The 57,671-nt window shown below is 50.3% G+C and carries 54 protein-coding genes (2 of these 54 cut by a window edge); 31 read left to right on the forward strand and 23 right to left on the reverse strand.

All coding sequences use genetic code 11. The annotated features are described in order from the left end of the window. The 3 genes from patD to H0248_RS16310 all read left to right on the forward strand — a co-directional run. Window positions 1-222 carry the end of an aminobutyraldehyde dehydrogenase gene (gene patD, locus H0248_RS16300; protein WP_180786699.1) on the forward strand. Its footprint begins 1,203 nt before the window's first position, so 222 of the gene's 1,425 nt are visible here — the last part of the coding sequence; its start codon lies beyond the left edge, outside the window; the stop codon is at window positions 220-222. Window positions 223-563: 341 nt separating this feature from the next. Then, window positions 564-1,970, forward strand: coding sequence for a putrescine aminotransferase (gene ygjG / locus H0248_RS16305; RefSeq protein WP_205558345.1), 1,407 nt, complete (start codon window positions 564-566; stop codon window positions 1,968-1,970). A gap of 1,001 nt (window positions 1,971-2,971) precedes the next feature. Next, window positions 2,972-4,633 carry a methyl-accepting chemotaxis protein gene (locus tag H0248_RS16310; RefSeq protein WP_180786701.1) on the forward strand — a complete coding sequence of 554 codons (1,662 nt, stop codon included), beginning with the start codon at window positions 2,972-2,974 and terminating at the stop codon, window positions 4,631-4,633. 308 nt (window positions 4,634-4,941) lie between these two features. Here H0248_RS16310 and H0248_RS16315 read toward each other — a convergent pair whose 3' ends face one another. The 10 genes from H0248_RS16315 to H0248_RS16360 form a co-directional block, all read right to left on the reverse strand. After that, a complete protein-coding gene (locus tag H0248_RS16315) occupies window positions 4,942-5,181 on the reverse strand; it encodes a hypothetical protein (protein WP_180786702.1) in 240 nt (79 codons plus the stop codon). A 107-nt stretch (window positions 5,182-5,288) separates the two neighbouring features. Next, window positions 5,289-6,749: an AMP nucleosidase gene (locus tag H0248_RS16320; protein WP_180786703.1), complete on the reverse strand. Its 1,461-nt coding sequence runs from the start codon at window positions 6,747-6,749 to the stop codon at window positions 5,289-5,291. Between the two features lie 137 nt (window positions 6,750-6,886). Beyond that, on the reverse strand, window positions 6,887-8,665 hold the full coding sequence (locus H0248_RS16325) for an ABC transporter permease subunit (protein ID WP_180786704.1): 1,779 nt from the start codon (window positions 8,663-8,665) through the stop codon (window positions 6,887-6,889). A 37-nt stretch (window positions 8,666-8,702) separates the two neighbouring features. Beyond that, on the reverse strand, window positions 8,703-10,214 hold the full coding sequence (locus H0248_RS16330; protein ID WP_180786705.1) for an ABC transporter substrate-binding protein: 1,512 nt from the start codon (window positions 10,212-10,214) through the stop codon (window positions 8,703-8,705). 10 nt (window positions 10,215-10,224) lie between these two features. Then, entirely contained in the window at window positions 10,225-11,472 is a 1,248-nt protein-coding gene (locus H0248_RS16335) for an MDR family MFS transporter (RefSeq protein WP_039508944.1), read from the reverse strand. A gap of 83 nt (window positions 11,473-11,555) precedes the next feature. Then, window positions 11,556-12,392 carry an ABC transporter ATP-binding protein gene (locus H0248_RS16340; protein ID WP_180786706.1) on the reverse strand — a complete coding sequence of 279 codons (837 nt, stop codon included), beginning with the start codon at window positions 12,390-12,392 and terminating at the stop codon, window positions 11,556-11,558. Further along, window positions 12,389-13,162 (reverse strand): ATP-binding cassette domain-containing protein, encoded by a 774-nt coding sequence (locus tag H0248_RS16345; RefSeq protein ID WP_240351923.1) that lies wholly within the window; start codon window positions 13,160-13,162, stop codon window positions 12,389-12,391. The genes H0248_RS16340 and H0248_RS16345 overlap by 4 nt, the downstream gene beginning before the upstream one ends. Before the next feature lie 328 nt (window positions 13,163-13,490). Continuing rightward, the gene (locus H0248_RS16350) at window positions 13,491-15,284 is read right to left on the reverse strand and encodes an aryl-sulfate sulfotransferase (RefSeq protein WP_180786708.1); all 1,794 of its coding nucleotides are present in this window, start codon (window positions 15,282-15,284) and stop codon (window positions 13,491-13,493) included. A 16-nt stretch (window positions 15,285-15,300) separates the two neighbouring features. After that, complete coding sequence (locus H0248_RS16355) at window positions 15,301-16,110, reverse strand: ABC transporter ATP-binding protein (protein WP_180786709.1); 810 nt, start codon at window positions 16,108-16,110, stop codon at window positions 15,301-15,303. Beyond that, entirely contained in the window at window positions 16,107-17,696 is a 1,590-nt protein-coding gene (locus H0248_RS16360; protein ID WP_180786710.1) for an ABC transporter permease, read from the reverse strand. Before H0248_RS16360 ends, H0248_RS16355 begins: the two co-directional genes overlap by 4 nt. Before the next feature lie 238 nt (window positions 17,697-17,934). Between H0248_RS16360 and H0248_RS16365 the strand changes: the two genes are divergently transcribed. After that, on the forward strand, window positions 17,935-19,071 hold the full coding sequence (locus H0248_RS16365) for an ABC transporter substrate-binding protein (protein ID WP_180786711.1): 1,137 nt from the start codon (window positions 17,935-17,937) through the stop codon (window positions 19,069-19,071). 12 nt (window positions 19,072-19,083) lie between these two features. On the opposite strand, the gene H0248_RS16370 is transcribed toward H0248_RS16365, so the two are convergent. Continuing rightward, a complete protein-coding gene (locus H0248_RS16370) occupies window positions 19,084-20,022 on the reverse strand; it encodes a LysR family transcriptional regulator (RefSeq protein ID WP_180786759.1) in 939 nt (312 codons plus the stop codon). Window positions 20,023-20,291: 269 nt separating this feature from the next. Then, the gene (locus H0248_RS16375; RefSeq protein ID WP_014914840.1) at window positions 20,292-21,029 is read right to left on the reverse strand and encodes a LuxR family transcriptional regulator; all 738 of its coding nucleotides are present in this window, start codon (window positions 21,027-21,029) and stop codon (window positions 20,292-20,294) included. A 1,058-nt stretch (window positions 21,030-22,087) separates the two neighbouring features. Here H0248_RS16375 and H0248_RS16380 point away from each other — a divergent pair. After that, complete coding sequence (locus H0248_RS16380; protein WP_180786712.1) at window positions 22,088-23,059, forward strand: chemotaxis protein; 972 nt, start codon at window positions 22,088-22,090, stop codon at window positions 23,057-23,059. Window positions 23,060-23,173: 114 nt separating this feature from the next. On the opposite strand, the gene yghU is transcribed toward H0248_RS16380, so the two are convergent. Next, window positions 23,174-24,013 (reverse strand): glutathione-dependent disulfide-bond oxidoreductase, encoded by an 840-nt coding sequence (gene yghU / locus H0248_RS16385; protein ID WP_180786713.1) that lies wholly within the window; start codon window positions 24,011-24,013, stop codon window positions 23,174-23,176. Window positions 24,014-24,579: 566 nt separating this feature from the next. Here yghU and H0248_RS16390 point away from each other — a divergent pair. Then, complete coding sequence (locus H0248_RS16390) at window positions 24,580-24,882, forward strand: helix-turn-helix domain-containing protein (RefSeq protein ID WP_010284412.1); 303 nt, start codon at window positions 24,580-24,582, stop codon at window positions 24,880-24,882. A gap of 37 nt (window positions 24,883-24,919) precedes the next feature. Here the strand turns inward: H0248_RS16390 and H0248_RS16395 are convergent, their stop codons facing one another. Then, window positions 24,920-25,924 carry a threonine ammonia-lyase gene (locus H0248_RS16395; RefSeq protein WP_180786714.1) on the reverse strand — a complete coding sequence of 335 codons (1,005 nt, stop codon included), beginning with the start codon at window positions 25,922-25,924 and terminating at the stop codon, window positions 24,920-24,922. A gap of 52 nt (window positions 25,925-25,976) precedes the next feature. On the opposite strand from H0248_RS16395, the gene H0248_RS16400 reads away from it, so the two are divergent. Continuing rightward, complete coding sequence (locus tag H0248_RS16400) at window positions 25,977-26,327, forward strand: ArsR/SmtB family transcription factor (protein WP_180786715.1); 351 nt, start codon at window positions 25,977-25,979, stop codon at window positions 26,325-26,327. A 14-nt stretch (window positions 26,328-26,341) separates the two neighbouring features. On the opposite strand, the gene H0248_RS16405 is transcribed toward H0248_RS16400, so the two are convergent. After that, on the reverse strand, window positions 26,342-27,598 hold the full coding sequence (locus H0248_RS16405; protein WP_180786716.1) for an MFS transporter: 1,257 nt from the start codon (window positions 27,596-27,598) through the stop codon (window positions 26,342-26,344). Between the two features lie 66 nt (window positions 27,599-27,664). Here H0248_RS16405 and H0248_RS16410 point away from each other — a divergent pair, with 66 nt between their 5' ends. Both H0248_RS16410 and H0248_RS16415 read left to right on the forward strand, forming a co-directional pair. After that, entirely contained in the window at window positions 27,665-28,120 is a 456-nt protein-coding gene (locus H0248_RS16410) for a helix-turn-helix domain-containing protein (protein ID WP_110162734.1), read from the forward strand. A gap of 213 nt (window positions 28,121-28,333) precedes the next feature. Further along, the gene (locus H0248_RS16415; protein ID WP_180786717.1) at window positions 28,334-29,770 is read left to right on the forward strand and encodes a glycoside hydrolase family 1 protein; all 1,437 of its coding nucleotides are present in this window, start codon (window positions 28,334-28,336) and stop codon (window positions 29,768-29,770) included. Here H0248_RS16415 and H0248_RS21925 read toward each other — a convergent pair. The 4 genes from H0248_RS21925 to H0248_RS16430 all read right to left on the reverse strand — a co-directional run bounded on the left by H0248_RS21925 (window position 29,717) and on the right by H0248_RS16430 (window position 32,901). After that, complete coding sequence (locus tag H0248_RS21925; RefSeq protein ID WP_219609232.1) at window positions 29,717-30,136, reverse strand: hypothetical protein; 420 nt, start codon at window positions 30,134-30,136, stop codon at window positions 29,717-29,719. The two genes, H0248_RS16415 and H0248_RS21925, sit on opposite strands and share 54 nt — an antisense overlap. A gap of 272 nt (window positions 30,137-30,408) precedes the next feature. After that, window positions 30,409-30,765, reverse strand: a complete 357-nt coding sequence (locus H0248_RS16420) for a hypothetical protein (protein ID WP_039503564.1) — start codon at window positions 30,763-30,765, stop codon at window positions 30,409-30,411. A gap of 224 nt (window positions 30,766-30,989) precedes the next feature. Further along, window positions 30,990-31,208 carry a KTSC domain-containing protein gene (locus H0248_RS16425; protein WP_010279476.1) on the reverse strand — a complete coding sequence of 73 codons (219 nt, stop codon included), beginning with the start codon at window positions 31,206-31,208 and terminating at the stop codon, window positions 30,990-30,992. A gap of 277 nt (window positions 31,209-31,485) precedes the next feature. Further along, on the reverse strand, window positions 31,486-32,901 hold the full coding sequence (locus H0248_RS16430) for a diguanylate cyclase (protein WP_180786718.1): 1,416 nt from the start codon (window positions 32,899-32,901) through the stop codon (window positions 31,486-31,488). A 209-nt stretch (window positions 32,902-33,110) separates the two neighbouring features. On the opposite strand from H0248_RS16430, the gene dsrB reads away from it, so the two are divergent. Beyond that, entirely contained in the window at window positions 33,111-33,314 is a 204-nt protein-coding gene (dsrB, locus tag H0248_RS16435; protein WP_014915927.1) for a protein DsrB, read from the forward strand. A 160-nt stretch (window positions 33,315-33,474) separates the two neighbouring features. Here dsrB and H0248_RS16440 read toward each other — a convergent pair whose 3' ends face one another. Beyond that, window positions 33,475-35,196 (reverse strand): methyl-accepting chemotaxis protein, encoded by a 1,722-nt coding sequence (locus H0248_RS16440; protein ID WP_180786719.1) that lies wholly within the window; start codon window positions 35,194-35,196, stop codon window positions 33,475-33,477. Between the two features lie 302 nt (window positions 35,197-35,498). Here H0248_RS16440 and H0248_RS16445 point away from each other — a divergent pair, with 302 nt between their 5' ends. The 15 genes from H0248_RS16445 (at window position 35,499) to H0248_RS16515 (ending at window position 52,164) form a co-directional block, all read left to right on the forward strand. Next, on the forward strand, window positions 35,499-36,431 hold the full coding sequence (locus H0248_RS16445; RefSeq protein ID WP_374705278.1) for a DMT family transporter: 933 nt from the start codon (window positions 35,499-35,501) through the stop codon (window positions 36,429-36,431). A 740-nt stretch (window positions 36,432-37,171) separates the two neighbouring features. Continuing rightward, window positions 37,172-37,522: a flagellar transcriptional regulator FlhD gene (gene flhD, locus H0248_RS16450; protein ID WP_180786721.1), complete on the forward strand. Its 351-nt coding sequence runs from the start codon at window positions 37,172-37,174 to the stop codon at window positions 37,520-37,522. 3 nt (window positions 37,523-37,525) lie between these two features. Further along, the gene (gene flhC / locus H0248_RS16455) at window positions 37,526-38,104 is read left to right on the forward strand and encodes a flagellar transcriptional regulator FlhC (RefSeq protein ID WP_005970730.1); all 579 of its coding nucleotides are present in this window, start codon (window positions 37,526-37,528) and stop codon (window positions 38,102-38,104) included. Between the two features lie 135 nt (window positions 38,105-38,239). Further along, on the forward strand, window positions 38,240-39,127 hold the full coding sequence (gene motA / locus H0248_RS16460; RefSeq protein WP_180786722.1) for a flagellar motor stator protein MotA: 888 nt from the start codon (window positions 38,240-38,242) through the stop codon (window positions 39,125-39,127). Continuing rightward, window positions 39,124-40,179 (forward strand): flagellar motor protein MotB, encoded by a 1,056-nt coding sequence (motB, locus tag H0248_RS16465; RefSeq protein ID WP_180786723.1) that lies wholly within the window; start codon window positions 39,124-39,126, stop codon window positions 40,177-40,179. Before motA ends, motB begins: the two co-directional genes overlap by 4 nt. 39 nt (window positions 40,180-40,218) lie before the next feature. Next, window positions 40,219-42,222, forward strand: coding sequence for a chemotaxis protein CheA (gene cheA, locus H0248_RS16470; protein WP_180786724.1), 2,004 nt, complete (start codon window positions 40,219-40,221; stop codon window positions 42,220-42,222). A 34-nt stretch (window positions 42,223-42,256) separates the two neighbouring features. Next, on the forward strand, window positions 42,257-42,754 hold the full coding sequence (gene cheW, locus H0248_RS16475; protein ID WP_010279509.1) for a chemotaxis protein CheW: 498 nt from the start codon (window positions 42,257-42,259) through the stop codon (window positions 42,752-42,754). A 135-nt stretch (window positions 42,755-42,889) separates the two neighbouring features. Beyond that, window positions 42,890-44,572 (forward strand): methyl-accepting chemotaxis protein, encoded by a 1,683-nt coding sequence (locus H0248_RS16480; RefSeq protein WP_180786725.1) that lies wholly within the window; start codon window positions 42,890-42,892, stop codon window positions 44,570-44,572. A gap of 696 nt (window positions 44,573-45,268) precedes the next feature. After that, a complete protein-coding gene (gene cheR / locus H0248_RS16485) occupies window positions 45,269-46,141 on the forward strand; it encodes a protein-glutamate O-methyltransferase CheR (protein ID WP_180786726.1) in 873 nt (290 codons plus the stop codon). Beyond that, complete coding sequence (locus tag H0248_RS16490) at window positions 46,141-47,193, forward strand: protein-glutamate methylesterase/protein-glutamine glutaminase (protein ID WP_180786727.1); 1,053 nt, start codon at window positions 46,141-46,143, stop codon at window positions 47,191-47,193. The genes cheR and H0248_RS16490 overlap by 1 nt, the downstream gene beginning before the upstream one ends. Before the next feature lie 38 nt (window positions 47,194-47,231). Beyond that, the gene (cheY, locus tag H0248_RS16495) at window positions 47,232-47,621 is read left to right on the forward strand and encodes a chemotaxis response regulator CheY (RefSeq protein WP_039485752.1); all 390 of its coding nucleotides are present in this window, start codon (window positions 47,232-47,234) and stop codon (window positions 47,619-47,621) included. Window positions 47,622-47,630: 9 nt separating this feature from the next. Further along, a complete protein-coding gene (gene cheZ / locus H0248_RS16500; RefSeq protein WP_180786728.1) occupies window positions 47,631-48,275 on the forward strand; it encodes a protein phosphatase CheZ in 645 nt (214 codons plus the stop codon). 244 nt (window positions 48,276-48,519) lie between these two features. Continuing rightward, entirely contained in the window at window positions 48,520-49,671 is a 1,152-nt protein-coding gene (gene flhB / locus H0248_RS16505; protein ID WP_180786729.1) for a flagellar biosynthesis protein FlhB, read from the forward strand. After that, window positions 49,664-51,748, forward strand: a complete 2,085-nt coding sequence (flhA, locus tag H0248_RS16510) for a flagellar biosynthesis protein FlhA (protein ID WP_180786730.1) — start codon at window positions 49,664-49,666, stop codon at window positions 51,746-51,748. The genes flhB and flhA overlap by 8 nt, the downstream gene beginning before the upstream one ends. Then, entirely contained in the window at window positions 51,745-52,164 is a 420-nt protein-coding gene (locus H0248_RS16515; RefSeq protein ID WP_180786731.1) for a flagellar protein FlhE, read from the forward strand. The genes flhA and H0248_RS16515 overlap by 4 nt, the downstream gene beginning before the upstream one ends. Before the next feature lie 54 nt (window positions 52,165-52,218). On the opposite strand, the gene H0248_RS16520 is transcribed toward H0248_RS16515, so the two are convergent. The 3 genes from H0248_RS16520 to flgA all read right to left on the reverse strand — a co-directional run bounded on the left by H0248_RS16520 (window position 52,219) and on the right by flgA (window position 53,768). Next, on the reverse strand, window positions 52,219-52,656 hold the full coding sequence (locus H0248_RS16520) for a flagella synthesis protein FlgN (RefSeq protein ID WP_180786732.1): 438 nt from the start codon (window positions 52,654-52,656) through the stop codon (window positions 52,219-52,221). A gap of 2 nt (window positions 52,657-52,658) precedes the next feature. After that, entirely contained in the window at window positions 52,659-52,958 is a 300-nt protein-coding gene (gene flgM / locus H0248_RS16525) for a flagellar biosynthesis anti-sigma factor FlgM (protein WP_180786733.1), read from the reverse strand. Between the two features lie 141 nt (window positions 52,959-53,099). Continuing rightward, window positions 53,100-53,768: a flagellar basal body P-ring formation chaperone FlgA gene (gene flgA, locus H0248_RS16530; RefSeq protein ID WP_180786734.1), complete on the reverse strand. Its 669-nt coding sequence runs from the start codon at window positions 53,766-53,768 to the stop codon at window positions 53,100-53,102. 165 nt (window positions 53,769-53,933) lie between these two features. On the opposite strand from flgA, the gene flgB reads away from it, so the two are divergent. From flgB to flgG, 6 genes are all read left to right on the forward strand, one after another. Next, a complete protein-coding gene (gene flgB / locus H0248_RS16535) occupies window positions 53,934-54,350 on the forward strand; it encodes a flagellar basal body rod protein FlgB (RefSeq protein ID WP_180786735.1) in 417 nt (138 codons plus the stop codon). 28 nt (window positions 54,351-54,378) lie between these two features. Beyond that, window positions 54,379-54,783 (forward strand): flagellar basal body rod protein FlgC, encoded by a 405-nt coding sequence (gene flgC / locus H0248_RS16540; protein ID WP_015840801.1) that lies wholly within the window; start codon window positions 54,379-54,381, stop codon window positions 54,781-54,783. A gap of 15 nt (window positions 54,784-54,798) precedes the next feature. Next, window positions 54,799-55,482, forward strand: a complete 684-nt coding sequence (gene flgD, locus H0248_RS16545) for a flagellar hook assembly protein FlgD (protein ID WP_180786736.1) — start codon at window positions 54,799-54,801, stop codon at window positions 55,480-55,482. A gap of 74 nt (window positions 55,483-55,556) precedes the next feature. Next, complete coding sequence (gene flgE, locus H0248_RS16550; protein ID WP_180786737.1) at window positions 55,557-56,831, forward strand: flagellar hook protein FlgE; 1,275 nt, start codon at window positions 55,557-55,559, stop codon at window positions 56,829-56,831. Between the two features lie 21 nt (window positions 56,832-56,852). Next, window positions 56,853-57,608: a flagellar basal body rod protein FlgF gene (locus H0248_RS16555; protein ID WP_180786738.1), complete on the forward strand. Its 756-nt coding sequence runs from the start codon at window positions 56,853-56,855 to the stop codon at window positions 57,606-57,608. A 27-nt stretch (window positions 57,609-57,635) separates the two neighbouring features. Next, a protein-coding gene (gene flgG / locus H0248_RS16560; RefSeq protein WP_180786739.1) for a flagellar basal-body rod protein FlgG crosses the window boundary here: on the forward strand, window positions 57,636-57,671 show its 5' portion. The gene runs 747 nt beyond the window's last position; only the first 36 of its 783 coding nucleotides appear in the window; the start codon lies at window positions 57,636-57,638; its stop codon lies beyond the right edge, outside the window.

Below are 57,671 nucleotides of genomic sequence, written 5' to 3' on the forward strand. Positions count from 1 at the left end.
TCGCATTACGGGCTGGCCTCGTCGGTCTGGACGCGCGATATCGGGCGGGCACACCGTCTGGCCGCGTGCCTTCAATACGGCTGTACCTGGGTGAACACCCACTTCATGCTGGTGAGCGAAATGCCGCACGGCGGGCAGAAGCTGTCCGGCTACGGCAAGGACATGTCGATGTACGGTCTGGAGGATTACACTATCGTGCGTCATATTATGATCCGGCACTGAGGATCTTCTGCCTGCTTAGGGATTCTGTTTATCCTGCACGAGAAACCGTTACTGGAGAAACAGGTACTGATATAGCGCGTTTGTCCAGCCCGGCGTGCCCCAAAAAGGGGCGCGCTGGGCAAAAGCAGGGCATCACGTGTTGCTTTGATTTTCTTCATACTGGCATGTGCCATTCTTATTGGTTATTAATTCCGCCTATTCGTATTTAGTTCAAATCATCTACTGAATTTTTGGATTAGATCGCGTTTTTGTATTTTATTCTAATTTGGGGCGGGCGACTGGCGTGTTATGTGCATTAATTAAAGTGGCATCGCGTGATGTCCGTTTTCAAGGAGCGCATTTTGTCCAGATCAAACGCCCACCTTAACCCGCTAGAGTGTACTCAGCAGGCACTGCATTGGATTCATAGTGACACGCTATCCCACGATGACATGGCGGCACTGAATCGAGAGGTTTTGAGTTGTTTTCGTGAATACGTCAACCCGGGTTTTCTGGAGTACCGAAAATCTGTCACCACCGGCGGCGATTACGGCGCAGTCGAATGGCGCGCCAGCGGACCGAATACGCTGATTGATACCCAAGGGAATGAATATCTGGACTGCCTCGGCGGTTACGGCATTTTTAACGTCGGGCATCGTAACCCTAACGTGATTGCTGCCGTTGAGCGCCAGCTCGCCAGACAACCGCTGCACAGTCAAGAACTGCTCGACCCGCTGCGGGGATTACTGGCAAAAACGCTGGCGGCGCTGACGCCGGGCGCTCTGAAATACAGCTTCTTCTGCAATAGCGGAACGGAATCGGTTGAAGCTGCGTTAAAGCTGGCGAAGGCCTACCAGTCACCGCGCGGTAAATATACCTTTATCGCCGCGACAGGTGCATTCCACGGGAAATCGCTGGGCGCGCTTTCTGCCACCGCCAAACCCGCGTTTCGTCGTCCCTTCATGCCGCTGTTACCCGGCTTCCATCATGTTGCTTTTGGCGACATCAACGCCATGCGCAAGCAGGTTGAACAATGCCAGAAGACCGGCGATGACGTGGCTGCCATCATCCTTGAACCCATTCAGGGAGAAGGCGGCGTGATTGTGCCTCCGGAACATTACTTGCCTGCGGTCAGAGCGTTATGCGATGAGGTTGGGGCATTGCTGATTCTGGATGAGGTACAAACCGGCATGGGTCGCACGGGCAAGATGTTCGCCTGTGAGCATTATGGCGTGCAGCCTGACATTCTGTGTCTGGCGAAGGCGCTGGGTGGTGGCGTGATGCCGATTGGCGCAACGGTGGCGACGGAAGAGGTCTTCTCCGTGCTGTTTGAAAATCCGTTCCTGCATACCACCACGTTTGGCGGCAATCCGCTCGCCTGCGCGGCGGCACTGGCGACCGTCAATGAGTTGCTGACAAAGAATCTGCCAGAACAGGCAGCGATACAGGGGGAATTTTTGCTACAGGGCTTACGACAGCTGGCGGCTGAGTATCCTCAGTTGATTATCGAAGCGCGAGGAATGGGGCTGTTGCAGGCTATCGAGTTCAGGAAAAACGAGATCGGGTATGCCTTCGCGAAGGAACTGTTTCAACGTCATGTTCTGGTGGCGGGCACGTTGAATAATGCTAAATCGGTCAGGATTGAGCCACCGCTTACCATCACGCGCGAGCAATGTGCCCGAGTGCTGAAAGAAGCGAAGGAAGTGCTCAAGAAGCTCAATGGCACAATGCCTGACGAAAATAAAATGAAGGAATATGCGGTAGAGTGAAAAACGAGACGGAAACACGCAGCACCCTATTAGGTTCACTCCGAAAGCCAGTCAGCTCTTACTGACTGGCTTTTTTTATCCTCCAGAGAGAGGTGGGACCTGCCATTATGCTTTAAATATAATTAATTCAGTCACGTTACACTATATTGAGTGTCACAAAGCATAATGACATGGACGGTTTTTCTACCCAATATTAACTATTAGCTTTCTAACTTATAAATCTGATTTAATTAATGGAATTCGGATTTTTCCCATTATTATTTTTGATAGAAAAAAACGATCGAATAGAGGGAATTAAACGGTTTAATGATCGTTATTTCCGATCGATATTTTATTTACGATAGTGTAGAGTTATGAAACTTAGCAGGCTGAATCTCGATGTCATTTTTATAAATGAATGACATTCATTAAACGTCATGCTTATCTAGGCTAGTAACGTGAGCGATAAAAACTTAATCATTATTATAGATGGGGTGTTTTCAGTTATTTTTATGCATGCCGTGAGATTTTGAGTGAAATAAAATCGGAGTCGTTAAAATTATTTAACCAGGTAAATATTTCTATACTCTAAATAATTCGAATTTCAGGACAAAAACGGTAAAACGTTTTTGAACAGCGCTTGCGCTGACCCCGAAGGGCTGAGGTCATAAGGCCGAATAACGCGATAAGAGAGAGAATCCTGATGAGCTTACTCAGGTAAGGTGATTCGGGTGACAAATCTGCCGGGAGCAGATTTGAACGTAGCTAACGCACATGCAACTTGAAGTATGACGAGTATACATATGCAATGTGAGCTATAAAAATATATGGCCAAATGGATTTCTTATGCCTGTTTTCTGTTAGCTGCATCAGGAAATAAGAGATTTAGAGAAGCCAGGGAGCCTTGTGCGATAGTGGTTAGCTTTACTGTTTGTCCTTCTTTGTTAGATGGACAGTGGCTTAATATGTCAACGCATCGTGATCGGGTGAAATTTTTCCAAATGTAATATTCTGGTGCTGAAATGAACTTTCTAAAAAATATAAAAATTGGCAACCGACTTTTCCTTGGGTTCGGTTTGTTAATTGTATTGACACTTTTTTTATCATCAATTAGTTATTTTTTCATGAAGAATATTGGTACTCAACTTGATGAAATTACTGAAAACAGAATGGTCAAGGTGGATATGCTGCGCAATATTCAAGACGTGCTTAACACAAACGTCCGTACTTTGCGTGATATTATTCTTCTTCCTGAAGATAAAAATAAAGAAAAACGACAGCTTAAGGCTGATATAGTAAAAACCACTGATGTGGCAAGCGAAATATATAAAAAACTTGATAGTAGTATCCGCATGGAAAATGCACGAGAATTATTTAATCAACTCATTGATATAAGAAAACAGTATAGCCTATCGGTTAATAACGCTATCAACTACGCCATGGAAGATCAGGATGCGTTGGCGACAGAAGTGGTATTTGGTGACATAGCGAAAATTCAAGGCATTTATTTTAACAAACTAAATGAGCTGATCGCATTACAGGTATCATTGGTTGATACGGCCAAACAGACGACAAAAGAACATATCACTAATGCACTGCTATGGCTGCTGACACTATCCGCGTTTTCTACCGTTTTAGGCTGCCTTGCCGCCTGGCTATTAACCCGCAGCGTAACCGCACCGTTATCCATTGCGCTGTCTTCCGCGAAGCGTATCAGCGCCGGCGATCTTAGCGGTTCAATTGATGTAAATAGTCATGATGAAACAGGCCTGCTCTTGGAGGCCATGAAAGAGATGCAAAGTGCGCTGACGCGGATGGTCGTTGGTGTGAGGAGTAGTGCGGAGAGTGTCGCGACGGCCAGTATGCAGATTGCGCAGGGTAATGCTGATTTATCATCACGGACTGAAGAACAGGCGAGCGCGCTTGAAGAAACGTCTTCAACCATGACGCAATTGGGTATGACGGTAAAAAATAACGCTGACAATGCCCGTCAGGCGAATGTACTGGCCCAAAATGCGAGTACCGTGGCGCTTCAGGGGGGCAATGTCGTCAATGACGTGGTGGATACGATGAAGTCCATTAATGAAAGTTCGCGCAGCATTGCGGATATTATCAACGTCATCGACAGTATTGCATTCCAGACGAATATTTTGGCGCTTAACGCCGCTGTCGAGGCGGCCCGAGCGGGCGAACAGGGGCGAGGGTTCGCTGTTGTCGCGGGAGAAGTGCGAAATCTGGCGCAGCGTAGCGCAGAAGCGGCTAAAGAAATCAAAAATCTCATTACAGCGAGCGTTGAACGTGTCGAGCTCGGTTCGGTATTGGTGAATAAAGCGGGAGAAACGATGCAGCAGGTCGTGATGTCCATCCGCCAGTTGAGCGATACCGTATCAGAGATTAGCTCTGCAAGTGCTGAGCAGTCGACGGGGGTAGAACAGGTTGGTATCGCGGTTAGCCAAATGGATCAGACAACACAGCAGAATGCTGCGTTGGTGGAAGAGTCAGCGGCGGCGGCGCAGAGTCTCAAGGAACAAGCGGATCAGCTTGTCAGAGAAGTCTCGGTGTTCAAAATAGTTAATGATCAACGGTCCACGCCGAAGCCTGTCACGCAAATACTCTCGCTTGCCAGACTCCCTGCGTCTTCCAGTGCATCAGCCTCGGGCACGTCAGATTGGGCAAGTTTCTGATAGAGATTATTGTGGTAGACAGCATGTCAGGAGCCGCGCCAACATCATCGCTACCAACTGGGGCTGCCACCCAGATCGAGAACGTGCCTGATTGCGGGGATATCGATACGTGAAACCGCTAACCAACTGCTGAAAGGGTGAATCTCAGGGATGAGATTCATCTCTGTGCAAGCCGAGCGTCCATATATGTTTATAGCGATTTTACGATCTACCCGTTACTGCCGCTGGACGGGCTTTTGTCAGCAACCACCAACGCCACGGATGTGGCGCTTTTGCTATGCCGCCTACAACGACTCTGTTATGTAGGGCTAGCGGCCAATGAGCCGCAACTGAGTGCAAAACGGGCAACCACAGCCGTTAATGGAGGTCGCCTCGCACTGGCCGGGATGAATGGTTTCCAGTCCCATTGGCGTAAAGCCTGCAAAGGTGCGCTTAGGTTCATCGATATTGTTCAATCCACTCTCCGTAGACTGAGCCATTTTTGCCTGAAACGCCGAGGCTTGTGTCGCGACGAGGGAAAGAAACAGAACTGACAGACCTTTTTTCATTGGGCTTATCCGATATGAAATTTGGTTTGTTATAACATAACGTATTTAGCCGCGCCAGAGCAGCCGGCCGCCTGAATAGCGGTCGGCTGCCTAACCGCGTCGTCCGATTAACGGAACGGTGGCTCGTTAAAGGTGCGCAGTTTACGCGAGTGCAGCTTATCGCTTTCCGCCCGCAGCAGATCGATAGCGCAGATGCCAATCTGCAAATGCTCTGAAATCGCCCCTTCATAGAAACGGTTTGCCTGTCCCGGCAGTTTGATTTCGCCGTGCAACGGCTTATCCGAGACGCATAACAACGTGCCATAAGGGACACGGAAGCGATACCCCTGTGCGGCAATCGTTGCACTTTCCATATCCACGGCGACGGCGCGACTGAGGTTAAACCGTAGAGCAGAGGCCGCATAGCGTAGCTCCCAGTTGCGGTCATCGGTAGTAACCACCGTGCCGGTACGCAGACGCTGTTTAACTTCTTCCCCCGGCATACCGCTGACCATCTTGGTGGCGTCATACAGCGCGCGCTGCACCTCGGCAATGCTGGGAATCGGGATATCCGGCGGTAGTACTGCGTCCAGTACGTGATCGTCACGCAGGTAAGCGTGTGCCAGCACATAATCACCGATGGACTGGCTTTCGCGCAGGCCGCCGCAGTGGCCGATCATCAGCCAGGCATGTGGACGCATCACCGCGAGGTGATCGCAGATGGTTTTCGCATTGGATGGCCCGACGCCAATATTGACCATCGTAATCCCTTTACCCTGACGAGGAATCAGATGATAGGCCGGCATCTGGTGGTTCTTCCAGGCCAGATCGGACACCGTCTGCTCGGGGTTTGGCGTCTCGGCGGTGATATAGATGCCGCCCGCGCAGGACAGCGCCTCATACGGGCTATCGGGATCGGCAATCTGCGCACAGGCCCAGCGTACAAACTCATCGACATAGCGTGTGTAGTTGGTGAAGAGGATGAACGGCTGAATATGTTCTACCGGCGTGCCGGTATAGTGACGAAGCCGCGCCAGCGAGAAATCGGTACGCAGCGCGTCGAAGTGCGACAGCGGTGACGTGGTGGTGGCGTGAAACAGTCCATCTGCCGTCTCGTCCCCAATCTGCGACAGCTCTGTTGTGGGAAAATGCTTGGCGATACCGGCACTCATTGAACGGTCAAGGATCAGATCGGAACCGTCGAGCACGTAGGGGAACGGAATTTCCTGCTGTGACGGGCTAACCTCGATGGTGACGTCATAATCCCCCTCCAGCAGCGCCATCTGTTCCGCCAGATAAGCACGTAAAAATGCCGGACGGGTAACGGTAGTGGAGTAGCTGCCGGGATGGGTAAAACGCCCATAGGCGCGATGGCGGGGGTGACCGGTCGAATTGCCACTCCAGCTAACGCGGAGAGCAGGGTAGGCAAATAGCCCCGCCGTGCGCGCGTTAGCATCAGGCAGCGTGCCATCATTGATGAAGTCCCCGATGGCGTCGCGCAGCGCCGAAACGGCGTCATCATACAGCGCTTCCAGTTTATCCAGAGTCTGAGTGACGGTAAGACTGACGTGGGATCCGCTGTTATGCATATTCTCTCCTTTAAATTCTGTACTTAGGCAGAAGTTAGCTCACAGCGTAACTGAAGATGCACAGCCCCGCCATCGTGAAATCTGGCGGAGCTATGAACGTGGAGAGAAGCGGCGCTTAAGCTGTGTCCCATAATAGATTAGTGCTTGTGGCGACCGGAAAGGTTCGCCGCGCTCACCGCCAGTATCGACAGCACGCCGAGTGCCGCCGCCGGTGCCAGCACGCCCCAGAAGGCGCGTTCGATATACGGCATCCCTTCAGCCAGCACGCGTCCCCATTCCGGCGTCGGCGGTGACGCACCCAGACCCAAAAAGCCGAGTGATGCGAGCGCCAGCGCAATGCCAGGTAGTTTCAGCATAGCGTGACGGAAAAGCGGGCCAATCAGCGCGGGCAGAATATAGAACAGGCTGCGCCGTATCGGGCCGACGCCGAGAATCGGCAGCATTCGAATATAAGGGCGCGCATTGATTTCGGCGACCAGCGCCGCCGTGTGGGCTGCGAGCGGTGCCCAACTCACGGCAATCACGGCAATCGCCGCACCCGTTGCCGTCGGGCCGTTTACCGCAGCGACCAGCAGCCCGGCAATGACTGGCGGCAGGGCGTTAGTCACTTCAATCGGGCCGGTGAACAGACGCGGAAAGAGCCCAACCAACAGGCCAATTGCCAGACAGGCCAGCGATACCGCCAACGCCAGCAGACAGGTATTTAACGTACCGTGTGCGACGCGTGCCAGCAAGTCACGCCCCATCGCATCCGCGCCAAAAGGCAGCAGAAACGACGGCGGTTGCAGACGCAGAAAGGCCGAAGTATAGGGATCGCGCGGCAGGCCAGCCAGCAACAGCAGTGCCAGCAGCAGTACGCAGATAATCGGCAGCCAGATAGCAGGGCGAGACGCAGGGCTACCGTGTTCTTCCGGCACCGGCATAGCGCCGCTCCGCAGCGCGCGTCCGAGAATCAGCAGCCGCACGCCGCTGGCGGCGATGCCAGCCAGCGAGGCGATGAGTAAGAGAATCAGCACGCCGACCTGCAAAGCGGGCAGATCCTGTGCCGCTGCCGCCCCCAGCGTGGCGCGTCCCAGACCGGGAATCGCGAACACTTTTTCGACGGCGATGGCACCGCCAGTTAACGAGACCAGCACCAGCCCGACCAGCGGCATCACGCTGGGCAACGTGCGTTTCAGCACGGCCAGCGCGATATGACGGCGGCTTACACCTGCCACACTCCAGGTGGTGAGCCAGTTTTCGCTGAAGGTGGCGGATAGCGCGTCGGCAATAATCCGGCCAAGGTAACCGCCTGCTGGAATACCAAGCGCCAGTGACGGCAGCACCGCGTAGTGCAGGCCTAGCCAGCCATAAGGGGGAAACCACTGTAGCCAGACGGCACCGACAATCAGTAGAAATGACGCCAGCAGGAATTCGGGCAGCGCGGTAAATAAGGCGGCAAACAGACCGCCTGAACGATGAACCTGACCGCGTAATCCCTGCCGAAAGGTCGGGGCGCACAGCACGGCAGCCAGCGTGAAGGCCACCAGCGCTGAGGAGGCCATTAGCGTGATCGAGACACCCGCCGCTTGCAGCATCCCCGGAAGAACCGGTCGGCCTGAAACCCAGGAATTGCCCGCATCGCCGTGCAACAGACCCGTCAGCCAGTTCAACAGCAATTGCAGCGGGCCTTGATCCAGCCCGAGTGAGTGACGAATCGCGTTTAGCGTTTCCGCCGTCGCTTCCTGCTCGCCGGAACGGGCGCGCAGCAGCGCCAGCGCCGGATCCTGACCGGATAACCACGGCAACATGCCAATCAGCACCACAATCCCCGCCAGCGTCAGCAGCCGCGAAAACAGTGGAATCAGCACGCCGTATCGCGGGCGTTGCGTCTGGTTGATGGTCGCACAGGTGCGGCAATACAGCGATTCGCTCATAAATTCGTCATCTTTCTGGTTGCGGGTGCGCTATCCGTTACTTGGCGCCGGTAACACTATGCGTAGCGGCGTTAATCAGCGTACGTTCACGCGGGTCGCGCAGTGCGTCTTTTACCTGTGCGCTTTCACCTTGAATCACACGCTCATGCAGCATTGGGATCGCGGCATCGCTGGCAAGGATCAGGTTTTCTGCCTGCATGATGGCCTGACGGCGTGCAACGCCCGCAGGAATTGCAGCCGCTTTCTGTAACGCCTGATCGATCTCCGGGCGGCACAGTTGAGCGATATTGAACGACCCTTCACAGGCGAAGTCACTGTATAAATAAGCGACTGGATCGCCGGAATCCAGCACCGTCGCGCGCGATAAGATAAAGGCGTCAAACTTGCCCGCCAGCGCGTCGGATTCGATCTGTGCATATTCACGCACCACCTGTTTTACCGTAAACCCAGCGGCAGTAAGCTGCTGTGCCAGATAGACCGCCACTTCAGGCAGTTCGGCGCGATCGCTGAAGGTTGCCAGCGTGATGGTGGCGCCCGCAGGCGTACCGGCTTTGACCGGATTCGCCACTGGCTGGCGCAGTTGCGCCGCCCACGGCAGCGCGGGGCCTAACAGACCCTGCGCGATATCGGCACGCTTCTCATACACGTTGTCTACCAACTGCTGGCGATTGATCGCATCGCGCACGGCGGCACGCATCGCAGGATCTTGCATCACGCCATGACGGGTATTCAGATACAGCGTATTGGTGCGCGGCATCGGGACTTCATGTACCAGCGATTGATCCAGCAGCGGTGCCTGTGAAACGGGAATGGCTTCGACAATGTCCGCCGTGCCGGTACGTAATGCCGCAGCGCGCGCTGCGCCGTCGGAGACAAAGCTCACGTCGATACCGCTGGCCTGTGCTTTCTCACCCCAGTAACCGTCGAATCGATCCAATACCGCGCTGCTGGTGCCAGTGACGGTACGCAGAACGAATGGGCCGCTTCCGGTGTTGATCGGATTGACGACGCCATTTTTACCGTATGCTGCGCTGGAGAGAATCGCCAACTGCGGGCTGGATAAACGCTGCGGCAGCAGCGGATCCGGTTTAGCCGTGGAGACGACGACGGCGTTATCGCCATCGGCTTTTACTGTTAACTGCACGCCGTCCAGAATGCGCGGTTTTGGGGCGGCGGTGGAGGCCACGGTGAGCGCATTCACTACCGTGGCGGCATTTAAGGCGGTGTTATCGTGAAAATGGACGTTCGGGCGTAGTTCAAAACGCCAGGATTTATCATCGATCTGCTGCCATTTTGTCGCCAGCGCAGGCTGGGCTTCGCCGAGTTTGTCGAGCACCACCAGCGTTTCTGCGGTGCTCCAACGCGACAGCTTAAAGGCATCATCGCTCAGCGGTGTCAGGCCGGAGCGCGGCGGCTGAAGCATCGCCAGTTTGATTCGACCGTCATGATGCGAGGTGTGGTTTTCCTCCGGCTCGTTGAAGCAACCTGAAAGCAGCAGCGTGGCTGATAGCAAGCCAGAAACGGGCCACAGGCGATTACGCATATTCATCAATCTGTCCTTATTCATTCACGGTTGAAGCGGATTTAAACGGGCGGCAGATGACCATCATCGCCAGCGAACTGCACAGCGGCACGGCGGCGAGCAGCACCCATGGAATGGCGGCCTGCGGTGACGGCGTCAGCGCGCGGTCAAGCTGGCTGCCGAGGATAAAGTTGCCGACCAGGACGGCGATGCCACCCATCGACGCCAGCGCGCCATAGTGCGCACCCAAATTCTGGTTATTGGCAAAACGCGGGATAAGGTCCATCCCGACGGGAACGATCAGCATCTGCCCCAGCGTCAGCAGCGTAATTAACGAAATAGCGGGAAGCAGGCGCTGCCAGCCTTCAGGCGGCGTGCTGGAGGCAAACAGCGCGACACTAAAGAACGATGCAGCTAGCAGCGCAAAGCCCAGTGGCAGCATGCGTGCCGCGCCAACCCGGCGGGCAAAACGCGCCAGCGGGAGCTGTAACCCGATCACCAGCAGTGAAGCGAGGACAAATAGCGGACCGAGATCTTTCTCGCTGCTGCCGGAGCGATGCAGTTCAACCGGCAGCGCCAGATAGAGCTGGTTGTAGCTGAACAGATAAGCGCTGTAGGCAATGATGAACGCGACAAAGCGGCGCTGGCGGAACGTTTCCCACCACGGGGCAATCTGTAATTCTCCCCGATTGCGCTGCGTTGGCGGCAGGCTGAAAAACAGGATGATGAGTGCGATCACAAACACGCCCGCACCGGCTAGCGCCACGCGCTGGAATCCGTATCCCGCCAGCACCGAGCCGAGCAACGGCCCCAGCACCGCGCCTAACTCGCCGCAAATAGCAAACAGGGCGAACCACTCGGAGCGGCTGCGTTTTCCCTCTTTTTCACTTTGCGTACCGGCCTGTGCCATCAGCGCTTCAATGGCGGGAGAGAACAGAGCACCGCCGACGCCGGTCAGACAGGCACCGAGAATGATCGGCCACAGCGAGTCGCCTAACGCCAACAGGAGATAGCCGCTGATACGCACGACGCAGCCGCACAGGATGATCACGCGGGCACCGAAGCGATCGGCCAGCGCACCGCCGACTAAAAACATGCCCTGCTGAGAAAAGGTGCGTAAGCCAATCACCAGCCCGATGGCCCAGCCGGAAAGCAGCATGTCATCGCGCAGGAAAATGGCCAGAAACGGCACGACGGCATAAAAGCCAATGTTGAAAACCAGCTGGCTACCCAGAAGTAACGGGGGATAAGGCCGCGGGGCGCGGTTGGCGGTAAGGTCTGACATGTCATGATCCGTTATAAAAAGCCCGTTACGGGGAATGTGTTATTGATGCGATATTTTATGGTAAAAAGCGCGTTTTCAGCGAGCTAATAGCCCGACGTCGATAGGGCGGGAACGGCCTGCAACAGACGGGCGGTGTGCGCCTGCTGCGGCGAAGCCAGCACCTCGGTTGTAGGGCGATCTTCAATAATGCGTCCGCCGTCCATGACCAGCATTCTGTCGCATAGCCCGGCGAGCATGGAAATGTCGTGCGAGACCATCAGCAAGCCCATCTTGTTTTGCTCGGTAATCTGTTGAAGCAGGGTTTTAATCTGTTCACGCAGCGGCAAGTCCAGACCGCTGACGGGCTCGTCTGCTAATAAAAATTCGGGTCGAACGATCAGCGCCCGTGCCAGCGCAACGCGCTGTGCCTGTCCCCCGGAAAGCTGTCCGGCGACCTTATCCAGAAGCGTGACGCTCAGTCCTACCTGATCCATGACGTCGCCCAGGCGGGCAAAATGATTTCCATTAACGTGACGGACTTCATCGGGGCGGAGTCGCTTCAGCGGCTCAATGAGGAGATCGGCGACGCGCTGACGCGGCGCGAGCGAGCCTGCCGGATCCTGCGGAATGTACTGAACGCGGCGGCGATACCAGAGCAGCGAACGCACCGAACCGGGCGTAATCAGGTTGCCGTCGCAGTACACCGCGCCACGCCCCGGCGCTTCAAGCGCGAGCAGGGTTTTTAGCAGCGTGGATTTACCACAGCCGGACGCCCCGACCAGCCCGACGCGTTCGTGCTGTTGCAGGTTTAGCGACAGGTCGTGAAAAATCGCACTGGCGGGATCGGCCTTTTGCCACGGCAAACGTGACGTCTGGCGATAACGGCTAACGTGCTCAAGACTTAAAAACGGTGAGGGAACCGCATGCAGGTGGTGGTTCATCCGGCGAGTGCTCCGGCAGCGGGTAACATCCTGTCGGATAACAGGGTGTCAGATAAAAGCGTGTCAGCGCGCCGCGCGGCAGCGACCAGACTGCGGGTATAGGGCTGCTGTGGTGCATTCAGTAATTGCTGCATGCTGCCGGATTCAACGATCTGGCCGTTTTCCATCACCAGACCACGCTGGCAGAGTTGGGCGGCAACGGCGATATCATGCGTAATAAACAGCAAAGCCGGAGCATCCGGCTGCGTGCTACGTTCCTGTAAGACCTGCAATACCTGCTGCTGGGTCATGACATCGAGCGCGGTGGTGGGTTCATCTGCTACCAGCAGGCGCGTTTTGCCGAGTAGGGCGAGGGTAATACAAATGCGCTGGCGCTGACCGCCGGACAGTTCGGCAGGATAGCGTTGCAACAGGTTGGGGATATCATCCAGTTTCATGGCGCTAAGGAGCGCAGAAAGTTCAGCGGAAGAGGGGGCTTTCAACGCCAATGACAGCTGTTTTCCCAGCGGCATGAGGGGATTGAGCGCCGTTGCCGAGTCCTGGAACACGGCCGAAACGCGGCTAACCGGTGGACGTGCCAGCGCTTTCAACTGACCGACCTCTTCGCCATTCACCCTAATACTGCCGCGAACCTGGCAGCCCGACGGCGGCGTGCCGATGACGGCTTTGGCGGTGAGGGATTTACCGGAGCCGGACGCACCGAGTAAACAGACACGCTCACCCGCGAACAGCGTAAAGCTGATATCGCTGACTTTGGTTTCACTGCCCATAGACAGGCTCAGGTTTTCTACCTGAAGAATGGCGTCTGTGTGTCTGTTCCGGTTAATCATGAATAACGTATAGGGTCAGTGTAAATCGATATGTAATAACATAACAAATTACGACGAAGTGATGCAAAGGAAATGTGATCCAGCGCGTATAAATTGGCGCAGCACAGGCTTTCGCGGCGTCCATGCCGCTCACTCGGCGGCCACGTCCACCGCTGCATAATTTTTTAAGCCGGATATAAACCGCCGCAAGTTGAGGCATTTGTGTAAGAGGCAGTATACAGATAGACGCGATCTCACTGGGAGCGAGATCGCGTTCAAGGTGTGAGAGTTAAATCTGTTGCTCGGTTAGCCACTGGCGCAGGCGTTCGGGCTGTTGTGCGCCGCTCTGGCGAGCCTGTTCTTCACCATTTACGAGCCATAGCAGGGTCGGTAACGTCCTGACTGCCAATTGCTCCGCGAGGGTAATGTGATGATCGGCGTCCAGATAATGGCTCGGCAAGTGGCGGTATTCCTCGTTATCCAGAATCGCTTCTAACTGGCGGTAGAGGCTCTTGCAGTGGACGCAGCGCTCTGCGCCGACCAATAACAACTGTGGACCTTGTTGGGCTACCAGCTCAGGCCAGTCGTCGGCGGTCAGTAGAGCAAAGCGCTCACGGTTGACGGCAAAGAGCTTCGGACTGCGCTTGAGGCCTTCGCTGTCAGTCGCGACACACAGGGCATCGCCGCTCTTTTTGTAGGGGCGCGTGCCCTCAATACGAATGACGCTGGCGAAGCCGGGGGCGGCGGCACCGGGTTGACGTAGCTGGGTGTTGTCGGGGGCGAACACCGGCGTTTCCTGTGGACGCGGTAGCTGTGGCACCCACTCGTAGGGCACGCGGTAAGCGCGATACAGCATGTTAGTGTTCACCGTCTTGCCCCAGTAGGGGGAAATAAACTCCCAGACAATTTCGTGATCGACGGTGACTTCAAATAACCGACCGTTGGCCCCTTCGTTAATCAGCGTATTGCCGTTCGGCAGACGTTGGATATTGCTGATGTACGGGCTGTAAAAACGGAAGGCGTCGGTTGGATGGGGGATAGCCGCTTCGTAGGGCGAATAGCGCCAGACAATATCCAGCGTTATCGGGTTGATTTCCAGCACGCGGGAATAGTCACGCCAGGCGTTTTTCACGCCATCGGCTGAGGCCGGATTGGGCGCGCCGTAGCCTGCCCAACCGCCGTTATCAAACACCAGAATATTGCCCGCGCCCGGCAAGCCGGCAGGGATCATATGCGCGTGATGCTGACCGATAATCCAGCCGATGTGTTTGAGTTCAGGCGTGTTGTAGTTGGGGCCAAGCTGCCAGGCGATGTTGCCGCTTTGCTTGTCGATGATGGCGATGATGTTGGACTCGCGTGCGTCCCAGATGATGTTATCCGGATGGAAACGAGTATCGCCCTGATCGAACCACGGGTTGGGGCCGAGTGCCGACATGGAGTTGATGTGCATCCAGTCGCCCATCCCGCCGCCGCTTTTGCGCAGGTTAGGATTGTTGTACAGCGCGGTTTTCGCATCGTCGTCAAAGCCCAGCTCGTCGAAATGGTCGCTGCAACGCCATTCCCACAAAATGTTTCCCTCCCAGTCCACTTCGATGATGGTGTCGTCGAGCAGCAGTTTGTCGCTGATTCGTTCATTGTGCAGGTTGGTATGTGCCAGCAGTAGCGTGTTGCCGCCAATCGACTGCGGCTCTTGTCCCGGTGCGTAGTAGCCTACTGGATTGCCGCTGCGCTGGTAGTCATGATGGACGCGCGCCATCCATTCAGGCGGAAGATCGGGATCGGTAATGTGTTCATAGCCGTTGAATTTCCACACGACGTTGCCGTCCCAGTCCACCTGAATCAGGTCGACCATGTCCTGCATGCCGTAGCGCGAGTCGCGTTCGCCGCTGTGCCCAAGGATGTAACCGCCGGGCAGGATTTTATTGGGGAAGCCGTGCAGGCCTTCCCACAGGCGCAGTTCGGTGCCGTTCATATCCACCAGTACCGCGCCACGTTCCAGTGCCTGAAAGACGGTGTAGCCGCCCCAGGCTTTTTCCGGGTTGTAAATCGTTGTGCCGGTCGGGTAGACGGAAGGGTGTCCCATAATGGTGCTCCAGTATTTACGTGTTCAGAGAAGAGAGAGCCGCCGTATCGGCAGGCTGCGTCAGCAAGGCGAGCAGATCGCTGCACTGCTGGTGAAAGGCCTGACTGTCGCGCTGGCGCGGATGCGGTAGCGAAATCGTCGCAATCTGGCGGATACGTCCCGGTCGCGGTGCCAGCACGACGACGCGATCGGCGAGATAGACCGCTTCCTCGACGTCGTGGGTGACCAGCAGCGTGGTGGTGCCTTCCGCCTGATGAATGCGGCGTAGCTCTTGTTGCATCTGCTGGCGGGTCAACGCATCCAGTGCGCCAAAAGGCTCGTCCAGCATCATGATGCGTGGATTGGCGACGAGCCCGCGTGCGATAGCCACACGCTGTGCCATGCCGCCGGAAAGCTGGGCGGGCAGGGCATCGGCAAAATCCTGCAAATGCACGAGCTGAATAAAGTGGTCGATCAGGCGCTTTCGTTCTTTGTCATCGATGGCTTCATTCGCCAGCCCGAGCGCGATGTTTTGTCGCACCGTCAGCCACGGAAACAGGCGCGGTTCCTGAAATACCATGCCACGCTCACGTCCGATGCCACGCACGGTTTTCCCTTCGACCAGCACCCGTCCCTGATAGTCGTTGTCTAGGCCGACCAACATGCGCAGCAGCGTGGATTTGCCGCAGCCGCTGCTGCCAACAATCGCCACCAGTTCACCGCTGTGGATCGACAGGGAAAAATCCTCAATCACCGTTAACGCCTCACCCTGTACGCGAAACTGTTTACGAAGTCGATCGAACTGCACCACCGGCGGCGGTGATACGTCAATAGTTGTGGACGTCATGCGATTTCTCCTGCGGAACGCCAGCGCGTCATCCGCTGTTCCAGACCTAATCCGACGCGGTCGAGCACCGCGCCCGTTAATCCAATCAACAGCATGCCGCTGATAATCAGGGGCATATCCAGCAGTTGTTGAGCGTTGATCATCAGGCTGCCGATTCCGGTGCCGGATGACATGAAGTATTCCGCACCGATGGTGCCAAGCCAGGCGTAAATCAGCGACAGACGTAAACCGGCGAAGATTGCGGGTGCGGCACCCGGCAGGATCAGCACCCGCAGGCGGGTTGCGAGACGGAGCTGCAACACCTGTGCGACTTCCTGTAAAGCCTGAGAACGCTGGCGGATACCGCGATGGCTGGCCACCAACATGGGGAAGAACGACGCCAGCGCGACAAACGTGATTTTCCCGACGTCGTCGTTGCCGACCCAAGCGGTCAGCAGCGGCAGCCAGGCAAACAGCGCGATCTGGCGCAGCGTCGCGACCGTGGGCGTAAAGAGGGCATCGCTGGTGGTATTCAGCCCCAGCAGCACACCGCACACGAGCCCTGCGATAATGCCGCATACTGCACCAGCAAGCGCACGGGTCAGGCTGGCCTGCATCGCCTCGGTAAGCGAACCGTCACGGATGCCTTGCAGCAGCATGTGCCACACATCGGCGGGCGGTGGCAGCAGTAGCGGGTCGATCCAGCCAAAACGGCTGGCCTGTTGCCAGAGCAGCAGAAGCAGAAAGGGTAAAACCAAAGCGGATAAACGGCGAGACGGTGCGGTAGTTAAGCGACTGAGCGGCGGGTGTGGCCAGAAGACCAGACGACGTTCCAGCCGATTGATTGCCCACTCCATAGCCAGCCCCGCCAGCCCAATCACGGCGATGCAGACAAATACAATATCCAACTGAAACAGCTGACGTCCCCATACCAGCAGGTAGCCAATGCCCTGAGATGACGCCAGCAGTTCGACCACGATCAGCGACACCCACGCCTGTGAGAGCGCCAGCCGTAAGCCGGTTAACCAGGTGGGGAACGCGGCGGGCAGTGTTAATTGGATGAGGCGCCGATGCCACGGCAGGCGCAAAGTGCGAGCGACTTCCTGTAGTGCATGCGGCACGTTACGCACGCCCGTTTGCGTATGCAGCGTCACAGGGATAATCACGGCCTTGATGATGACCGCGAGTTTTAAACCGTCATCAATCCCGAACAGCACCATAAACAGCGGGATCCAGCCCAGCGTTGGAATTTGTGCCAGCGCGTATACCGTCGGGTGCAGCAGGTGTTCGGCGAGGCGCGAGGCACCCATCAGCGCACCAAGCAGCGTTCCCACCAGAACGCCTGCCAGCAGGCCGCTCGCCAACCGTTGCAGGCTGATAAAGAGCTGCGGCAGGAGATCGTTGTGCCAGAGTTCGACGGCAGTTTTAGCGACGACATCGGGAGTCGGGAGAATCTGAGCGGGTATCCAGCCGTAGTGGGTGCTGATATACCACAGGGCCAGCAGCACCAGCGGTACGATGAGTGGCACGACAAGAGAATAGGCTCGTGCTATCGGCAGTGCAGGCCAGACGTTCGCGGTTTTTTTCAGCGGTATCGACTTATTCATTTTATTCCCGAAAACCATCGCAGTTGGATGAATAGGGAATAAAAAACAGGTTTCGACGTTGAACGCCAATGCAATAAAGCGATGGTCGCCGTGCAATAAATGCATATGCGTAGCCCGAGCCCGCCAGCCCTGATTTATGCTTTTTTCCGCTGAACAAACTTGTAAATGTTATTTAAGCCTGACGCCGACGGTTCGTTAGTTTTCATGGCAGATGAAACGAATGATTAAGGAAAACCGTATGCAACAAGCCACCCTGTTGATCACTACCTCTCCGATAACGGCATCTTCCCGCTGGCGCTGGGGGATGAAGGTGTTAAGTACTGCCTTACTGATGGGGACGGCGCTCGTTTCCACCGTTCAGGCAAACGACGCCGCCCTGCAGGATGCACAGAAACCGACGGAGATTCGCATTGGTTTGCCGGATCAGAGTGCAGGCAGCAAGCCTTTTATCCGCGGGCCGCTGGGGTTGGCGCATATTCGCCAGCAGTTGGAGAAAGAATTTGAACCGCAAGGTATCAAGATTCAGTGGTCGTTCTTTAAAGGCGCGGGTCCGGCGGTGAATGAGGCGCTGGCGAACAAGCAGTTGGATGTCGTGTATCTGGGCGATCTGGCGGCTATTATCGGTCGTTCTGGTAGCCTGCCAACGCGGGTGCTGGTCGGGTCACGCGGATCTAATTCTTATCTGGCGTCGACACCGGAATCGGGTATTCAGCGTATTGAAGACCTACGCGGCAAGCGGATTGCGGTCTACAAGGGGACGGCCGATCAGCTGTCGTTTGAACGGGCGATTAAAAGTGTCGGGCTGAACGAGCGGGATGTGCGGGTGATCAATCTTGACTGGACGGCGGGCAAAGCAGCGCTGGCGGCCAGACGCGTGGATGCGGTGTGGGGCGGCGTCTCTCTGCTGGCGTTGCGTAAACAGGGCATCAATATTGTGACCACCAGCCGGGCGCTGGGCTGGCCGAACACCACACAGGCTGCCGTGCTGGCGACGCAGGACTTTATCGACCGTTATCCGGGCACGACGCAGCAACTGGTGAATGTGCTGGTGGACAATGCGCAGTGGATCGGCGATGCGCAGCACCTGCCGGAATACACCGCGCTAATGGCCGAACAGAGTCAGATTCCGCAGGCGATTTTTCAGGAAGAGCTGAAAGCGGAAGATCTCCCGTTTCAAAGCTCGCCGCGTCTCGATCCGTTCCTGCTCAGCAGCTTGCAGGACAGCATCGAACGCGCAAAAGCAGCCGGGCTGATTCGCAATACGTTCTCGGCCAGCGACTGGTTTGCCGGCCAGTTTGTTGATAGGGCGCTGAAAGCCAAAGGGCTGGAATCGAACTGGGCGGTGTATGACGCCAGCGGTAATCCGGTGAAATAATCACGAATGCGCTCACAGGGTCGGCAGTGCTGGAGCCGGTGAGCGCAGCCTGTCCTGCGCCAGTATGCTTTCGATCATCAACTCAGCCAACGGCGGCAGCGTTCTTTGCAAACAGGTGACAATACCGAAGCGGGTTTGCATATTTCCCCATTCCGGCGGCGTGCCCGTCAGCGGAATTTCTACCAACTGATGGCTTAATCGTCCCAGCGCAAAGCCATCCTCGCTGGCAAAGCTGATGGCCTGCGTGTGCCGCAGGATGCTGAAGACGGAATAGATATGGTCACACTGAATCTGTGGCCGATAATCGGGCTGACGCGTTAACGCCGCCAGCACCTTGCGCATGCCAACGGGCATAAAAGGGGAGGCGAGTGGAAAGCGCAGGAGATCGTCCGGCGTCACGTTTGCCTGCTGCGCCAGCGGGTGTGAAGAGTGGCAGATAAAAAAGCAGCGCTGCTGACTTAATGGCTGTACGTGGAGGTTGGTTTCCATTTCGGCCTGCCAGGTGTCGGCAACGATAAAAGGCCACTCGTCGGCCAGCAGCCGCTCACGCAGGGACTGCCAGTTATCCACGCTGTAGGTGACTCTGGCGCGCGGACGAAGGGCATGGAGATGCGCGACCGCTTTGGGGATTAGCGTGGTCGACGGTGCGGGGCCGCAGCCAAATGTGAGTTCGCCTTCCTGCGCCTCGCTGATCTGCCGCATGTCGGTCATCAATTCCCAGGACAGCTCCTGCATACGCCGCGCAAACGGCAGCAGCGTATTACCCTGCCACGTCAGCGCAAAACGGCGGCTCTGACGGTCGATAAGCGGATGTCCCATCGTTTGTTCCAGCGCCTGAATGCTGCGGCTGAATGCCGATTGTGACAGACAGACGGCCTCTGCGGCTTGTACAAAACTACCCTGTTCGGCCAGTGCAAGAAAATTGCGTAATTGCCGTAAATCCAGATGCATGTTGCAGCTACCTACCATATCGATTTTCCCCACTTTTTAGGCGGAGGTCGGCTGGCAACGCAATGAATAAAAAGTCATAAGTTATAGCGAATTGATTGCTATAGGCCCTCGGTGTACGTAGGCCGCTGGCGAGCAGCACCTTTTCGGCTGCTGGCGTGGAGACCATCAGGTGCCAGTCGCAGATTCCCTGCGCTGGACTTTGTCCGCCGAGATTGTCGCTGCCCGTGCCAGGATTGGTCATCGTGCATCGGCTATCGAAAATATAATGATTATAACGGTTCAGGTTTGATGAGCTGTAATTCTACGCCCAGTCTGATGGCGTGTTTGGCATTCAGCACGCCCAGTTTTTTTACCACATTACCAATATGGAATTTCACGGTGCTGATTTTGATATCCAGAATCAGCGCAATTTCTGGGTAAGTTTTTCCCATGCTGGCCCAGTATAGAATTTCGTTTTCGCGCTGGGAGAAAATCTCTTTGTCACCTTGCTTTTTGCTTTGAGGGCTTTGCGTCATCTCTTTGTAAAGCGTAGTGATTTTCTCATGAACGGCAATCAGCAGCATTTGCAGTTTGTCTTTGTTTTCCTCAACAATATTTTCCATATCCGTTGGCGCGTGCTCTTCAAACATAATCGATAACGCCGCCAGATTATTATTGTTGTCATGTAAGACAAAGGTGTAGCCATTAACAATATCGTACTCTTTTGACAGATTAAAAATCTTGGAGAACTTCAGCTTAGAGTTAATAACGATGTTGTCTTCCCAGGAGAACGGCGAGACTTTATTTATCGCCGTCAAAATAACCGGATCAATATGCTGATAGTTATTTTCTTTATAGGTATTAACCCATTCCTGCGGGTAATTTGAGATGATCACAACCTGAGAGGGGTTCTTCTTGTTCATGATCATGTAGGCGTATTTCAGGTCGCCATACTGCTTTAATTTTCGGCCGAGATAGCTTTTTATCGTGTTATTGATAATTTCATTGTCAGAGCAAAATACAGACATGTAACGGCCTCAATAAAAGCAAGAAAGTACCCATGATATAGATGGCATCCTAAAAGTATAGTGCTGACCTATACCTAAGTCTAACTACTGTTACCCCATGATATCACTTATAATTTTTTCATGAACAGGACAATTTATAAAAAATTTAAGAAAGTAAATTTTAAAAAAATTGTTACAAATTGATTTGCCAACCCAGGGAATTACCCATAATTTTGTTCCTGTTCTGTCTACTGAATTTAGGGCATGTGGTATCAAGCCACACGCCCTAAATTCAGGGCTCCCATCATTCGGAGCTGGATAGTAAATAATCCGTTTTCGCTTATCAACCCCCGTCGTCCTTTGCTGTTCATCGTCATGCCTTTCTTGTTCTTCCCCCCTTCGGCGTTTTGACCGATTTACGCTGCGCTAATATCTACACATTTTGACCAGTATGTCGCTGATGTGGTGTGGCGAACCTCAATTGGCTGTGCTTATGCTTGCCGTTATACCAACGTGTAAACTTCAGCGCCTACGTCCTCGCTTTATCCAGATTCTTAAAGCCTGCTAAATAGCCAATCTGGACGGTATTTACATCTACGGAACAGCGACTCAGAAAAGGGGGGGCGCTGCTCACTCGTGGCCGACTGTACGACGTTGTCACACCATTTTTGTAAAACTAACACTGAACCGTACGGTATGTTTTCGGTTTTTTCTGACTTAGGTGTCAAAAGAGGTGTGAGGTTTTCTTTCCAGGCAACATTTCTGTCACGGTTTGGGATAAGGTGTTGGAAAATTCTGCCGATATTAATGATTCAGGGAATGTCATCTGCACCTTAAAGATGCTAGCCGACTGTTATACTGAAGAGAGCTGATATCCGTCTACTCGTCCGATGACTGGCATCGTTGGATGATAAGGCTGACATACTTAACAAATATTTACGTTTGACGCTGGATCAGATTGAAGAACACGACTATTACGTACAGTGTAGCGGTCGGATGTTGGTTCCTGTTTGCTCACATCTCGAATGTTGCCTTGTTACGGTATACCTATAATGACAATGACTCGCACTGAGGAAAACATGGATAATTTTCAGAAAGAAATTGATGAGAGAACAAACCTCACCTCTGCTAATAAATTTGAACTCTTATTATTCCAGTTGGGCAAATCACCTGAAGGTGGCAAATCTGAACTGTTTGGCATCAACGTGTTTAAACTGCGTGAAATAGTGCCGATGCCTACGCTGACCAAAGCGGCTGGCATGAAATCGCCGATGCTGGGTATGGTCAACATTCGTGGACAAATCATTCCCGTTATCGATCTTCCTGCTGTAGTTGGTAGTTCATCAGAAACTGGCCTGAATATCCTCCTTATCACGGAGTATGCTCGTAGTACGCAAGCATTCGCCGTGGAGTCAGTCGACGATATCGTTCGTCTGGAATGGAGTCAGGTTTTGACTGCTGAAGCGGGCGTGAGCGGTTCCTATATCACCAGTATTGCGCGTCTTGATAACGACAAAGATAGCAACCGTCTGGCACTGGTTCTGGATGTTGAACAGATTCTGTTTGATATCATTCCTGGCGATCGTGAAACCACGCTCAAGAGCACTGAGGAGAAAATTTACCCTTATACGCCGGGTGCGATTGCGATTGTGGCGGAAGATTCCAAAGTTGCTCGTTCGCTGCTTGAGCAGGGGCTAACCCAGATGGGCATTCCGTTTAGTATGCACATCACCGGACAGGATGCCTGGAACAAGATTCGACAAATTGCGCAAGAAGCACAGTCAGAAGGCCGACCGATCTCGGATAAGATCTCACTGGTTCTGACCGATTTGGAAATGCCGGAAATGGACGGTTTTACGCTGACAAGAAATATCAAGCGTGAAGAATATCTGAAGAATATTCCGGTCGTGATTCACTCTTCACTGTCTGGTAGCGCGAACGAAGATCACGTACGCAACGTGGGTGCAGATGCTTACGTCGCGAAATTCGAGATCAATGAACTGTCGACGGCGATTCAGACCGTGCTGAATAAAGTGAAAGTACGCCGATAATTAGTCAAGCGCGCGTATACCCTATTCGGCCTTTGCCCCCTCCTTGACGGGAGAGGGCAGAGGCCGATTTTTTTAGTCGTTGCATACGGCCAGTATTGAGCTGGCGGCAGAAGGTTAATCCAGATCGGATGCCTGATGGCGTTCGGCGACCTGTTCAGACTCTTCGCCCCAGGTGCGGTTGACCTTGCGACCGCGAATCACTGCCGGACGGGCGGCAATTTCATCGGCCCAGCGTTTTACATGCGTGTACTCGTGTACGGATAGGAACTCTCCGGCGGAGTAAAGTGCGTTCTGTACCAGCCCGCCGTACCACGGCCAGACGGCAATATCGGCAATGGTGTAGCTGTCGCCGGCCAGATAGCGGTTCTCTGCCAGTTGGCGGTTCAGTACATCCAACTGACGCTTGGTTTCCATCGTGAAACGGTTGATCGGGTATTCAAATTTTTCCGGTGCATAGGCGTAAAAATGACCGAATCCACCGCCAATGTAAGGGGCGGAACCCATCTGCCAGAAGAGCCAGTTCAGGGTTTCCGTGCGCGTGGCGAGGTCGCTCGGCAGCAGCGCACCAAATTTCTCTGCCAGATATACCAGAATGGATCCGGACTCAAACACGCGAATCGATTTCTCGCCGCTTTGGTCAAGCAGGGCTGGGATTTTAGAGTTCGGATTGACGTCGACAAACCCGCTGGAGAACTGATCGCCATCGCTTATCTTAATCAGCCAGGCATCGTACTCGGCACCTGAATGGCCCAGCGCCAGCAGCTCTTCCAGCATGATTGTCACTTTCACGCCGTTTGGCGTTGCCAGCGAATAAAGCTGAAGCGGATGTTTGCCAACGGGCAGCGCTTTTTCGTGCGTTGGGCCAGCTATCGGACGGTTAATATTGGCAAAAGCACCGCCGGAAGAGGCGGGCTGCCAGACTTTTGGTGGCACATACGTTGGGGAGGTAGCCATTCAAAAACTCCTTATGCATGAAAAGAGAGCGAGTTAAGTCAATACCATAACAAACTCATGCATTTTGCTGATACCGTTCTGTGCTATCTCTACTACATATTGATATAACGCGAGATCCGCATATTGCTGGAGGAAAGCGGCAACTGCGCGGATCGTCGTCAAAATTTACTCGCTGGTGGTAAAGCGTTAGCGCAAAAGACGCAGAATTTTAGCGGTTTGCGCTGCCATATCGACCCAATCTACATATCACGGCATTGTGCGACCTTGCTCGCACTAGGACAGCATACCATTTCACTTGCATCGTAAATCTGGAATGCCGCTTCGGCTTCTTTAGTTATGTCGGTGCATGTCGTTTTATACCACGTCATTATTCAAATTATTGCTTTTAACCTATATAGTATTTGAGCTATATTAGGGGTAACCCAGTGTGGAAAATTGAAACGACGGACGTGTTTGATAGCTGGTTAAGTCCGGCAATGAAAAGCGCTTTTATGATGAGATGATTCCGCTTGCCGATCGGGAATTCACAAAGTATCTGAAAAAATCAGAGAAGAGAGGGTAATGCTATGGGCAGAACGCTGGAACAGCTCCTTGCGGATGAAAAACCAGACGTTGTCGTTGAGGCTCACGCTATAGCGGCAGACATGTTACTCAATATTCATCTCGCCGAACTGCGTGAGAGGGTGCAAAAAACGCAAGTGGAAATGGCGCAGGTGCTTGGATTAAAACAGCCAACCATTGCGGGAATGGAGAAACCCGGCCGCGATTTGAAACTTTCCACACTCAAACGCTATGTTGAGGCGACCGGCAGTAAACTGCGCCTTGATGTTGAACTGCCGGACGGTTCTCACTACGGGTTCACGCTGTAACGTCTCATTCTGTATGGCCGAAAAGACGATGTTTGTCCTATTTGTCCGCGCGGGTTTTCGCGTCATTAAGTAGCGTGAGATAGCGTTGGCTTGAGATGTTCCTGCCGGTGATGACGCAGACGGTTTTACGTCCGCCAATCTCTTTCGCGTAGCGAATGGCTCCCGCGACAGCGGGCACCCCTGAAGGCTCGACAACATGGCGATGTAGATCGAGCATTGATAGCATCGCAGCTTTGATTTCGTCTTCAGAGACGGTGAGCACACGATCGACGCGATCGCGAACCAACGGCCAGGTCATCGCGCTGGGCTCTATATAGCCACTCACGCCCTCGGCGATGGAGGGAGCCAGATCGACTGGAATCGTTTCACCCGCTTCTTTCCAGCGAGCGAACGTTGGGCTCGCTTCACTTTGTATGCCCCATACTTCGATCGCGGGATTGATTGCTTTGGCCGCTGTCGCAATTCCTGAGATGAGCCCGCCGCCACCGATGTTCACCAGGATGATCTCTGCATCTATCCAGTCTTCCATGATTTCAAGACCGACAGTGCCACCGCCTGCAATCATATGCGGGTTGTCGTAGGCAGAAACGAAGGTGGCACCTGACTGCTGCGCAGCGGCGATAGCCGCTTGCCTCGCTTCTTCGATGTCATCAAAGAACGTAATACGTGCGCCACAACTTTTCATGGCTGCGACCTTCATTGGATCTGCCGCGCGTGGCAAAAAGATGGTTACGGGGATGCCCGCGACCTGCCCGGCATAGGCGAGCCCCAATCCATGATTTCCTGCCGTGGGGGCAATAACGCCAGCACGGCGCTGTTCTGCATCCAGATTGGCAAGAACATTTGCCGCACCACGCAGCTTAAAGCTACCGGTCTGCTGGAGGTTTTCCATTTTGAGTCGGATTTCCGCACCGACAAGGGCGGATAGCGGTGGCGAATGCTCCAGCCGTGTCCTGCTTATTGTTCCCTTGATCTGCTGAGCGGCGGCGTAAATATCTTTCAACGTTACAGAGTCGGTTGCCCTTTGGTGTTCGCTTGTCATAGTATTTCCCTATCAACTGTATATGGAAATAACTATATAGGTATTTGGCTATATGAACAAGCATGTGGCGACAACGGCCGATTTGCTGCGAGCGCTCGGCAATGAGCAACGGCTCATCATTCTTGAATGGTTGGCCGATCCTCGCGCACATTTCCCAGAACAGCAGGATGGCGATTTGGTTAAGGATGGGGTGTGCGTAGGGTTTATCACTGAGAAGATCGGCCTGAGCCAGCCAACCGTCACCGGTCATCTTCAATATCTTTCGAAAGCCGGGATTGTCACATCGAAGCGCATAAAAAACTGGGTGTTCTACAAGCTCGTCCCTGAGCGTTTAGAGGAGGCGACCTCGGTATTGTCTGAGCTTGCAAAGGTCGCCTCGCGTCACCATAAACCGTCAGAATAGGCCGTTAGCCGTCATCACTTCCCCTGAGATTTAGCTGAGCGAACCCGCGTAGCCCAGCTTGGCAGATGGGTGAAGGCAAGGACGACAAGCACGATACCGCCAGCCAGAAAGAAGGTCAGCTGCATGCCATGTGCGAGGGAAGTGGGGGCGGCATGGGCAAAATCTTCCGTACCGACACCCAAAGCGAAAATCTGCCCCATGAGCGATGCTCCGACGATCAGCCCAATATTGCGCGACAGGTTAAGCAGGCCAGAGACGGTACCGGGCTGATTTCCGGGAACCTCGGCAAGGGTGGAGGTGTTGTTTGCCGCCTGAAAGAGCTGGTAGCCTGGCGTCAGGACAATAATGGCAAGGATATAACCCGCGACGCCAAGCATTGTTGGCAAGATTGCTAGCATAAAGGTGCCAGCAATCACGAGGGAGAGTCCGGCGATGAGTGCCCGTCCACATCCCCAGGTATCGACCAGTCGCCCTGACGGAATGCCGCAGAAAATCGCAATAGCAGGGCCAATGGCCATCACCACCCCCACCAACGTTTCCTTCAAACCCAGACCCTGACCAAGGTAGTAGGGACCGACGATTAGCGTCGTCATCATGATGGCGGCGACGGCGGCATTGATCGTGAGGTTCGGCAACAGCGCCGTGTTCCGGAATGGTAACCCCCCTGATAATACAGCCTTGCCTTTCACCGGCGTGGCTGGCAGTAGGCTAAAAGCCATGAACAACACGATCGTGACCAGCGGGATCTGTATCCAGAACAGGCTACGCCATCCTGCTATCGCAAGCAGGAAGCCGCCGACAGAAGGGCCAAGCGCGGTCCCCAGTGCGGATACCGTTCCCAGTATCCCCATCGCTCGCCCGACATGCTTCTCCCCAGCCGTCTGCCTCAGCAGTGCCATGCCGAGCGTCATCAGGAAGGCTGCACCGATCCCCTGAAATGCTCTTGCCGCGATAAGTTGCCACAGCTGGGGGACAATGGCGCACAGCAGCGAAGCGATGACGAAGAGCCCAAGACCTGCAATGAAAACGGGTTTCAGCCCATAGCGATCGCCAAGGCGACCCGCGATCACAACCGAAAGCGCCATGGCCGCAAGATAGGCGATGACAACGGCCTGCACCTGCGCGAAGGGCGCAGAAAATACGGCTGTCAGCGTCGGAAGGGCAATATTGGCAATGCTTGTTCCCAGCGAGGCCGACAGTATTGCGAGTGCCAGTGTGATGGTGACCCCCGATTTGGCGTGCTCTGGTTCGCTCGGTTGGTTAATTGTCATTTTTTATCCTTGTCAGAATGTGGGTTCCAGAGCATGCTACAAATTCAAGTCGACTTGAGGTCAAGCATGAAATTTCTGGATATAGGCGAAATCGCGGAGAAGAGTGGCATCAAGCCTTCGGCGCTGCGTTACTACGAGGAAATTGGGCTAATTGCTTCGGTGTCCCGCCATGGGCTTCGGCGGCAGTTTCCTGCCGACGTGCTGCTGCAACTCAGGTTGATTACGATGGGGAAATCTGCGGGGTTCTCACTGCAAGAAATCGCCGGCATGTTTAACAAGGATGGGATGCCGGACTTGCCCCGCACTGCGCTGCATCAGAAGGCCGACGACATCGATCGGCAAATCCATGAGCTGACGATATTGCGCGACACGCTGCGGCACGTCGCCGACTGTTCTGCGCCATCGCATATGGAGTGTCCGACGTTCAGGAAACTTGTGGAGACCACGCATCGAAAGAGCCAGATGCGCGATCAAACGGGCAAGTCAGCCACGCGAAAAGTGCCTCAGAAAACGAAAAAATAACCTGCAATTTCGCTGTCCGGGGCGGGTTTTTCTATGCCGCCAGACCCACTTGTACCGGATATGCAACCGGTTCCTTATTTCTGTTCATGCCCTCTCTTTTCCTCTAGAATTTCCGCCATTCGGGTCGTGTTGAATCAAAGCAACGTCAGGCAGAACCACGACATTAAAGAATCATCTTCGATAAATAATCAGCATTGATAAAGGATAAGTGCCATGAGCGAAAGATTTCCGCACGGCTTTATGTGGGGCGGGGCTACCGCAGCGAATCAGGTTGAAGGAGCCTACAATATCGACGGCAAAGGGTTGTCGATTGTGGATGCCATTCCCGGCGGTAAAGCGCGTTTAAACATCGTGGCTTCCGATGCGTTTGACTTCACGCTGGATGAACAGCGCTACACCTATCCTAACCATAAAGGCATCGATCACTACCATCGCTTCCGTGAAGATATTGCGCTGTTTGCCGAGATGGGCTTCAAATGCTATCGCTTTTCGATTGCCTGGACGCGCATCTACCCGAACGGCGTTGAGTTGGAGCCCAACGAAGCGGGGCTGAGTCACTACGAACAGGTGATTGATACCTGCATCGCCCATGGCATTGAGCCTGTGATTACGATCTCTCACTATGAGATGCCGCTGCACCTTGCCACCGTCTTTGGCGGCTGGAAAAATCGTGAGTTAATCGGTCACTTCGAGCGCTTTGCCCGCACGGTGTTGGAGCACTTCGGCCACAAAGTGAAGTATTGGATGACCTTTAACGAGATCAACAGCGCTGCCCACTTCCCGATCATGAGTCAGGGGTTGACGGTGCAGACCGGTGCGCTGGATCCACAGGCGAAATTCCAGGCATGGCATAACCAGTTTGTCGCCAGCAGTCTGGCGGTGAAAATTGCGCATGAGACTAATCCGCAGATCCAGATCGGCTGCATGATCCTGTTTGCCACTCACTACGCCTATGACTGTAACCCCATCAATCAGTTGGCGGCGCTGAAAGAGACGCAGTCATTTAACTTCTACTGTGCGGACGTGCAGGCGGGCGGGAAATATCCCTACTATGCGAAAAGCCTGTGGCAGTCGCTGGGCGTCACGCTGGATATTCAGCCGGGAGATCTGGAGCTGATTAAGCAGCACACCGTCGACTATATCGGCTTCAGTTATTACATGTCTTCCACTACCTACAAAACTGATCCGGATGCAGCGGCAGCCCACGGCAACCTGCTGGGCGGGGCGCGTAATCCGTTCCTGGAAGCCAGCGAGTGGGGCTGGGAAATTGACCCGGTGGGGCTGCGAATTGCGCTTAACCAACTGTATGACCGCTACGAGAAACCGCTGTTTATTGTCGAAAACGGTCTGGGTGCGGTGGATAAGCCGGATGCAGATCATTACATCGCCGATGACTATCGCATCAACTATTTGCGTCAACACATCGAAGCGATGGCAGACGCGATTGCCGACGGCGTTGAGCTGATGGGATATACCCCGTGGGGCTGCATCGATCTGGTCAGTATGTCTACCGGCGAGATGAGCAAACGCTACGGCTTTATCTATGTCGAGTTGGATGACACGATTTCCGGCAGTGGCAACCGTTATAAAAAGAAATCATTCCACTGGTATAAGAAAGTGATTGCCACCAACGGTGGTGATATCAGCTAAATGAAGACTTCCCGGTGCTGATTCCCCTGCATCGGGAATGTTTTTGTGTGGACTTTTCCCGTTTTCCAGTGCTGAGGTAAGGTCGCGTTTCGTGAGCGCCCTCCTTAAAAGTAGATCTTCCAGAATGAGAAAACATGTTATGTCGAATCCATCAATACCGCGCTGTTGCGGCCCCTTGGCTGAATCCGGTGACAAATACGCGAATATCGGTGTTGGGGTTATCCAACATCCACTTGCTCGCTTGCACGAAAAACTCACGTTTTTCTTGATTGGCAACATCAAAATTGCTGGCCCCGAGATCCCTTCACGATAATCGATACCACTGCCTTGCATGCCAACGCTAGGATAATAACGATCGGCGTTCACTTGCTGGGCGATTCCCAATTGGGTATGTGATCAACGGTGCGTCCATCGGCATAGTTAAAGGCTTCTCGATATCCTCCAGATCAGTGACGCGTACCGGAACTGACCTAGTACCAGAGATTAGGCTGGTACAGGCACTAAGTACAATGCAACATAGCGCTGCTGTGATGAGTTTGCAGATCCGATATCGTAGAGTGTTATACATCCATTTATCCCTGATGCTGGATGTATTTACACTATCAAGAACAAGCTGCAGGAAGTCAGGTTTGTTGTCATTACGCGAGCTGTTGACCTTGTTCCGCCATTTCTTTTATACGTTCTTGCACTTTGAGATCTAACGCCATGCGTTCTTCTACTGGCATTGCCTCGTATTGCTCCTTGGATATTCCCATGGAGGCGAGTACGGAGAAGAATAATCTTTCTTCATGAGACATGGAGACCCAGTCCATAAACTCCTGTGCCGCTTTCGAGCGTTGAGGCTCAATTTTAGCGCTGGGTTCGTGTCTGGAGATCTGCCCGCTATCCTTTGCTTTCTCCAGTGCCATTTTGAAAGTATCTTCACTTGGCGCAATAGCGTGCTTACTGGTCTGGGCAAATAAAAGATTAGCCCCCTGAATATCCGATGTGATCATATAAACTCTCCATAGTTAGACAGGAGAGATACTCACATAGTCTGAAGGGATGCTATCGAAAAGATACCACCTGGATGTATGTTTAATTCACCGGATTAGTTGTGATAGTGGACCCGGAAGGCGGCGAGGGATTAACTAGCAAATCGATGTGGCGTAAAGCGACGTTTTACATCGCCGTTAAGGAACGGCGACAAACCCCAGCGTTGTTATTGGTTATTTCTTATCTATCTAATTTTACGGCATAAAAACTTATCTTTTATCACGCCATCAAAGAAACGGCCTTTAGAGACGACAGCGTCAGAAATAAATTTTTTATAGATAGACTCAGGCACGCCAACATATTGATAGATATCTTTATTATGAAACTCTATCTCAAGGTTGTGCGTCTTTGGATCGTACCCAATGGAATAAATTCGTGACGATAAAACCTGCTGTCGCTGCAATGCTCGTTCCTCATTTGTGCAAAATAAGATCAAACTATAAGAAGATTCACTGCATGACATATTATCGACGATCATGCGTATTTATTGAATATGTATCAAATTTTTGGTGGGTTGGTTAGTAAAATCGTTGGTTTATCGTTTTCATGCTGTGAATTTGTTCAATGAAGGGGAATTCATCTGTTTGGTTAGAGGAATAGTGCAAAACCTGCGATGATGAATAGCGGGCTATTCTTTTCGGTTGTGACCTGAAGCGCAGGTTTGCAACGAGATAAAATGATTATTCTTCCGGCGCGTATTCGATCCTGTTTCTACCGCTGGCCTTGGCCTGATAGAGCGCATCGTCTGCTGCCTTTATCAAGCATTCATAATCGGGATGACCGCTATAGACAGCGATGCCTGCGCTTATGGTCATTGTAACGCATTCACCGTTTTGAAGATAAATAGGGCGATCCTGGATTTTCTTTCTCAGTCGCTCGATGATGGTGTGGGCGGCGACTTTAGGCGTTTCAATAAGCACGATCATGAATTCTTCACCGCCGTAACGGAAAACATAGTCGCTGTTCCTCGTGCTCTCATAGAGCACTTCTGCAATCTTTTTCAGGATACTGTCGCCAGCGGCATGGCCATATGTGTCATTCACGGTTTTAAAATGGTCAATATCAATCATGGCGATGCTGAGCGAGGTGTTTGAGTGCATTGCCAGCGATATTTCATGTCTAAGAATGGTTGGCAGGAAGCGACGGTTTAACAGAAGGGTCAACGTATCCTTACCGCTTTCCAGTTTTTGGACTTCGTCAAATAGCGATCCCAGCAGCATATTTATTTTATAAATTTTGCTTCTGACCGTTTTAAGTAGCGGGGCATAATCCTGCTGTGTCAGTAGTGTGGTAGTACTATGGCCGCGAATGTAGTCATCCGTTTCCGTCATGATTGAGGCGATAGTGCGTATACCCTGAATATTACTGAAACTGGATTTCCCTTTATGGTTAAACCACAGGCCAAACTCTGAATCCCTCAGATCCTGGATGCTGGAAAGAGGCGTACCAGTGGCAACACTAAAAATAAAGGCATTTTCCCAATTTAGCAGCGATGCATTTTGACGCTCTCTCTCCATGCTGGCATTTTCCAGAATAGAAAATAGCCGATAGGATTCTTCATTTTTGGCTGCCAGATCGTGCGACTGTGAATAGGTTTTGCTCATTATCTCTATGGCAATATCCATAGAGATGGAGGCAAAACGCATGGCATCAAAGCATAGCGTTTTATCCTCTGCCGCCTGTGCGATGTCTTCATAAAGGTGCCATTTTAAACGCCGGGCTCCACGCTCAACCAGATCGACGGGAATACCAATGCGCGCATGAATCTGACCAATTTTCTTTTGATGATTAATCAGATCAGCCAGACGATCTCCGGTATTCGTTAAAATATCCACTATCCATTTGCTCATCGAACCATGGAGTCGATCGTGGACTTGCTGGCTGGAAAGAAACAGGGAAGCCTCTTGATCTTGGAGCATGTAGGAGTAAAACGCGTCAGCAAAGTCGGAGGCTTTCTGATCGGCGAGGGTTCGCAGTAGATTAAAAGATTTTTGTGAGGTTGTGGCTATCAATTGCATCCATTCTGATGTTATGACTTGATTGTAGTCTGGCTCACCGTTATCTCTCTGTTCATTAACGTTCAATAATTCGTTCAACTTTTAATCTCTTTTGCGAATATGTCGGATGCACTAGGATAGAAACGATCAATTTTTGCCTGAATAATTGGTATGTAATGACAGAGAGGGTCAATATGGCGTTGTTAAAAACAAATAAAATTAATCATTTCATGCAGGTACTATTCCTACTGTAGTCGTAAATGATAATGCTGTTTTTTTGATGTTAGAAGCTATTTTGAGATAAATTTATGAAAGTTAATGATCTGGTTACGGTTAAAACTGATGGAAAGACGCGTCGGGAAGGGACGATTCTTGCTGTAGAAACGTTTCAGGAAGGGATTATGTATTTAGTTGCATTAAAAGATTACCCTGCTGGTATCTGGTTTTTCAATGAGGTTGACAGCAAAGACGGGACGTTTGTTGAGCCAAAGATCTTGCCAGAAAAAGAGTAAAGGGAAACATACGATATACGAGCATTGTCCGAGTGAACAATGCTCGCTGTTATACCCGTCATACTTCACGCTGCATGTGCGTTGGCTTCTCTTACTCACCCCGGTCACCTACTTGAGTAAGCTTCCGGGGCATGCCATGCGCTTGCTGCTTTCTCCAGTATTAGAACGTTTCCCAGTTACCGTTTTCTGTATTAGCCTGGCGGGGCAGGGCGAGTGATGAACGGTCCTTAGCGGCGAGAGCGTTTGGCCGAACAGGAGCTGAATGGCTATTTGATAAATGGCTGGATAACTTAAATGTCGCAACGGCACGCGTAAGCAATGCTGCTTGCTCTTCCAACGATGCCGCTGCAGCACTGGCTTCCTGCACAAGCGAAGCATTCTGCTGTGTCACGCTGTCCATTTCTGATATCGCCTGACCGACCTGAGTAATTCCTCGACTTTGTTCGTCAGAAGCAGAAGCAATCTCCCCCATGATGTCGGTGACGTTAGTAACGGCATCGACGATCTCTTTCATGGTTTGACCTGCGTTATCAACCAGAACAGAGCCACTGCTGACCAGATTTACCGATTCAGAAATCAGCGTTTCTATCTCTTTTGCGGCTTGTGCACTGCGCTGTGCGAGGCTGCGAACTTCACTTGCTACGACGGCAAAACCGCGACCTTGTTCTCCTGCTCTGGCTGCTTCAACTGCCGCATTGAGTGCGAGAATATTCGTTTGGAAAGCAATGCTGTTAATAACGCTGGTAATTTCAGATATTTTCTTTGAGCTACCTGAAATACTGTTCATCGTGTTCACAACGTTTGCAACGATCTCACCGCCTTGTTTGGCCTTTCCTGAAGCATTTGCCGCGAGCTGGCTTGCATGGTGTGCATTTTCTGAGTTTTGCTTCACGGTTGCGGTTAATTGCTCCATGCTTGCCGCAGTTTGTTCAAGCGCTGAGGCTTGCTGTTCGGTTCGCGAGGAAAGGTCGGTGTTCCCAGATGAAATCTCCGTAGAACCTTGATAAATAGAGTCTGCGCTTTCCCGAACGGTAGTGACGGTAGTGACCAGAGAAGACTGCATTTGTTGAACGTTGCTGGCTAGCGTGCCAATTTCATTCCTGCCATAACGGTCCGATAGTTGAGTCAAATCACCTTGCGCAATACGCTGAATTCTCAGGACCAATTGATTGATTGGTTTGATGAGGATACTGCGCAGCAGGAAGAACGTTAGAAGCGTTAAAATGGTAGCCAGCGCAAAGCTGCCACCCATCAACGAATATCCAAGCAGTGCGTTTTTATGCGCGGTTTCGTTTAAGTCTTTCGCTCTTTGCGTGCGGTAAGCGACAGCCTCTAGCAAAAATTTATTATAGGCTAAATCTAGAACCCGAGTTTCTTCGGATTCGAGAGTGATAACCTCTTCAAATAGCCCTTGTTTTGCTGCAGTGAGCATCAGCATAATGCCTTGATTGACATAAGCATCATAGGATTTACGCAGATCGCCGTCCAACGCTATATCTTGAGGTGTTTTAATCGTGCGTTGTTCATAGACGAGAAAGGCTTTTTTTGATTGTTCCAGACGCTGCTCAGCCTGTTTCAGGTTGTCATTGAAGACCTGAGAGTCGCCAATACGAGCTGCCGCTGCGGCCTGAATGAGCAGCAGACGTGCAGTGCGAAGGTGGTTGGAACTGTTTGAGATCCCCATTCGGGTGTCGATTTCTTGTGTGACGTCGTCTAATGACTGATTGCTGCTTTGTAGAAAATAGCTGGATGTGCCGATAGATGCTGCAAATAACAGCATGATACCACCCAGAATAATGATGAATAAGGGAACTAGCCGTAAATTGCTCAGCATGCTGGCCTCGGCGTGCTGCTCAGACCTTGACGTTATTTTCATATCCATTCGCTCATTCTCAGGAGTTTATGATTTACCATGCCACTCGCTGCGGCATTGGCGTTTAGGTTTTAGTGTCTACATTAATGACAATTCATTAGCTAAACAACCAATGTAAAAGATAATCGGCTCATATTGGGAAACCTTAATCAAATTCGATGCGATCCGGATCACGTTTTTAACGCTTTAAAAAGAAAAGAGAAATACGTGATGAGAAATCATACAGCTTGAGAATAAAGAGTCTACCCCCTAACTTTATTTGTTTGAGGTTCAACGCTATTATGGCAAATCTATCTTCGGAGGGGTTTTTTTTGGAAAAGCGCACGCATTTTTTTTCTGATAAAAAAGTTGTTTTTTTTATCGCCACATTATGTTGTTTGCTCTGGGGAAGTGCTTATCCGGCAATTAAAAATGGCTATGAGCTGTTTCACATTGCAGATAATGATATTCCTGGGAAACTCGTTTTTGCGGGCTACCGGTTCACGTTCGCTGGGCTGTTGCTTTTGATACTTGCTGTGTTAACCGGACGTTCCATCGGGCGATTTCAGCGTGGGCAGTTAGTTCAGTTGACCACATTGGGAATATTCCAGACATCGTTGCAATATGTTTTTTTCTACATTGGTCTGGCATACACTACCGGCGTTAAAGGTTCGATCATGAATGCAACCAGTACTTTTTTCAGCGTACTGCTTGCTCATTATTTATACCAAAATGATAAATTAAATATCAACAAGCTAATTGGTTGTATATTAGGTTTTGCTGGTGTAATGGTTGTTAATATCAACAGTAACGGAATGAATATTGATTTTACGCTGTTAGGTGATGGGTTCGTTGTTATTGCTGCATTTATTTTGTCTGCATCTACTATATATGGTAAGCGTATATCACAAACGATGGATCCAACCGTTATGACCGGTTACCAACTGGCGATTGGCGGGATCATTTTAACGATATCAGGGTACTGTTCTGGCGGGACACTCATCATACCTGATTGGAAAGCTGTACTGATGCTAGGCTACCTGATTTTGCTTTCTTCCGTCGCTTTTTCATTATGGAGCCAATTGCTGAAATATAATCGGGTCGGTATGGTTGCACCATTCAATTTCCTTATCCCAGTTTCTGGTACGTTGTTGTCAGCACTGTTTCTGAACGAAAGCATTCTGGAGTGGAAATATTTCTTTGCACTGGTCCTGGTTTGCTCAGGTATTTGGTTGGTTAATCGAATTGTTAAAAGCGATCGGTAAATGCCTTTGTACCCAGATTACCTATTTCCTGAAGTACTGCCTGGATAGCCATTAATTTCTTTATTATCAATACAATAATCTCTTTTAGGCGAAATCGGTATGTTTTTTGTCGTTGCGGTTGTGTCCCTGCAGAGGGGAGCGAAATGTTGTTTCCTAATATGTGATTAAGCGTTTTTTGGGTAAAAAGTGTAAATTTTTCATGAAAGGTATAAACTTACATAACGGAGTGTGTTCTGGGCGCAAGGGATTTTTTGTATATCTATCATTTATATAGCAAGCAAATTGTTTCTTTTTTATTATTTTTCATGCTCTTTTTTGTAACGTTTAGTGTGCGATTTTGGCGAAAAAATAGACATAAAAGTGATCTGACCAGACAGAATTTAGTCCATAATGCTTTCATTTTTGTGATTGGTATCACATAATAGCCAAAATTATTATTACGTTGCGTTGTATGTGCTATGGATTAGACGGTACAGTTGCGCTGTTTTAGGATTAATCCTATGCTTTAGCTGAAGCGAGTCTTAAGTGTGGAACTAACAAAGCAACGGATGAACGGATCCTCCGCGTGAAGCGTAAAGTTGGCAAGTAACGATTGCCCGAATAATAAATGATAAAGTAGTAACTTGCAGTACCTGGCAACGATAGTTTTTTATGCCATCAATGGAGAGTGATTTTCGAACTGGGCGATATGGTCTATCACCTAACTTATGTTTTAAACATAGCCTGTCGGGATGGGAAATATGGGTACCTCTGAATTACTCAAACACATTTATGACATTAATCTGTCTTATTTGTTACTGGCGCAACGCTTAATTAATGATGAAAAAGCTTCTGCGATGTTTCGTCTTGGAATTAATGCCGAGATGGCAGATATCTTGATGCAACTGAGTTTACCGCAGATGGTGAAATTGGCAGAAACTAACCAGCTGATATGCCATTTTCGTTTTAACGATCACAATACAATCAAAGTCTTGACTCAGGAATCACGCGTGGATGATTTACAACAAATTCATACGGGAATTTTGTTGTCGAGTAACTTATTACAACAGTTAACTTCGAAAGAAGAAAACCTGCCTAAGAAAAGGGCATAAGTAATGGCGGAGAAAAGTATTGTTCAGGAGGCGAAAGACATCCAATTGGCGATGGAGCTCATTTCGCTCGGTGCTCGTTTACAGATGCTGGAAAGTGAAACACAGTTAAGTCGCGGGCGTTTGATTAAACTGTACAAAGAACTTAGAGGAAGTCCGCCACCCAAGGGAATGCTACCTTTTTCAACGGATTGGTTTATGACCTGGGAACAGAATATTCATTCATCAATGTTCTACAACGCTTACAGTTTTTTAATCAAGAATGGGCAGTGCAGCGGTGTTGAAGCGGTTATTAAATCTTATCGACTTTACTTGGAGCAGTGTGCGCCGCAGAGCGATTCTCCACTGCTGGCATTGACGCGGGCTTGGACCTTAGTCCGTTTTGTTGACAGTGGTATGCTGCAACTATCGTCATGTAATTGCTGCAAAGGGATGTTCATTACTCACGCTCATCAGCCTAAAAACAGTTTTGTCTGTAGTTTGTGCCAACCCCCTTCCAGAGCGGTAAAAAGGCGTAAACTTTCGCAAAATCTTGCCGATATAATACCTCAACTGCTGGATGAACAGGTAAAACACGCAGTCTGAGCCTGTAGCGATTTGTGAATCTATCACTGTTGGTTGCGAAAGCGGTGATAGATTTCTTCCTCTAAAACGTCTTGGCTACGGCTCCGCAGTTTTATCTCTCTTTCTGCCCACCCTTTTTTATTATAAGGATTTCTTGTGCTGGTTATATTGGGTTATGTCGTAATTGTGGCCTCGGTACTCGGCGGTTATCTCATGGTCGGTGGGGCCTTGGGTGCGCTTTATCAACCTTCGGAGCTGCTGATTATCGGCGGTGCTGCGGTAGGTGCTTTCATTGTTGGTAATAATGGAAAGGCGATAAAAGCAACACTACGTGCACTACCTCTTTTGGTCAAAGGCTCTAAGTATAATAAAGCATTGTATATGGACCTCATGGCTTTACTCTTCCGTGTGATGGCCAAATCTCGTCAACAAGGTATGCTTTCTCTGGAATTTGATATTGATAACCCTCGTGAGAGTGAAATCTTCTCAAGCTATCCGAATATTCTTTCTGACAACAATGTGGTTGAATTTATTACCGATTATTTGCGCTTGATGGTCAGCGGTAACATGAATGCGTTTGAGATTGAAACGCTGATGGATGAAGAGATCGAAACGATTGAGCATGAAAGTGAAATACCTGCATCCAGTTTGACGATGATGGGTGACGGTCTTCCTGCATTTGGTATCGTTGCTGCCGTCATGGGGGTTGTTCACTCGCTGGCCTACGTTGACCGGCCTGCGGCTGAGTTAGGGATGATGATCGCTCACGCTATGGTGGGTACCTTCCTAGGGATTTTGCTTGCTTACGGTTTTGTCTCCCCATTAGCCGCATTGCTGCGCCAAAAAAATGCAGAAAAAGTCAAAGTATTACAGTGCATTAAAGTCACTTTACTGTCGAGCCTTAATGGCTACGCTCCGCAAATTGCCGTTGAATTTGGTCGTAAAACACTGTACTCAACAGAGCGTCCTTCCTTTACCGAATTGGAAGAGCACATTCGTCGTGTGAAATCGCCGACTCAGCCTGCGTCGGACAGTAACGCATGAAACATCAGCATCCCATTATTCGCAAAAAGCGTAAGTCTGGGCATGGGGGTCACCATGGTGGCTCCTGGAAGATTGCCTACGCTGACTTCATGACAGCAATGATGGCATTGTTTCTTGTAATGTGGCTTATTGCCATTTCTACGCCAATGCAACTGGCGCAAATCGCAGAGTATTTTCGTACCCCGTTAAAGGTTGCATTAACTTCGGGTCCTAAATCAAGCGACAGTTCCAGTCCCATCCCAGGTGGAGGGAATGACCCCACTCAGCAAGATGGTGAAGTGAAAAAAGTCATCAAAACGGATAACGTGGAAAAGAAGTTGGATGAGGCAAGGCTCAATAAATTGCGTGAACGTTTGGATCAGTTAATTGAGGCTGACCCTCGATTACGAGCACTCCGCCCACATCTGTTAATTGAAATGATTGATCAAGGGTTACGCATCCAAATTATCGATAGTCAAAATCGCCCCATGTTTAAAACTGGGAGTGCACAGGTTGAGCCCTATATGCGAGATATCCTGCGTGCGATAGCCCCTATCTTGAACGATTTCCCGAATAAGTTGAGTATATCAGGCCATACTGATGATGTTCAGTATACGACGGGGGAACGTGGTTATAGTAACTGGGAATTGTCCGCGGATCGTGCTAATGCATCACGTCGAGAGCTTATTTTTGGGGGCTTGTCTGATGGAAAAGTTTTGCGCGTTGTGGGTATGGCTGCGACAATGCACCTAAAACAGGCGGTAAGTGGGAATGATGCGATTAACCGGCGTATCAGTTTGTTGGTATTGAGCAGACAAGCTCAAAAGGATATTGAAGAAGAAAATGCAGAAAGTTCTGCTGTAAATATAGACAAGGTGGAAAATTTACAAAATATGGAGTTGAATAAGCCTAAACCTACCACTCCGGCTGCCGAAAATAGTGATAACAACAATATGAGTGGAAGTGGTGGGGCATCGCCACAACCAACTAATGGCGTTTCTGCTCCAGAGCGTCAGCAGCCAACCACTGCGTTGCCTGCTGCGCCTGATAGCCAGGCGACGCCTTCTAAATAAGCCGCGATTCACAGCAGAGGTGACCACGTGAGCATGGACATGAGTGCTTTCTATCAAACGTTCTTTGATGAAGCAGATGAATTACTGGCCGATATGGAACAACACTTATTGTTGTTAGATCCGTCAGAACCTGACACCGAACAGTTGAATGCGATTTTCCGTGCAGCCCACTCCATAAAAGGGGGCGCTGGCACATTCGGTTTTAAAGTATTGCAGGAAACTACGCACCTGTTAGAAAACCTACTCGATGGTGCAAGACGTGGCGAAATGCGTCTTAGCACTGATATCATCAACCTGTTTCTGGAAACAAAAGACATTATGCAGGATCAGTTGGACGCTTATAAAACCGCACAGGAACCCAATGCTGAAAGCTTTGAGTATATCTGTCAGGCCTTGCGCCAGCTTGCTCTGGAGTCTAAAGCCGAGGGTGATGCAGCACAGCCTGATGCGTCGGTTGCAACATCGCACTCTGCTAGCCCAGCATCTAACGGCGCAGGTAAAGGTGAAATGCGTATCGCATTAACTGGCCTGAAGTCTCAGGAAATACCTCAGATGCTGGAAGAGCTTGGCAATCTGGGGACGGTTAAAGATCCTCACCAAACTGACACTAGCGTAGAAGTGACATTAGTCACGTCTGAAAGCGAAGACGATATTAGCGCGGTACTGTGTTTTGTACTTGAGCCTGAGCAAATCAGCTTCAAATCTGCTGTGGCCAGCCAACCTGTTGTCGCTGAAGCCGTAGAGACAGTGGCTGTAGTTGAAGCGCCCGTCGTCGCCGCTCCAGTAGCTCCGTCTGCGCCAGTTGCTGCAAAACCGCAAGCTGCACCGGAAAATGGAAAAAATAAAGCAAAAACCGGTGATACCAGTATTCGTGTAGCAGTAGAGAAGGTTGACCAACTTATCAACCTCGTTGGTGAGTTAGTGATTACGCAGTCCATGCTGGCGCAGCGCTCAAGTGAACTCGATCCTGTGGCACACGGCGATCTGCTCAACAGTATGGGGCAGTTGGAACGTAACGCTCGCGATCTGCAAGAATCAGTTATGTCCATCCGTATGATGCCAATGGAATATGTATTTAGCCGTTTCCCTCGATTGGTTCGTGACCTAGCTGCGAAATTGGATAAGCAGGTTGAACTCACGCTGATGGGGAGCTCGACTGAGCTGGATAAGAGTTTGATCGAACGTATTATCGATCCTCTGACGCACTTGGTGCGTAACAGCCTCGATCACGGTATCGAATCTCCAGATAAACGTGTAGCTGCAGGCAAGTCTGCGGTGGGTAACTTGACGCTCTCTGCGGAACATCAGGGCGGTAATATCTGTATTGAGGTTATCGACGATGGAGCAGGGCTCAACCGCGAGAGAATTTTGGCTAAAGCCTTGTCCCAAGGTTTAGCTGTTAATGATTCGATGTCTGATGAAGAAGTGGGCATGTTGATCTTTGCTCCAGGTTTTTCAACCGCTGAAAAAGTCACGGATGTTTCTGGCCGTGGTGTCGGCATGGATGTGGTGAAGCGAAATATTCAGGAAATGGGAGGTCATGTCGAAATCCACTTCCAGGCTGGAAAAGGCACGACGATCAGAATTCTGTTGCCATTAACGCTCGCCATCCTTGATGGGATGTCCGTTAAAGTTAACAAAGAAGTCTTTATTCTACCGCTTAACGCCGTGATGGAGTCCTTGCAACCGCAGTCGGAAGACCTGTATCCGTTAGCTGGCGGAGAAAGGGTATTACAGGTTCGTGGTGAATATTTACCTCTCGTTGAACTGTTCCATATCTTTGATGTGGATGGCGCTAAAACGGATGCTACTCAGGGGATTGTCGTTATTCTGCAAAGTGCTGGTCGACGTTATGCCTTGCTGGTCGATCAACTGATTGGGCAGCATCAGGTCGTCGTCAAAAACCTGGAAAGTAATTATCGCAAGGTGCCAGGCGTTTCAGCCGCTACTATCCTTGGTGATGGCAGTGTTGCGCTGATTGTGGATGTTTCAGCGTTACAAGCGCTTAATCGTGAAAAGCGTGCGGTTGAAACTGCTGCTTAATAAAACAGATCGTTAATAAAGGGTGGAAAACAACATGACTGGACTTGCAAGCGTCACGAAATTAACTGGCGAAACAGTAGGACAGGAATTCCTGATTTTTACGCTGGGTGACGAAGAGTACGGCGTTGATATTTTAAAAGTACAAGAAATTCGTGGTTATGATCAGGTAACGCGTATTGCCAACACACCTTCCTTTATTAAAGGTGTGACCAACCTACGCGGTGTCATTGTACCGATCGTTGACTTGCGCATTAAATTCGCCAAGCAGGATGTTGAATACGATGACAACACGGTTGTCATTGTTCTCAACCTGGGTCAGCGTGTTGTCGGGATTGTTGTAGATGGCGTGTCTGATGTGTTGTCATTGACCGCAGACCAAATCCGTCCTGCACCGGAGTTTGCTGTAACGCTGTCAACAGAGTACTTGACTGGTTTAGGTTCTCTGGGCGAGAGAATGCTGATTCTGGTTGATATCGAGAAACTGTTGAGTAGCGAGGAAATGGCGCTGGTTGATAGCGTATTGAAAGTCTAATCTATCGGCCTTCAGGGGCTGCGAAAGTGGCCCCAAAAACCTTCCTTAGCTACATCCTTGTCAGTTCAGAAATTCGTAAAGATATCCAGAATAATGCCGATAATATCGGTGGTTGGTCTACTCAAAAGGCGTTATATGTTTAACCGTATAAAAGTTGTTACAGGTCTGATGCTTGTACTGGTGTTGTTTGGGGCGCTTCAGCTTATTTCTGGTGGTTTATTCTTTAGTGCATTAAAAAATGATAAGGATATCTTCAGTTCAACGCAGGTTATTAACCAAAAGCGTTCCGAGCTGGATTCAGCATGGTCATATTTATTACAGACCCGCAATACACTTAACCGTGCGGGGACGCGTTTTGCACTCGATGCAAGCGGTACGGGAGCGGGTGTTGGTGGCAAAGAGCTTCTTATCTCTGCTGAAAAGCAGCTCGCGGTGGCAAATGATTATTTCCTTCGATATGAGAAAATACCTCAAGATACACGGCAGGATGACAGTATTTCTCGTAGTGTAAAAGAAAACTATGTCGCTCTGAATGCTGCATTGACTGAACTGATTCAGTTTTTAAATGCAGGGGAATTTAAGAAATTTATTGAGCAACCAACCCAGCGCTTTCAGGATAATTTTGAAAAAGCGTATTATGTCTATAAAGCAGAAAACGATAAACTTTATCAGGCTGGTATAGCTAAAAATGATGCTGCTTATGATTCGGCGCTTTGGATCTTAAGTTCCATTATTATTCTTGTTTTTGCCCTAGCGTTGTTTTCCTGGTTTGGTATTCAGCAGTTATTAATTAGACCGCTAAATAGTATCGTTGAACATATTCGCCATATTGCGAAAGGCGATTTGACAAAAACGACTAATTTTCACAGCAGTAATGAAATGGGCATACTGGCTGACAGTATTCGCCATATGCAAAGTGAGTTTGTTTCAACGGTTAGTGCGGTTCGACAAGGCGCTGATGCCATTTATACTGGTGCTACAGAAATTAGCGCGGGTAACAACGATCTTTCATCGCGAACCGAGCAACAAGCTGCTTCATTAGAAGAAACGGCAGCAAGCATGGAACAGTTGACCGCAACAGTTAAACAGAATGCGGAAAATGCGCGTCAGGCCAGCCAGTTGGCGCTGAGTGCCTCAGAGACGGCGCAGAGGGGGGGCAAGGTAGTCGATAATGTCGTCAAAACCATGCACAATATTGCTGGAAGTTCACAAAAAATTGCCGATATTACTAGTGTGATTGATGGTATTGCTTTTCAGACTAACATTCTTGCGCTGAATGCGGCGGTTGAAGCAGCCAGAGCTGGGGAACAAGGTCGTGGATTTGCGGTTGTTGCAGGTGAAGTCCGTAATTTGGCACAGCGTAGTGCTCAGGCCGCGAAAGAAATTAAAAGTTTGATTGAAGATTCTGTCAGCCGAGTCGATGAAGGTTCTGTACTGGTTGAAAGCGCAGGCGAGACGATGGGAGAAATCGTCAGTGCTGTCACTCGTGTAACGGATATTATGGGCGAAATCGCCTCGGCTTCTGATGAGCAAAGCAAAGGTATTGATCAGGTCGGCTTGGCTGTAACTGAGATGGATCGGGTTACGCAGCAAAACGCCTCCTTGGTTGAAGAGTCTGCTGCTGCTGCTGTTGCATTGGAAGATCAAGTGAAAATACTGAATCAGGCCGTTGCCGTATTCCGTCTCTCTGAAGATGCGAGCTCGTTTAGAAGGACAACTCTAGCGACAGCGCAAAAAACCGCATTGTTAGCTTCATCAGCGAATGGCGGTAAAAAATCTAAAGAAGGTTCACCAAATGGTAATTGGGAAACGTTCTAAGCAGAATTGTCATATAGACTATACACTAAATAATTAGAGTTGCAGGCAGGCGGCAAGAGAAGGACAAATTCGTCGGGAACGAATTTGACCAGCCAACGGCTGGCCTCCGGTGAGAGACAGGATGTCTCTCATTTAATCCCGATGAGCTTACTTGAGTAAGTGATTCGGGTGAATGAACGTAGCCAACGCATATGCGGCTTGAAGTAACGGGTATATAAGTAACCCAAGCTCTAGGGACGCTGAGCTAATCTCCAGCCGCTGATATTTAGGTGACTGGGTGATTGTCAACTCGCCATAATTTAGAAAAATGAACATGCGAGTAATTGATTGATGCACACTTGAGGTTGGTGAGTAATACAGCAGTTGGTGCTTTGAAGCAGAGTAATTCGTGATATTGTTTAATCTGTAACTTATGTTATGGATATGGTGGGGTTAGTATTAAAGCCAAATAATAAAGCAGGTAGCACAGCAGTGATGAGAGGGACAGAGCCACCCGATAGCATGTCGCTGTGGTAGAACGAACACGCTGACTTGTTCAGTTTGCAGAACTTGCGGGATGTATTACCAATAAAGTGTCAGTTTCAATCGTAATGCGATGAGTAATTGACGAATGACAATAAAAATCTGCGGTAGCTGTGAAGGAAAGTTCAAATTGAAAAAACATCATAGCAAGCATCAGTATCCGAGCAGTATGATATGAAAAGTACGCCATCGAGAAATCGCCCCGAGTCTGCTTCTATTCTGACGCAGATGGTTGACAGATTGCCGTTGTCGGATACCCATTTTCGCCGAATCAGCCAATTAATATATCAGCGTGCTGGCATTGTCCTTGCCGATCACAAACGTGAAATGGTTTACAATCGTTTAGTTAGACGTCTTCGCTTGCTTGGAATCAATGATTTCGGTCAGTACTTAGCACTATTAGAGTCAGATCCTAACAGTGCAGAATGGCAAGCTTTTGTTAATGCGTTAACCACTAACTTGACGGCATTTTTCCGCGAAGCTCACCATTTTCCTATCTTGGCTGAGCATGCCAAAAAACGTCCGAACGGTTACACCATCTGGAGTACGGCCGCTTCTACAGGGGAAGAACCGTATTCATTGGCGATGACTCTTGCTGAAGTTTTGGGTAATAAAGCGAGCGGGTGTCAGGTATGGGCCAGCGATATTGATACGCAGGTATTAGAAAAGGCAACCGCTGGCATCTATCGCCAGGAAGAGTTGCGATCTCTTTCTCCACAGCAACTACAGCGGTTTTTTTTACGCGGTACTGGGCCACATAGTGGTTTGGTTCGTGTTCGCCCTGAGCTTGCGTCAATGGTGCATTTTCAACAACTCAATCTGCTCGCACCTGATTGGTCCGTTCCTGCGCCATTTGATGCTATTTTTTGTCGTAATGTAATGATTTACTTCGATAAAGAAACTCAAGAACGTATTCTCCGTCGATTCGTCCCGATGCTTAAGCCGGGTGGGTTGTTATTTGCTGGGCATTCAGAGAATTTCAGCCAGATCAGTCGTGAGTTCTATTTGCGTGGGCAAACTGTATATGGGCTGGCTAAGGAAAGATAATGAGCAAGATAAGAGTGTTATGTGTTGATGATTCTGCCTTAATGCGTCAGATCATGACTGAAATAATTAATAGCCATTCTGATATGGAAGTTGTCGCAACTGCGCCAGATCCATTAGTTGCTCGTGATTTGATTAAAAAATTCAATCCTCAGGTATTAACACTGGATGTTGAAATGCCTCGTATGGATGGGTTGGATTTTCTAGAGAAACTTATGCGTTTGCGCCCAATGCCGGTTGTCATGGTATCGTCCCTGACGGGAAAAGGTTCAGAAATTACGCTACGCGCGCTGGAGCTTGGTGCGATTGATTTTGTCACCAAACCTCAGCTAGGTATCCGTGAAGGTATGCTGGCATACAGCGAACTGATTGCGGAAAAAATTCGTATGGCTGCGAAAGCGCGCCTGCCGCAACGTAGCACTGGGGTAGAGCCGACAAGGATTATTCAACATACGCCATTGTTAAGTAGTGAGAAATTGATTGCGATTGGTGCATCAACGGGTGGGACGGAAGCGATACGGCATGTATTACAGCCCCTGCCGCCGACAAGCCCTGCATTACTGATCACTCAGCATATGCCACCTGGCTTTACGAAGTCTTTCGCCGAGCGTTTGAACAAGTTGTGTCAGATTACGGTGAAAGAAGCAGAAGATGGGGAACGTGTTCTTCCTGGTCATGCATACATTGCACCAGGCGCACGCCATCTTGAACTGGCTCGTAGTGGGGCAAACTATCAAGTACGTTTAAATGATGGACCTCCTGTTAATCGTCATCGTCCATCAGTTGATGTGTTATTCCGTTCGGTTGCTCAATACGCTGGGCGAAATGCTGTAGGGGTAATCCTTACTGGGATGGGGAATGATGGGGCTGCTGGCATGTTGGATCTCCATCAGGCCGGCGCTTATACCCTGGCCCAAAATGAAGCAAGTTGTGTAGTTTTCGGGATGCCACGTGAAGCGATTGCGATGGGTGGCGTCGATGAAGTGGTGGATTTGCACCAGGTGAGTCAGCGTATGTTGGCACAAATCTCTGCCGGACAGGCATTACGTATATAAGCAGCTCTCGGTGAGCAATAAATATTTTAGGAGTAGGTATGGCCGATAAAGAACTCAGATTTCTAGTAGTGGATGATTTTTCGACGATGCGCCGAATTGTCCGTAACCTGCTGAAGGAACTGGGCTTTAATAACGTAGAAGAGGCAGAGGACGGCGCAGATGCACTGAACAAGCTTCGCTCCAGTACTTTTGATTTTGTCATTTCTGACTGGAATATGCCCAACATGGATGGACTGGAGTTATTACAGACTATTCGTGCTGATGGCGCACTTTCCAGCCTTCCCGTGCTGATGGTAACGGCAGAAGCGAAGAAAGAGAACATTATTGCTGCGGCACAAGCGGGTGCTAGCGGCTATGTAGTTAAACCATTTACTGCAGCTACCCTTGAAGAAAAACTGAGTAAGATTTTCGAAAAATTGGGTATGTAAGGGGATCTTATGACGCCACATATGCCGTCCGTGAACGACACTGCTTCAGCAACCGAGATCATTTCGCGTATCGGCCAATTGACTCGTATGCTTCGCGACAGTTTGAAAGAGCTGGGTCTGGATAATGCGATAGCTGAAGCAGCAGAGGCTATTCCTGATGCCCGCGATCGTCTTGACTATGTTGTTCAGATGACTGCGCAAGCGGCAGAGCGTGCTCTGAACTGCGTAGAGGCTGCACAACCACGTCAAAACCAACTAGAAGCGGATGCCAAATCCTTGAAGACCCGTTGGGATGAATGGTTTGAAAATCCAATTGAACTGGCTGATGCGCGTGAATTAGTGACGGATACGCGTAGCTATCTTGAGGATGTCCCACAGCATACCTCGTTTACCAATGCTCAGTTGTTGGAAATTATGATGGCGCAGGATTTCCAAGACCTTACTGGTCAGGTAATCAAGCGTATGATGGATGTTGTCCAGGAGATTGAAAAACAACTGCTGATGGTGTTGCTGGAAAATATTCCAGAAAAACCAGATGCACCTAAGCGTGCAAGTGATGGTCTGCTGAATGGACCTCAGTTGGATAAAGGTGCCGCAGGGATTGTTGCTAATCAGGATCAGGTTGATGACCTTCTGGATAGTCTTGGGTTCTAATAAATCTTTCTTCAAGAAAGGAAGTCACTTCCTTTCTTGAAAAGATGACGAACACTATCACTCGGTTATTTATGGCCAGTATTTATGGCCATAAATAGCTAAATTCGCTTTTCCCTTCCCCTCAATTCTTACTATGCGTTAAAGAAGCATGGGTTTTTCTCGTTGTTCCAGCCATAAAACTTTCTCGTATTTGTCATGCTAAGCAGCAAATGCCTATCCCGAAAGTCGTAATAGGAACGCCATAGTGGCTGAAGATAGCGATCTAGAAAAAACAGAGGCCCCCACTCCCCAAAAAGAGGAAAAGGCGCGTGAAGAAGGGCAGATCCCGCGCTCGCGAGAGCTGACTTCTGTTCTGATGATGGTCGCAGGTCTGGCTATTTTGTGGATAGGAGGCGAAGCCATGGCTGGCCGATTGGCCAGAATTGTCTCACAGTCGTTAAATTTTGATTACGCAACGATTGGTGATGATACTCAAATGTTACGGCATGTTGGCTCATTACTGCGTCAGGCAGTATCGGCATTAATGCCCATTATGCTAGGCGCTGTGTTGGTTGCGCTGTCTGCACCTTTGCTACTTGGTGGGATATTATTTAGCACTAAATCATTAAAGGTTGACTTCAAAAAATTAGATCCCATTTCTGGTCTCAAACGATTGTTTTCCGCCCAATCGCTGGCTGAGCTCTTCAAAGCAATATTGAAATCAGTCATGGTTGGGATCATTAGTACCTTGTTCTTGATTCATAATTGGCCGACGATATTGCATCTGGTATCCGAAGCACCGACTGCGGCGATGGGTGATGCGCTGGAACTGGCCGTGATGTGTGGTTTCCTTATCATCATGGGGCTCATTCCTATGGTCGCTTTTGATGTGTTTTGGCAAGTTTGGAGCCACATCAAAAAGTTACGAATGAGCAAGCAGGAAATTCGTGATGAGCATAAACAGAGCGAAGGTGACCCGCATGTTAAAGGTCGTATTCGTCAGCAGCAGAGAGCCATTGCTCAGCGTAGAATGATGGCTGATGTGCCGAAGGCTGATGTGATAGTCACTAACCCGACGCATTATGCGGTAGCATTACGTTATGATGAGAAAAAAATGAATGCGCCGAGAGTGTTAGCTAAAGGGGCTGGTGAGATCGCGTTGCGTATTCGTGATTTGGGGGCCGAACATCGCGTTCCTATTTTAGAAGCCCCTCCGTTGGCGCGAGCGCTATTTCGTCATTCAGAGGTCGGACAGCATATTCCGGCTGCGCTATATGCCGCTGTTGCAGAAGTCTTAGCCTGGGTTTATCAACTGAAACGCTGGAAGCGGGAAGGTGGATTAATTCCTAGAAAACCGAAACATCTACCCGTGCCGGATGCACTGGATTTTGCTAAAGAGAATATTACTGATGGCTAATTTGGCCTCTTTGCTTCGTTTACCGAGTAATATGAAAGGTGGCCAATGGCAAATATTAGCCGGACCAATACTGATCCTGTTGATACTTTCCATGATGGTATTGCCGCTGCCGCCATTCATTCTGGATCTGTTATTTACCTTTAACATTGCACTGTCCATCATGGTATTGCTGGTTGCGATGTTTACACAGCGGACGTTGGAGTTTGCTGCGTTCCCTACGATTCTGCTGTTTTCTACTTTATTGCGTCTTTCGCTCAACGTCGCTTCTACCCGTATCATTTTGTTGGAAGGGCATACAGGGACGGCTGCCGCAGGTAAAGTGGTTGAAGCATTTGGTCACTTTCTGGTAGGCGGAAATTTTGCCATTGGTATCGTGGTCTTTATCATTCTTGTCTTAATCAACTTCATGGTTATCACTAAAGGTGCCGGACGTATCGCTGAAGTCGGTGCTCGCTTTGTGTTGGATGGCATGCCAGGCAAACAGATGGCGATCGATGCCGATCTTAATGCTGGGATCATTGGTGAAGAAGAAGCGAAAAAGCGCCGTGCTGAAGTCACTCAGGAGTCAGATTTTTATGGCTCAATGGACGGTGCCAGTAAATTCGTGCGCGGTGACGCTGTCGCTGGGTTGATTATCATGGTCATCAACGTCATTGGTGGATTGGTTGTTGGTGTCGCGCAGCACGGTATGCCAGTAGGGCAGGCTGCAGAAAGCTATACGCTGCTTACTATCGGTGATGGACTGGTTGCCCAGATTCCAGCTCTGATTATTTCTACCGCAGCAGGTGTCATTGTTACTCGCGTGAGTACCGATCAGGACGTTGGCCAGCAGATGGTCACCCAGCTATTCAATAACCCACGAGTGATGGTGCTGAGTGCGGCGGTTATTGGACTTATTGGTCTGGTTCCAGGAATGCCCAACTTTGTCTTTCTGTTATTCACCGCATCTTTGTTAGGGCTTGCCTGGTGGATGCGTGGAGAACAGCAGAAAGAACCCGCGATGCAACCTATACCAGCATCAATGGAGAAGCATCAAGTTATTGAAGCCAGCTGGTCTGATGTACAGCTTGAGGATCCGCTGGGTATGGAAGTCGGTTATCGATTAATCCCAATGGTTGACGCGCAGCAAGATGGCGAGCTGCTCGGCAGGATTCGTAGTATCAGGAAGAAGTTTGCCCAGGAAATGGGATACTTACCGCCAGTGGTTCATATCCGGGATAATTTGGAACTTCAGCCTGCCAGCTATCGCATATTGATGAAAGGTGTTGAGGTAGGTAGCGGTGAGGCTCATCCTGGTCGTTGGATGGCGATCAACCCAGGCAATGCAGTTGGCTCTTTGTCTGGAGATATCACGCAGGATCCAGCGTTTGGGCTGCCTGCGGTCTGGATTGATAATGCTCTCAAAGATCAAGCTCAAGCTCAAGGGTTCACCGTCGTAGAGGCAAGTACTGTAGTAGCAACGCACCTGAACCACTTAATCGCATTGCATGCCAGTGAACTGTTTGGGCGACAGGAAGCTCAGCAACTGATGGATCGTGTTGCTCAGGAAATGCCAAAACTGACAGAAGATTTCATTCCGGGTGTAGTGACGTTAACGACCTTGCATAAGGTGTTGCAAAATCTGCTGAGCGAAAGAGTTTCGATAAGGGATATGCGCACCATCATGGAGACGTTGGCTGAACATGCGCCGGTGCAACCGGATCCTTATGAGCTCACTACGGTAGTTAGGGTTGCTCTGGGGCGTGCGATTACTCAGCAGTGGTTCCCAGGGGACAGTGAACTTCAGGTTATCGGTCTGGAAGGTTCGCTGGAACGCCTTCTGTTACAAGCGCTTCAAGGTGGTGGTGGTCTCGAACCGGGGCTTGCCGATCGTCTGCTTGAACAGGCAAAACAAGCGCTACAGCGACAGGAAATGTTGGGTGCTCCGCCTGTTTTGCTTGTGAATCATGCTTTACGCGCTTTGCTTGCCCGATTCTTGCATCGCAGCTTGCCAAATATGGCCGTACTTTCTAATTTGGAAATCAGCGATCACCGTCAGATCCGGATGACATCAGTGATAGGGGAAGCTCAGAGATGAGAACGATGATTTGCTCTATGGTCGCAATCGCGCTGACACTTCCGTTTTATGCCACCGCGACACCAGGTAGTTGGAACGGAAGTCTGCCTGGAATCAAACTCGATTACCGTGGCGAAATGGTTACCACGTCGGCTTTTTCTCCTAACATAGCAATTAAGCCAGAGGAAACCATTACAACAATATATTGGCGGCATCTTATTGATTCAGAGATACCGACAGGGCTTGTGGTTAAACTCTGCTCACAATCTCCGCAGCGTTGTGTTGACCTAGGTGGAAGTGGTGACGGGCAAACTCAGTCATTCGAGGGGCTTGCGGCTAGCAATGAGTTCCGCTTTGTCTACTATATTGCGGGGAATGGCCGTGTTAATCACACTTTCAGTGTGCGTAAGATCGATATTGCGGTAAATTATAAATAGCTTTCTAAGTGCTGTTTAGATAAACAAAAGTCTCTGCCTAAAACCCAGAGACTTTTAGAATGTAATTTTCCTACCGCCAACTGTTACACTTTTCGAGTGACCATCTGGACCATACAAACCTTGGCCATGGCGAGGCTTCAATATGTTGATGGCTTCGTTTGTATAGGCAATATGCCGGCTAAGCAGAAGACCATTGTGCTGATTCTGATCATTCAAACGTCTGGTTAACTCTTGCACTTGCTGCCAGTAAGTCGACAGATTTTCAATGCCGTCATAGGGGGCTTGTAGCTTAAGAGTCGATTCAGTTTTATGGCGCTGTGTTTCCAAATGCTGCATCGTCGCTAACAAGGAGGTTTTTTTCTCTGTTACCTGTTGCAGCGCGATGCTATTAATATGACCCGCGCAAAGCAGGGTTTGCTCTTCGGACATAACAACATCGAGTTCACGTAGGTTGCTCAGCAACTGATCCAGAATCGATTGCAGATTTTCCATAACTATTCATTACCTGCTAAAAAATCCTGCGTCTCTTTAAGCAGTGCATCTGCGATTTTTCCAGCATCAATTTTAAGTGAGCCATCACGAATTGCCTGCTTTAAAGTTTCAACGCGGTTCATGTCGATGTCCTGCGTACCCGGTTGCATCAATTTTGCCTGCGCGTCGCTCAGTTTTACCTGTGTTGCGCTAACTTCAGACTGAGCTTCAGCTTGTTTACGTTTAGCTTTAGCGACATCACCAGATTCGCGCTGCTGAACTTGACTGACCGGCTTCAGTGACTGGGTGCGATCAATACTCATAATACGTCCCTCTGATTTGAGGATAAATAGTTAATAAACAATGTGTTGAGAAATTTCCGTCACATTGGTGTTTAATTGTAAAACGTCGTCAGTAATGACTCTGTAGCTATTATCGACAAACATGCGTAAATCTTTAATTAATTACTGTGAGATCAGAATAATCCCATCTTCGTTGGTGATTCCGCTGACTATTTGTCCATTTGCCGTTCTGACTCTGACCGCTTGCCCGGCTGCCGCATTGTTCATGGCCTTTCCTTCACCATTAATTGTGAAGCCTTCACCTTGGGCGATAATCTGCACTGATTGGCCTGCCTTTACGACCCAGGCGCGTCTGATCATCGCTACCGTAATAACTTGACCAGGTGTAAGATCGCGTAAGACGACTGCGCCCTCTGCGCCTGGTAACGTCAGTATGGGGCGCAACGGTAATAAATCGAGCCTGCCTTTTGTCAAACGAATGTCTTTTTCTGTCAGCGTGGTTCCACGATTTATAAGCCGTGCACTGGTGACATAATTCCCCGTTACCTGAACCTCTGTTTGAATGAAGCGGCGCTGTTGTCCGCAACGCACGGACAGGCTCACATTGCCCCACATTTTCGTATTTCCAGGCAGCGTGATTTGCGGCGCTTCGCACTGTGGCCATTGCGATTCTGGCGATTTTACCACAACGTTTACGGTATTCGTGCTTCCCTGAAAGCGTGAGGCAAAAAATTGATTGATCTGTGCAGGAAGGTCGTTTGCATTGACAGGGGCACAAAGGGTGAAAAAACAGGACGCCGCCAGATAGAAGTAATAATGTATTGTTTTCATTCCTGTTCGGCTCTCCTGATCCTGATGATATCGGGCATTAAGTGTAACGATGTCAACGTGAGGTTAAGGCAATAAATAGCGCTGCATTTGGTGTCTATTCGTTCGATGGCATAGCCATCATGAGAATTATCCTACTCACTCCAAATTCTAACTTGCGGAGGGAGCATGCTTGATAAATTAAACGCCTCGTTGCGGTTTCAGCAGGAAGCGTTGAACTTGCGTGCCCAGCGGCAGGAAATTCTGGCCGCGAATATTGCCAATGCAGATACACCCGGCTATCAGGCCAGGGATATCGATTTTGCCAGCCAGCTCAGTAAAACAATGGAGCAAGGGCGTGTGAACGGTACGGGTATCGCGCTGAAAACTACATCTGTACGGCATATACCGGCACAGAACTTTCAGCCACCGGAACTTGATTTGCTCTATCGCGTACCCGATCAGCCTGCATTGGATGGCAATACGGTCGATATGGATCGTGAACGCACTAATTTTGCCGATAATAGCCTGAAATATCAAACCAGCCTGACCGTTCTGAGTGGACAGATTAAAGGCATGATGTCGGTTCTGCAGTCAGGTTCATGATCGTAGCGCGATGAGAAGGTAAAGATTCATGTCGTTATTAAATATATTTGAAATTTCAGGTTCAGCGCTTTCTGCGCAATCTCAACGTCTGAATGTGAGCGCCAGTAACCTGGCTAACGCCGACAGTGTGACGGGGCCTGATGGCGAACCTTATCGCGCCAAGCAGGTTGTATTCGAAGTGAATGCCGCTCCGGGGCAGTCAACGGGTGGCGTACGCGTTGCCAATGTTATTGAAGATCCATCGCCTGCTCGTCTGGTTTATGAGCCGGGCAATCCGCTAGCTGATGGGCAGGGATACGTTCGCATGCCGAATGTTGACCCAGTGGCTGAGATGGTAAACACCATTTCTGCATCGCGCAGTTATCAGGCAAACGTCGAAGTGTTGAATACGACAAAATCGATGATGCTGAAGACGTTAACTATCGGGCAATAATCGGGAGACGAAATAGTGTCTGTAACAACTAATGATACGTCCTCGGCAACGAGAACACAGAGCACGTCGAGTACTTCGCCGACAACAACGGTAGAGAAAAACAGCAGTGCTGACCTACAGAATCAGTTTCTGACACTCCTGGTTGCGCAGTTAAAGAATCAGGATCCGACGAACCCGATGAGCAACGATCAGCTTGTAAGTCAGCTTGCTCAGCTTAATACGGTCAGCGGCATTGAGAAATTGAATACCACATTGGGTTCTATCTCTGGTCAGATTAATAACAATCAGTCTATGCAAGCCACAACGCTGATTGGTCACAGTGTCATGATCCCTGGAAAAGATATCCTTGTTGGTAAAGAAACCAGCACTCCCTTTGGTGTTGAATTGGAAAAAGCAGCGGAAGTCGTTACCGTCACTATTAATGATTCGACAGGTAAAGCCGTGCGTACCATTGAACTGGGGACACTTTCTGCTGGCGTTCACTCATTCAACTGGGATAGCAAACTTTCTGATGGCACGGTTGCACCTGATGGGGCTTACACCTTTACTGTAGCCGCCAGCACGAGTGGAGCACAGCAGGTTGTTCAACCACTGAGCTATGCCGTTGTCAATAGTGTTGTTCGTGGTGACAGCGGCGCATTGCTGGATTTAGGACTGCGCGGCAGAGCGACTATGGACGATGTCCGGCAGATTCTGTAACAGTATAAATTTCATGTTATTCCAGTGAAACTTACTAACTGGAATATGATTTAATCAATTCTCTGGAGAGCAACATGAGTTTTTCTCAGGCGATCAGTGGTATTAATGCAGCATCTAATAACCTAGATGTTATTGGCAATAACATCGCTAACTCAGCAACCGTAGGCTTCAAAGCTAGCACGGTTACCTTTGGTGATATGTTTGCAGGGTCGCAAGTCGGTATGGGTGTACAAGTGGCTGCAGTGTTGCAGGATTTCTCTAATGGCACCATCACGTCGTCTTCTCGAGACTTGGATGTTGCGATTAGTAACGGCGCCGGCTTTTATCGCATGCAAGATACCAATGGTGACACCTATTATAGCCGCAATGGTCAGTTTATGCTGAACGGCCGTAATATCGTCAATGCGCAAGGTATGCAATTGACAGGGTATCCTGCTGTCGGGGCACCACCTGTTGTTCAAACTGGGGGCGATCCACAGCCGCTGACGATTCCTGATGGCGATATGTTTGCTAAGGCTACTGATACCGCATCTTTGATAGCTAGCTTGAAGTCATCAGATTCTGTACCGTCCAGGCCTTGGGTTGCTGCCAATCCAACAGCTACACCTCCCGTATTAAGTACGGAGGGCCAGGAAGGAACCTTTAACAGCACAACGTCACTGACGACTTATGATAGTCAGGGGAATAAGCACGATTTTACGCTGTACTTTGTTAAGGTTAGCGATAATAACTGGAAGACTTATGCGCGTGATGGGTCTGCGGCATCCCCTAAATATCAAGATGTGGGTAATCTGGTTTTTGGCGCTAACGGTGCATTACTTTCCCAGAATCCGTCCCCCAATGCGACCACCGGCATAACGCCAGGAGCCCTTACACTCGATCTCGCGGGAACTAATGGCGCGGCGCAGGGGACGTTCACACTCGATTTTACGGGTAGCGTTCAGCAAAACACAGACTATAGCTATAAAAGCCCCGTTCAGAATGGCTATGCGCCAGGTGCCCTGACAGGATTTGCTATCCAAGGAGATGGTACGATCGAAGGTAGCTACAACAATGGTCAGAAACAAGCATTAGGCCAGATTGTGTTAGTGGGCTTTGCTAACCCAGGGGGGTTAGTGCCTAATGGGGATAACGTCTGGTCTGAAACGGCAAGTTCTGGGCAGGCTGTTGTTGGTGTTGCGGGTTCAGGAAATTTAGGTCGTCTCATCGGTAAATCGACGGAAGCGTCAAACGTTGATATGGGGCAAGAATTGGTCAACATGATCGTTGCGCAACGTAATTACCAATCAAACGCGCAGACGATTAAAACGCAGGACTCCATTCTGCAAACACTGGTTAGTATGCGCTAATTATCCTAACGGGGACATTGCATGGATCACGCGATTTATACGGCAATGGGTGGCGCGAGTCAGTCATTGGAAAAGCAGGCGATTACTGCGAACAACTTGGCAAACGCCTCAACGCCGGGTTTTCGGGCACAGCTTTCCGCGCTGCGTGCTGTACCAGTAAATGGGGTGACACTGCCTACCCGAACATTGGTTGTCGCTTCAACGCCTGGCGCTGATATGACTGAAGGCGTGATGAATTATACTGGCCGTGCAATGGATGTCGCTTTACCGAAAGAGAGTTGGCTGGCAGTACAAACAGCTGATGGCGGTGAAGCGTACACCCGTAATGGTAATATGGAGATCAACGCTGATGGGCAGTTGACTATACAGGGGCGTGTTGTGATGGGTGACGGCGGGCCGATTGATGTGCCGCAGCAGGCTCAGATCAGCATTTCTCCTGATGGTACGATTTCTGCCCTTAATGCTGGGGATCCACCGAATACTATTGCCCTGTTGGGGCGTTTGAAGCTCGTTAAGGCTACAGGACAAGAAGTTGAGCGGTCTGATGACGGTTTATTCCGCTTGACGCAACAGGCTCAGCAACAACGTGGTAATGTTCTGCAAAACGATCCCACTGTGCGTATTATGCCAGGTGTGATCGAAGGCAGTAATGTGAACACGGTTGATACGATGGTCGATATGATTGCCAATGCTCGTCGCTTTGAAATGCAGATGAAAGTCATTAGCAGTGTCGACGATAATGCACAACGCGCTAATCAGATATTAGCAATGGGTTAAGCGCCGAGTGCGCACAGGAGTGAATAAATGATCCGTTCTTTGTGGATTGCAAAAACCGGCTTA

The organism is Pectobacterium brasiliense, assembly GCF_013449685.1.
In the GTDB taxonomy this organism is placed as follows: Bacteria; Pseudomonadota; Gammaproteobacteria; order Enterobacterales; family Enterobacteriaceae; genus Pectobacterium; species Pectobacterium brasiliense_A.

Coding starts and splice junctions, on each gene's coding strand:
- H0248_RS16375 (WP_014914840.1), bottom strand. CDS start 21,029: ATGTCTGTATTTTGCTCTGACAATGAAATTATCAATAACACGATAAAA.
- flgE (WP_180786737.1), top strand. CDS start 55,557: ATGAGTTTTTCTCAGGCGATCAGTGGTATTAATGCAGCATCTAATAAC.
- cheR (WP_180786726.1), top strand. CDS start 45,269: ATGAAAAGTACGCCATCGAGAAATCGCCCCGAGTCTGCTTCTATTCTG.
- H0248_RS16340 (WP_180786706.1), bottom strand. CDS start 12,392: ATGAACCACCACCTGCATGCGGTTCCCTCACCGTTTTTAAGTCTTGAG.
- H0248_RS16315 (WP_180786702.1), bottom strand. CDS start 5,181: ATGAAAAAAGGTCTGTCAGTTCTGTTTCTTTCCCTCGTCGCGACACAA.
- H0248_RS16555 (WP_180786738.1), top strand. CDS start 56,853: ATGGATCACGCGATTTATACGGCAATGGGTGGCGCGAGTCAGTCATTG.
- H0248_RS16350 (WP_180786708.1), bottom strand. CDS start 15,284: ATGGGACACCCTTCCGTCTACCCGACCGGCACAACGATTTACAACCCG.
- H0248_RS16395 (WP_180786714.1), bottom strand. CDS start 25,924: ATGACAAGCGAACACCAAAGGGCAACCGACTCTGTAACGTTGAAAGAT.
- flhD (WP_180786721.1), top strand. CDS start 37,172: ATGGGTACCTCTGAATTACTCAAACACATTTATGACATTAATCTGTCT.
- H0248_RS16360 (WP_180786710.1), bottom strand. CDS start 17,696: ATGAATAAGTCGATACCGCTGAAAAAAACCGCGAACGTCTGGCCTGCA.
- flgB (WP_180786735.1), top strand. CDS start 53,934: ATGCTTGATAAATTAAACGCCTCGTTGCGGTTTCAGCAGGAAGCGTTG.
- flhA (WP_180786730.1), top strand. CDS start 49,664: ATGGCTAATTTGGCCTCTTTGCTTCGTTTACCGAGTAATATGAAAGGT.
- H0248_RS16420 (WP_039503564.1), bottom strand. CDS start 30,765: ATGATCACATCGGATATTCAGGGGGCTAATCTTTTATTTGCCCAGACC.
- cheZ (WP_180786728.1), top strand. CDS start 47,631: ATGACGCCACATATGCCGTCCGTGAACGACACTGCTTCAGCAACCGAG.
- flgA (WP_180786734.1), bottom strand. CDS start 53,768: ATGAAAACAATACATTATTACTTCTATCTGGCGGCGTCCTGTTTTTTC.
- H0248_RS16520 (WP_180786732.1), bottom strand. CDS start 52,656: ATGGAAAATCTGCAATCGATTCTGGATCAGTTGCTGAGCAACCTACGT.
- flgC (WP_015840801.1), top strand. CDS start 54,379: ATGTCGTTATTAAATATATTTGAAATTTCAGGTTCAGCGCTTTCTGCG.
- cheW (WP_010279509.1), top strand. CDS start 42,257: ATGACTGGACTTGCAAGCGTCACGAAATTAACTGGCGAAACAGTAGGA.
- H0248_RS16325 (WP_180786704.1), bottom strand. CDS start 8,665: ATGAGCGAATCGCTGTATTGCCGCACCTGTGCGACCATCAACCAGACG.
- cheY (WP_039485752.1), top strand. CDS start 47,232: ATGGCCGATAAAGAACTCAGATTTCTAGTAGTGGATGATTTTTCGACG.
- H0248_RS16490 (WP_180786727.1), top strand. CDS start 46,141: ATGAGCAAGATAAGAGTGTTATGTGTTGATGATTCTGCCTTAATGCGT.
- H0248_RS16355 (WP_180786709.1), bottom strand. CDS start 16,110: ATGACGTCCACAACTATTGACGTATCACCGCCGCCGGTGGTGCAGTTC.
- H0248_RS16320 (WP_180786703.1), bottom strand. CDS start 6,749: ATGCATAACAGCGGATCCCACGTCAGTCTTACCGTCACTCAGACTCTG.
- H0248_RS16410 (WP_110162734.1), top strand. CDS start 27,665: ATGAAATTTCTGGATATAGGCGAAATCGCGGAGAAGAGTGGCATCAAG.
- H0248_RS16515 (WP_180786731.1), top strand. CDS start 51,745: ATGAGAACGATGATTTGCTCTATGGTCGCAATCGCGCTGACACTTCCG.
- H0248_RS16310 (WP_180786701.1), top strand. CDS start 2,972: ATGAACTTTCTAAAAAATATAAAAATTGGCAACCGACTTTTCCTTGGG.
- H0248_RS16440 (WP_180786719.1), bottom strand. CDS start 35,196: ATGGATATGAAAATAACGTCAAGGTCTGAGCAGCACGCCGAGGCCAGC.
- dsrB (WP_014915927.1), top strand. CDS start 33,111: ATGAAAGTTAATGATCTGGTTACGGTTAAAACTGATGGAAAGACGCGT.
- flgM (WP_180786733.1), bottom strand. CDS start 52,958: ATGAGTATTGATCGCACCCAGTCACTGAAGCCGGTCAGTCAAGTTCAG.
- cheA (WP_180786724.1), top strand. CDS start 40,219: ATGAGTGCTTTCTATCAAACGTTCTTTGATGAAGCAGATGAATTACTG.
- H0248_RS16415 (WP_180786717.1), top strand. CDS start 28,334: ATGAGCGAAAGATTTCCGCACGGCTTTATGTGGGGCGGGGCTACCGCA.
- H0248_RS16400 (WP_180786715.1), top strand. CDS start 25,977: ATGAACAAGCATGTGGCGACAACGGCCGATTTGCTGCGAGCGCTCGGC.
- H0248_RS16335 (WP_039508944.1), bottom strand. CDS start 11,472: ATGTCAGACCTTACCGCCAACCGCGCCCCGCGGCCTTATCCCCCGTTA.
- H0248_RS16345 (WP_240351923.1), bottom strand. CDS start 13,162: ATGGGCAGTGAAACCAAAGTCAGCGATATCAGCTTTACGCTGTTCGCG.
- motB (WP_180786723.1), top strand. CDS start 39,124: ATGAAACATCAGCATCCCATTATTCGCAAAAAGCGTAAGTCTGGGCAT.
- flhC (WP_005970730.1), top strand. CDS start 37,526: ATGGCGGAGAAAAGTATTGTTCAGGAGGCGAAAGACATCCAATTGGCG.
- H0248_RS16330 (WP_180786705.1), bottom strand. CDS start 10,214: ATGAATATGCGTAATCGCCTGTGGCCCGTTTCTGGCTTGCTATCAGCC.
- H0248_RS16390 (WP_010284412.1), top strand. CDS start 24,580: ATGGGCAGAACGCTGGAACAGCTCCTTGCGGATGAAAAACCAGACGTT.
- yghU (WP_180786713.1), bottom strand. CDS start 24,013: ATGGCTACCTCCCCAACGTATGTGCCACCAAAAGTCTGGCAGCCCGCC.
- H0248_RS16380 (WP_180786712.1), top strand. CDS start 22,088: ATGGATAATTTTCAGAAAGAAATTGATGAGAGAACAAACCTCACCTCT.
- H0248_RS16480 (WP_180786725.1), top strand. CDS start 42,890: ATGTTTAACCGTATAAAAGTTGTTACAGGTCTGATGCTTGTACTGGTG.
- H0248_RS16365 (WP_180786711.1), top strand. CDS start 17,935: ATGCAACAAGCCACCCTGTTGATCACTACCTCTCCGATAACGGCATCT.
- H0248_RS16370 (WP_180786759.1), bottom strand. CDS start 20,022: ATGCATCTGGATTTACGGCAATTACGCAATTTTCTTGCACTGGCCGAA.
- H0248_RS16405 (WP_180786716.1), bottom strand. CDS start 27,598: ATGACAATTAACCAACCGAGCGAACCAGAGCACGCCAAATCGGGGGTC.